51 protein-coding genes and 1 pseudogene (2 of these 52 only partly in view) are annotated in these 56,389 nt (G+C 65.6%); 17 read left to right on the plus strand and 35 right to left on the minus strand.

The features are described from left to right. On the minus strand, window positions 1-325 hold the 5' portion of the coding sequence (locus QE395_RS17380; RefSeq protein ID WP_306990053.1) for a LysR substrate-binding domain-containing protein. Its footprint begins 62 nt before the window's first position; the window shows 325 of its 387 coding nt (coding positions 1-325); its start codon is at window positions 323-325; the stop codon falls past the left edge of the window. Here QE395_RS17380 and QE395_RS17385 point away from each other — a divergent pair. From QE395_RS17385 to QE395_RS17395, 3 genes are all read left to right on the plus strand, one after another. Then, window positions 258-521 carry an SDR family oxidoreductase gene (locus QE395_RS17385; RefSeq protein ID WP_306990055.1) on the plus strand — a complete coding sequence of 88 codons (264 nt, stop codon included), beginning with the start codon at window positions 258-260 and terminating at the stop codon, window positions 519-521. The two genes, QE395_RS17380 and QE395_RS17385, sit on opposite strands and share 68 nt — an antisense overlap. A gap of 299 nt (window positions 522-820) precedes the next feature. Then, window positions 821-1,321 carry a carboxymuconolactone decarboxylase family protein gene (locus QE395_RS17390; RefSeq protein ID WP_217537712.1) on the plus strand — a complete coding sequence of 167 codons (501 nt, stop codon included), beginning with the start codon at window positions 821-823 and terminating at the stop codon, window positions 1,319-1,321. Further along, window positions 1,318-1,749 (plus strand): cupin domain-containing protein, encoded by a 432-nt coding sequence (locus QE395_RS17395; protein WP_306990057.1) that lies wholly within the window; start codon window positions 1,318-1,320, stop codon window positions 1,747-1,749. Before QE395_RS17390 ends, QE395_RS17395 begins: the two co-directional genes overlap by 4 nt. A gap of 844 nt (window positions 1,750-2,593) precedes the next feature. Here QE395_RS17395 and QE395_RS17400 read toward each other — a convergent pair. Next, the gene (locus tag QE395_RS17400; protein WP_306990059.1) at window positions 2,594-4,093 is read right to left on the minus strand and encodes a hypothetical protein; all 1,500 of its coding nucleotides are present in this window, start codon (window positions 4,091-4,093) and stop codon (window positions 2,594-2,596) included. 1,288 nt (window positions 4,094-5,381) lie between these two features. Here QE395_RS17400 and QE395_RS17405 point away from each other — a divergent pair. The 3 genes from QE395_RS17405 (at window position 5,382) to QE395_RS17415 (ending at window position 7,740) form a co-directional block, all read left to right on the plus strand. Continuing rightward, window positions 5,382-5,708: a hypothetical protein gene (locus tag QE395_RS17405; protein WP_306990061.1), complete on the plus strand. Its 327-nt coding sequence runs from the start codon at window positions 5,382-5,384 to the stop codon at window positions 5,706-5,708. A gap of 478 nt (window positions 5,709-6,186) precedes the next feature. Beyond that, window positions 6,187-6,828: a hypothetical protein gene (locus QE395_RS17410; RefSeq protein ID WP_306990064.1), complete on the plus strand. Its 642-nt coding sequence runs from the start codon at window positions 6,187-6,189 to the stop codon at window positions 6,826-6,828. A 594-nt stretch (window positions 6,829-7,422) separates the two neighbouring features. After that, window positions 7,423-7,740, plus strand: coding sequence for a SymE family type I addiction module toxin (locus QE395_RS17415; protein WP_176472569.1), 318 nt, complete (start codon window positions 7,423-7,425; stop codon window positions 7,738-7,740). A gap of 89 nt (window positions 7,741-7,829) precedes the next feature. Here the strand turns inward: QE395_RS17415 and QE395_RS17420 are convergent, their stop codons facing one another. From QE395_RS17420 to QE395_RS17445, 6 genes are all read right to left on the minus strand, one after another. Beyond that, complete coding sequence (locus tag QE395_RS17420) at window positions 7,830-8,468, minus strand: LysE family translocator (RefSeq protein WP_306990067.1); 639 nt, start codon at window positions 8,466-8,468, stop codon at window positions 7,830-7,832. A 237-nt stretch (window positions 8,469-8,705) separates the two neighbouring features. Then, window positions 8,706-9,092, minus strand: coding sequence for a VOC family protein (locus tag QE395_RS17425; protein WP_093535145.1), 387 nt, complete (start codon window positions 9,090-9,092; stop codon window positions 8,706-8,708). Window positions 9,093-9,198: 106 nt separating this feature from the next. Next, on the minus strand, window positions 9,199-10,050 hold the full coding sequence (purU, locus tag QE395_RS17430; protein WP_095362531.1) for a formyltetrahydrofolate deformylase: 852 nt from the start codon (window positions 10,048-10,050) through the stop codon (window positions 9,199-9,201). Between the two features lie 53 nt (window positions 10,051-10,103). Continuing rightward, complete coding sequence (locus QE395_RS17435) at window positions 10,104-10,967, minus strand: hypothetical protein (protein ID WP_141236176.1); 864 nt, start codon at window positions 10,965-10,967, stop codon at window positions 10,104-10,106. 22 nt (window positions 10,968-10,989) lie between these two features. After that, a complete protein-coding gene (locus tag QE395_RS17440) occupies window positions 10,990-11,481 on the minus strand; it encodes a hypothetical protein (protein WP_249833505.1) in 492 nt (163 codons plus the stop codon). Between the two features lie 134 nt (window positions 11,482-11,615). Beyond that, entirely contained in the window at window positions 11,616-11,885 is a 270-nt protein-coding gene (locus QE395_RS17445) for a DUF2798 domain-containing protein (protein ID WP_306990075.1), read from the minus strand. Window positions 11,886-12,020: 135 nt separating this feature from the next. Here QE395_RS17445 and QE395_RS17450 point away from each other — a divergent pair. Next, window positions 12,021-12,955: pseudogene (locus tag QE395_RS17450) on the plus strand (LysR substrate-binding domain-containing protein). Window positions 12,956-12,998: 43 nt separating this feature from the next. On the opposite strand, the gene QE395_RS17455 reads toward QE395_RS17450, so the two are convergent. The 7 genes from QE395_RS17455 to QE395_RS17485 form a co-directional block, all read right to left on the minus strand. Continuing rightward, on the minus strand, window positions 12,999-14,108 hold the full coding sequence (locus QE395_RS17455; RefSeq protein ID WP_184126208.1) for an NADH:flavin oxidoreductase/NADH oxidase: 1,110 nt from the start codon (window positions 14,106-14,108) through the stop codon (window positions 12,999-13,001). A 110-nt stretch (window positions 14,109-14,218) separates the two neighbouring features. Next, the gene (locus QE395_RS17460) at window positions 14,219-15,040 is read right to left on the minus strand and encodes an NAD-dependent protein deacetylase (protein WP_306990076.1); all 822 of its coding nucleotides are present in this window, start codon (window positions 15,038-15,040) and stop codon (window positions 14,219-14,221) included. 48 nt (window positions 15,041-15,088) lie between these two features. Then, window positions 15,089-15,502, minus strand: a complete 414-nt coding sequence (locus QE395_RS17465; RefSeq protein WP_068848408.1) for an acyl-CoA thioesterase — start codon at window positions 15,500-15,502, stop codon at window positions 15,089-15,091. A 104-nt stretch (window positions 15,503-15,606) separates the two neighbouring features. Continuing rightward, window positions 15,607-16,626 (minus strand): ribonucleotide-diphosphate reductase subunit beta, encoded by a 1,020-nt coding sequence (locus QE395_RS17470; RefSeq protein WP_306990079.1) that lies wholly within the window; start codon window positions 16,624-16,626, stop codon window positions 15,607-15,609. Window positions 16,627-16,819: 193 nt separating this feature from the next. Continuing rightward, window positions 16,820-19,231: a ribonucleoside-diphosphate reductase subunit alpha gene (locus QE395_RS17475; RefSeq protein ID WP_068848405.1), complete on the minus strand. Its 2,412-nt coding sequence runs from the start codon at window positions 19,229-19,231 to the stop codon at window positions 16,820-16,822. Window positions 19,232-19,712: 481 nt separating this feature from the next. Then, on the minus strand, window positions 19,713-20,813 hold the full coding sequence (gene zapE, locus QE395_RS17480) for a cell division protein ZapE (RefSeq protein WP_306990082.1): 1,101 nt from the start codon (window positions 20,811-20,813) through the stop codon (window positions 19,713-19,715). Further along, the gene (locus QE395_RS17485; protein WP_306990084.1) at window positions 20,810-21,484 is read right to left on the minus strand and encodes an alpha/beta fold hydrolase; all 675 of its coding nucleotides are present in this window, start codon (window positions 21,482-21,484) and stop codon (window positions 20,810-20,812) included. Before QE395_RS17485 ends, zapE begins: the two co-directional genes overlap by 4 nt. 55 nt (window positions 21,485-21,539) lie before the next feature. On the opposite strand from QE395_RS17485, the gene QE395_RS17490 reads away from it, so the two are divergent. Beyond that, window positions 21,540-22,397, plus strand: coding sequence for an EamA/RhaT family transporter (locus tag QE395_RS17490; RefSeq protein WP_306990085.1), 858 nt, complete (start codon window positions 21,540-21,542; stop codon window positions 22,395-22,397). 16 nt (window positions 22,398-22,413) lie between these two features. Here the strand turns inward: QE395_RS17490 and QE395_RS17495 are convergent, their stop codons facing one another. The 3 genes from QE395_RS17495 to QE395_RS17505 form a co-directional block, all read right to left on the minus strand. Continuing rightward, window positions 22,414-23,859, minus strand: coding sequence for an ExeM/NucH family extracellular endonuclease (locus QE395_RS17495; protein WP_306990087.1), 1,446 nt, complete (start codon window positions 23,857-23,859; stop codon window positions 22,414-22,416). 268 nt (window positions 23,860-24,127) lie between these two features. After that, a complete protein-coding gene (locus QE395_RS17500) occupies window positions 24,128-24,646 on the minus strand; it encodes a c-type cytochrome (protein ID WP_068848396.1) in 519 nt (172 codons plus the stop codon). 105 nt (window positions 24,647-24,751) lie between these two features. After that, window positions 24,752-25,366: a TetR/AcrR family transcriptional regulator gene (locus QE395_RS17505; protein ID WP_095362521.1), complete on the minus strand. Its 615-nt coding sequence runs from the start codon at window positions 25,364-25,366 to the stop codon at window positions 24,752-24,754. 102 nt (window positions 25,367-25,468) lie between these two features. Between QE395_RS17505 and QE395_RS17510 the strand changes: the two genes are divergently transcribed. The 3 genes from QE395_RS17510 to QE395_RS17520 are packed head-to-tail and all read left to right on the plus strand — an operon-like array spanning window position 25,469 to window position 30,268. Next, entirely contained in the window at window positions 25,469-26,632 is a 1,164-nt protein-coding gene (locus tag QE395_RS17510) for an isovaleryl-CoA dehydrogenase (protein ID WP_068848392.1), read from the plus strand. A gap of 10 nt (window positions 26,633-26,642) precedes the next feature. Further along, window positions 26,643-28,253, plus strand: a complete 1,611-nt coding sequence (locus QE395_RS17515) for a carboxyl transferase domain-containing protein (protein WP_093535161.1) — start codon at window positions 26,643-26,645, stop codon at window positions 28,251-28,253. A gap of 32 nt (window positions 28,254-28,285) precedes the next feature. Then, window positions 28,286-30,268 carry an acetyl/propionyl/methylcrotonyl-CoA carboxylase subunit alpha gene (locus QE395_RS17520; RefSeq protein WP_306990090.1) on the plus strand — a complete coding sequence of 661 codons (1,983 nt, stop codon included), beginning with the start codon at window positions 28,286-28,288 and terminating at the stop codon, window positions 30,266-30,268. An 85-nt stretch (window positions 30,269-30,353) separates the two neighbouring features. Here the strand turns inward: QE395_RS17520 and QE395_RS17525 are convergent, their stop codons facing one another. Next, window positions 30,354-32,744, minus strand: a complete 2,391-nt coding sequence (locus QE395_RS17525; protein WP_306990092.1) for a putative peptide modification system cyclase — start codon at window positions 32,742-32,744, stop codon at window positions 30,354-30,356. 164 nt (window positions 32,745-32,908) lie between these two features. Further along, a complete protein-coding gene (locus QE395_RS17530; protein WP_306990094.1) occupies window positions 32,909-34,072 on the minus strand; it encodes a putative peptide maturation dehydrogenase in 1,164 nt (387 codons plus the stop codon). A 192-nt stretch (window positions 34,073-34,264) separates the two neighbouring features. On the opposite strand from QE395_RS17530, the gene QE395_RS17535 reads away from it, so the two are divergent. Next, entirely contained in the window at window positions 34,265-34,567 is a 303-nt protein-coding gene (locus tag QE395_RS17535) for an NHLP-related RiPP peptide (protein ID WP_249833491.1), read from the plus strand. 23 nt (window positions 34,568-34,590) lie between these two features. Here QE395_RS17535 and QE395_RS17540 read toward each other — a convergent pair whose 3' ends face one another. The 4 genes from QE395_RS17540 to aceB all read right to left on the minus strand — a co-directional run bounded on the left by QE395_RS17540 (window position 34,591) and on the right by aceB (window position 41,456). Continuing rightward, window positions 34,591-37,071, minus strand: a complete 2,481-nt coding sequence (locus tag QE395_RS17540; protein WP_306990098.1) for a putative peptide modification system cyclase — start codon at window positions 37,069-37,071, stop codon at window positions 34,591-34,593. 12 nt (window positions 37,072-37,083) lie between these two features. Further along, complete coding sequence (locus tag QE395_RS17545) at window positions 37,084-38,127, minus strand: GGDEF domain-containing protein (RefSeq protein WP_093535171.1); 1,044 nt, start codon at window positions 38,125-38,127, stop codon at window positions 37,084-37,086. Between the two features lie 333 nt (window positions 38,128-38,460). Further along, window positions 38,461-39,744, minus strand: a complete 1,284-nt coding sequence (gene aceA / locus QE395_RS17550; protein ID WP_306990101.1) for an isocitrate lyase — start codon at window positions 39,742-39,744, stop codon at window positions 38,461-38,463. A gap of 62 nt (window positions 39,745-39,806) precedes the next feature. Continuing rightward, the gene (aceB, locus tag QE395_RS17555; protein ID WP_306990103.1) at window positions 39,807-41,456 is read right to left on the minus strand and encodes a malate synthase A; all 1,650 of its coding nucleotides are present in this window, start codon (window positions 41,454-41,456) and stop codon (window positions 39,807-39,809) included. A 106-nt stretch (window positions 41,457-41,562) separates the two neighbouring features. Between aceB and QE395_RS17560 the strand changes: the two genes are divergently transcribed. Beyond that, entirely contained in the window at window positions 41,563-42,531 is a 969-nt protein-coding gene (locus QE395_RS17560; protein WP_068848374.1) for a LysR substrate-binding domain-containing protein, read from the plus strand. Between the two features lie 9 nt (window positions 42,532-42,540). After that, the gene (locus QE395_RS17565) at window positions 42,541-43,446 is read left to right on the plus strand and encodes a LysR substrate-binding domain-containing protein (RefSeq protein ID WP_095362512.1); all 906 of its coding nucleotides are present in this window, start codon (window positions 42,541-42,543) and stop codon (window positions 43,444-43,446) included. Here the strand turns inward: QE395_RS17565 and QE395_RS17570 are convergent. After that, on the minus strand, window positions 43,436-44,707 hold the full coding sequence (locus QE395_RS17570) for an MFS transporter (RefSeq protein WP_306990106.1): 1,272 nt from the start codon (window positions 44,705-44,707) through the stop codon (window positions 43,436-43,438). The genes QE395_RS17565 and QE395_RS17570 overlap by 11 nt on opposite strands. Window positions 44,708-44,950: 243 nt before the next feature. Then, a complete protein-coding gene (lepB, locus tag QE395_RS17575; protein ID WP_217537689.1) occupies window positions 44,951-45,577 on the minus strand; it encodes a signal peptidase I in 627 nt (208 codons plus the stop codon). Between the two features lie 202 nt (window positions 45,578-45,779). Between lepB and QE395_RS17580 the strand changes: the two genes are divergently transcribed. Both QE395_RS17580 and QE395_RS17585 read left to right on the plus strand, forming a co-directional pair. Beyond that, a complete protein-coding gene (locus QE395_RS17580; protein ID WP_093535181.1) occupies window positions 45,780-46,184 on the plus strand; it encodes a hypothetical protein in 405 nt (134 codons plus the stop codon). A gap of 3 nt (window positions 46,185-46,187) precedes the next feature. Further along, window positions 46,188-46,631, plus strand: a complete 444-nt coding sequence (locus tag QE395_RS17585) for a 3-dehydroquinate dehydratase (protein WP_068848362.1) — start codon at window positions 46,188-46,190, stop codon at window positions 46,629-46,631. Window positions 46,632-46,822: 191 nt separating this feature from the next. Here the strand turns inward: QE395_RS17585 and dcp are convergent, their stop codons facing one another. The 3 genes from dcp to arfB all read right to left on the minus strand — a co-directional run bounded on the left by dcp (window position 46,823) and on the right by arfB (window position 50,123). Then, entirely contained in the window at window positions 46,823-48,979 is a 2,157-nt protein-coding gene (dcp, locus tag QE395_RS17590) for a peptidyl-dipeptidase Dcp (protein WP_093535183.1), read from the minus strand. A 105-nt stretch (window positions 48,980-49,084) separates the two neighbouring features. Then, window positions 49,085-49,687, minus strand: a complete 603-nt coding sequence (locus tag QE395_RS17595; protein ID WP_068848358.1) for a lysophospholipid acyltransferase family protein — start codon at window positions 49,685-49,687, stop codon at window positions 49,085-49,087. A gap of 4 nt (window positions 49,688-49,691) precedes the next feature. Further along, window positions 49,692-50,123 carry an alternative ribosome rescue aminoacyl-tRNA hydrolase ArfB gene (gene arfB, locus QE395_RS17600; RefSeq protein ID WP_093535185.1) on the minus strand — a complete coding sequence of 144 codons (432 nt, stop codon included), beginning with the start codon at window positions 50,121-50,123 and terminating at the stop codon, window positions 49,692-49,694. Window positions 50,124-50,313: 190 nt separating this feature from the next. Between arfB and QE395_RS17605 the strand changes: the two genes are divergently transcribed. Further along, complete coding sequence (locus QE395_RS17605; RefSeq protein WP_068848348.1) at window positions 50,314-50,871, plus strand: DUF2059 domain-containing protein; 558 nt, start codon at window positions 50,314-50,316, stop codon at window positions 50,869-50,871. A gap of 43 nt (window positions 50,872-50,914) precedes the next feature. Here the strand turns inward: QE395_RS17605 and QE395_RS17610 are convergent, their stop codons facing one another. The 6 genes from QE395_RS17610 to oleC all read right to left on the minus strand — a co-directional run. Beyond that, window positions 50,915-51,637, minus strand: a complete 723-nt coding sequence (locus QE395_RS17610) for a pseudouridine synthase (protein WP_184126400.1) — start codon at window positions 51,635-51,637, stop codon at window positions 50,915-50,917. A gap of 11 nt (window positions 51,638-51,648) precedes the next feature. Next, window positions 51,649-53,307 (minus strand): ubiquinone biosynthesis regulatory protein kinase UbiB, encoded by a 1,659-nt coding sequence (gene ubiB / locus QE395_RS17615; RefSeq protein ID WP_306990113.1) that lies wholly within the window; start codon window positions 53,305-53,307, stop codon window positions 51,649-51,651. Continuing rightward, window positions 53,304-53,945: an SCP2 sterol-binding domain-containing protein gene (locus QE395_RS17620; protein WP_306990116.1), complete on the minus strand. Its 642-nt coding sequence runs from the start codon at window positions 53,943-53,945 to the stop codon at window positions 53,304-53,306. The genes ubiB and QE395_RS17620 overlap by 4 nt, the downstream gene beginning before the upstream one ends. A gap of 173 nt (window positions 53,946-54,118) precedes the next feature. After that, entirely contained in the window at window positions 54,119-54,274 is a 156-nt protein-coding gene (locus QE395_RS17625) for a DUF1328 domain-containing protein (protein ID WP_068854496.1), read from the minus strand. A gap of 61 nt (window positions 54,275-54,335) precedes the next feature. After that, window positions 54,336-55,346: a 2-alkyl-3-oxoalkanoate reductase gene (gene oleD, locus QE395_RS17630; RefSeq protein ID WP_249833481.1), complete on the minus strand. Its 1,011-nt coding sequence runs from the start codon at window positions 55,344-55,346 to the stop codon at window positions 54,336-54,338. Further along, window positions 55,343-56,389 carry the 3' portion of an olefin beta-lactone synthetase gene (gene oleC, locus QE395_RS17635; protein WP_249833480.1) on the minus strand. Its footprint extends 609 nt past the window's final position, so the window shows 1,047 of its 1,656 coding nt (coding positions 610-1,656); the start codon falls outside the window, past its right edge — the gene reads right to left on this strand; its stop codon occupies window positions 55,343-55,345. The genes oleD and oleC overlap by 4 nt, the downstream gene beginning before the upstream one ends.

Below are 56,389 nucleotides of genomic sequence, written 5' to 3' on the forward strand. Positions count from 1 at the left end.
CCGGCAGCATGCGGCCGAAGGCATGGATGGACTGCAAGGGCAAGCCAGGCAGGCGCTGCGATGGCAGCACCTGCATCAGCGTGCCGCGGTCCAGGTCGTCCTGAACGGAGCAGCGGGTGAGGGGTGCCACGCCCACACCCGCCAGGGCCGATGCCCGCATAGCTGCGCCGGTATCCAGGCACACTCGACCGTTCGCCTGCACACTGGTGCGCCCTGCCTTCCTGCAGGCAATGAATGATCGGATCCCGGCAAGGCGCATGGGCGCGGCGGAAGAACGGGCCAGTGCCGCAATCTTCCTTGCCTCGAGTGAGAGCAGCTTCGTCAATGGCGCCGAACTGCGCGTCGACGGCGGCAGTACTTGTCTTGGGGCTGCCGTAGCGGAAACCTGGTCGATAGGACGCCACCTGCCTTGCCGGATGGGTGGCGATCCGCCCAGTCTTGCTGATGGAGGCTCGATAGGGGGCAATCCCTGTTCATGGCGCTCATCCCATCGGTCGGGTTGGAGGGTCCCACGTAAGTAAGTACAGGCGGATGCCGGGCGTCATCTCACTCAGGGCGTCGAGATAGGCATCCCAAGCTTCCGGCGCCACTTCGTCTGCGAGTGAATTGGCCGGGTTGCTCGCCTCCGGCGGTGGCGCGCATGCGCAGAATGGATTGTCCATGTCAGCTAGACGCCCCGGAGCACTGCCCTGTGACGCTTCCACTGTTGCGCGGAAGTAAACACTGGCGTTACCCGCAGGTGTCTACCCGGGGCGAGTGGGCGGGCATAACGTGGCACCGCGCTGCAGTCCCCCCGCGCCACTTCCCAGGACCCAAGACCATGACCCAACGTCTCGACTACCAGCAGCAGTCCCCCGAGCTGACCAAGAAGCTCATGGAACTCAGCATGGCTGAAGCAAAGAGCTCCATCGAAGCGTCCATCCGCCACCTTGTGCATATCCGCGCCTCGCAGCTCAACGGCTGCGCGTTCTGTGTGGACATGCACGTCAAGCAGGCCACCATCCACGGTGAAAGCGCACTGCGGCTTCACCACGTGGCGATCTGGCGTGAATCCAACCTGTTCACGCCGCGCGAGCGTGCGAGCCTGGCGTGGACCGAGGCGCTGACCTGCATTCCGAGTCAGGGCGTGCCGACCGAACTGTATGAGCGCGTTCGCGGTCAGCTTTCTGAGAACGAGATCTCCGATCTCACCTTCGTGATCGCTGGCATCAACGCGTGGAACCGCATCAACGTGGCCTTCCTTGCCGTTCCGGGTTCCTTCGACAAGGCATGGGGATTGGACAAGGCTGGCCTGTCCGTCGCACCGGCGGTGACGCAATGAGCGCGCGCGCGATGTGGGCGGCAATCGCTCTCTCCATGAGCCTCTGCCTGCTTTCCGGCGCCGCCATCGCGCACGGGGGCACGCATGCAACCGATGCGCCGCACGCGGTGGTCGCCGAGGTGGCATCGCAGGCGCTGCAGGACTACCCGGGCAAAGAGATCACGCTCATCACCGTGGACTACCCGCCGGGTGCGGTTGACCCCGTCCACCGCCACGATGCGCACGCCATCGTGTACGTGCTCGACGGCACCATCATCATGGGTGTGAGGGGAAAGCCTGAGCAGACCATCAAGGCAGGCGAGACGTTCTATGAAGGCCCGAACGATGTCCACACCGTGGGCCGCAATGCCAGCCAGAGCAAGCCCGCCAGGTTTGTGGTCTTTCTCCTGAAAGACAAAGAAAAGCCGCTACTTATTCCCGCGAAGTAGCTCCATGCGCTACCGCATTCGAGTTCCTTCGGTACGCTGGCCCGCGAGAGTAAAGATGCGCTGGTGCCGATTGCAGCCCTGCTAGTTGAGGTTCGCTAACACACGATGGTGATATCTCAGGATGTCACCACGCGTCTCTTGCCGGCCAGCATGCCGGCAAACTGCCGTTCGAAAGTATCCCGTTGCATGCTCAGACGCAGACACTGGCCGGATCAGTGTGTGCAGGTTAGCAGTAGCGCCGAGTTGCCCCGGGCATGGACTGGAGCGCAGCCGACGTTACCCTTCGCAAGTTTACGCGCCGCAAGTTGCACCCCAAATGCGCGTTCCAAGAGAACGATGGGCCTGACTAATGCCGCCCGGCACCGGCGCTGGCTGGCGCCTGCATGCGGGGTATCCGCGAGGTGCATGGATAGGGCTGGCGCACGATCGCTACGTGCTGTGGAGCGATCAGGACGCGATGTAGGTAGGGATCCGAGTATAGCTCCACGGGAACCTTCAGCCGATAGAACCATTGAAGGTCATGGCAGCCGGCGTCTCGTTGGCCGTACGCATAGAGTTCAACGTTCTTGTCGATAGCCGCTGAGGAAGAGCGGATGGGAGGTGAGTTGCCGAATCTCCTCGCTCAACACCAGCTGAAGCTGCTGGCTCCACCAACTCCTGAAGGTACACGCACGCATCTTCAGTACGTAGGGCACCTATGCGATAGACACCAAATCCTGGTGCGATCGAGCAGTTTGAGGTGAAAATCCCCCGATACTTCAACGCAATACACACATAGCCGAATCCTGACCTGATCGCCTGGACCGCCTTTGACTAAGGCCGTATTCGCTCATCCATGCGCAGTTTAGCTCGATGCTTGAGGTAGAAAATGCTGTTCGAATGTCTTCAAGAGTGGAAGATCGTTCAACGCCTTAACGCGAGCTCGAAGGTCGCCTGCCTCAAGAACGGACAGCTCAAATTTCTTCACATTGGCACTTCTTGTCTTCTCAACTCGACTACGCGCATCTTCTGATAGTTTGCCGCTAGTCCAGAGCTCAAACTTCGGCACGGGTCCGGACCAATCGATCTGCTCAAGATGATTGCGTACGCGCTTGATTCGGGTTGTAAGCCAGAGGCCGACCTCTTCGTCATCCACAATGGTCCCTGGCGCGATTCCTTTGCATTCAATCATTAAAGCTTCCACACCTTCGTTGACACAATAGACATCCACTTCGGCAATGCCGTCCTCGCCTTTGCATATCTTATTGAGCTTAACTTGAGCTGCAGCTGTCCTCCGGACCACTTCCGCCACTAGCAGTTCAAAGAGCGCTCCCCGCATGTTTCCCACCGCGCCTTCGAGCTTACCAAGCTTGGCAAAAAGCGCGTCAAACTTTCCTGGATCCACAACACCTTCAGCCGCCCTCTGCAACGTCTGAGTTAGTTCACGGAAGCCATCAGCAACGTCTTTTCCGAAGAGAGAAGCGGGCGTAGCGGGGATGATACCTGCACCACGCAGGGCCTTGAATGCATCAGCCTCGTAGCCATGTGCAACCAAGATATAAACAGTGCGACCAATGTTCTTTAAAGCCTCGGTTGATCGAACCTTGTGAATGAACGGTTCGACGTGAACCGCTTGAGCGCTTTCGATCAGAAGCACATCACAGACCACCCAGCCAGGCTTTACTCCCTTATCCTTCTGCATGGTGATAGTCGATGTAAGGTAGCTCGGCGCGGCCAGATCCCATGCAAAGGTTCCCACCCTTGGCATCTGTGCTCCCCTGGTCTGCACCTTGTTGTAGCTGGCGATGGCAAGTCTACGCAGCCACTCCTTGACACTCTCAAGAAGAATTCCCTCAGCCACGAGACGTGCCCTGGCCTCAACAGCTAGTTTGTCGAAGTTCCATTGCAGATTCAGTTCGTAGGTTCTCTTTGACATCACACAGATGCCCAAGCCTGGCACGTTGGCTTTTGCTAGAACGTTGGCATCAATGAGACGCTGCAACAATGTCGCAGCTGAGATTTGCTTCTTCTGAGCGAGCGGCGCTCCACACACAGCGAGGAAATGTGCCTCCGGCACGACCCTGCGCGCATGGACAGCTCCCAGTCCGCGCGCATACGGGCCGTTTGCTTCGAGAATTGCCGCGTACAGTCGTTCCCAGTAGCGCGGAGACGCGTAGTCATCCTGATGGTAGATGAAGCGCGCTTTCCTAGCGAAGGGAAGATGAGCGAGCCGCTTGATTTCAGGATGGCCTCGACTCACTCGCTGGCGGGCCGCAGCGGGCGTCATTCCCTGCTTGCTAACAAGGAACTCGGTAAGGTCGGTACTCAGGCACGGGCCTAAAGATTTTACCAGCGCGGCTAGCATTCCTAACCCCTCATGTCACAGAGCGCTATTTATAACATTCCACTACGTGGGTCGGTCTGTTTTCTTGGGGCACCAGTATTGTGCTTATACATCAAATACTTAGGCGTGCATTTTTCGACCTCAAGGGCCTCTCTGTCACAGTGCGGGTGTCACCAGACGTCGCGCGATCCTATCTAAGAGGCCGCTGGAAGTCTTCGGCTGTTAGCTGATGGCCACACGTTTCGGCTCGAACAGAGGCTCTTGCCGCATAGAAGTGGTTGCCCGGAGCTGCTACATCGCCTATCGGCGCTTGCCAGGTGTCCCACCAAGTTTGGCTCGCTCTACTTCAAGTCTGGCTGCACTGTGTAGAGAGCTACTCGTGCTTACTTGAGCGCATTTCGCATATTTATGGGTGTAGATCGGAGGGGGTAAGGATGCGCCAATCCAGGCCTCTCCACTCGGGGGCGTTGTGTCTACTCGACGGCGTACCTCACCGACTCGGCGTCGCAATCGTTTGAGCGTGGCGCCAAGTCCGTCGTCATCTGTCGGATAGGACTATCCAAACAACGGACACTGGGCCCAGAGCCCTATCTCTCTCGGGCCGGGCCGCTAGTGAAGTGTTCGCTTGACTGAAAACTGGTGTTACGGATGACCGCTGGCCCGATACGCTCGTGCGCGGATGTTCCTTGATGGGCGTCTATTGACCATTGCAATTGCCATTTCCAACGAAATAGCAGCAAGAGGCGGATGGCCGGGTTCGTCGACCGAATGCAGCCAATCCAATTGGAGGGAGCCCCCGCAGCGGGCTGATGAGCAGTGGTTAGCTCGTGATCTCACCTTGGTGGTGGAATACCCTGACGCTCAGCGAATTGCTGACCACGAGCGATGTTCCTTTGCTTTCATCTACTTGTCAGCGGGAATGAGTAGTTGCCATGGCGAGCCTACCCTTGATTAGATATTACGTTGGACTAGGCGCTCTCTTCACCAAATCGGCCAATGATTGCTGAAATGACAAAACCGACGTCGGCGACCCGAATCGCACAGGGAGCTCATCAAAAAGCGGGAGGTTTCGCCTCGCAAGCGCAATTCCTTGCAGGCTTCTGTCGCTTGGCGCAGGCCAATCAGGAACCAACCTCGCCAGGAATGCGAGCCCTGTAAGCGCAGGATTGAAACTGTACATAAGTAGCTTCACTAGGGCCTCGGCGTGACGCTCCAGTAGGCTCTTGATGCAGTGCTGGTCTCTACGGAAGTTCAGGGAGTAGCTGCACGGAGTCGCATCCAGGAAACAACTGACCGACGGAGCCGCTGGATGCGTCAGCTCACACAACTCGCCGTACAGCTCGATCGCTCCTTGTACGCCGAAGCGTTGAACTTGTCGGATGTAATCACCATTGCCTTTGGCTTCGTGGGTCGGCGGGGCGCCGGCGCCCCTCGCCTGCCTTTGGGCGAAGGCAAAGTGGATCAAGCGGTCTTCAAGGTCACCGAAGGCAAATTCTTGCTTCACGAGGGCGGGTTGGTGCAGCGCCATATAGAGGAAGTCACGGCCTTCCACCAAGGTTTGGGGAAGGTGCTGCAGCACGTCATGACTATCTGCAGCGGCCTCAAGAAATCCCCTCAGGCAGGCTGCGAATGCTAATAAATTGCTGGACTGGTAGCTACTAAGTACTCCGCTGAGCCAGCGATGATTCCTCGCGAGTGTTACAACGCAGGCAAGGTGGCTTCGTTCCAAGAGGCTGAGAGCATAGCTTGCGCGTAGTAAGGGCCAGACCAAAGGCTCAGATCGGGCAACCTCGGGGTTGGGGTCAAGAAAGATGGCGGTGTACTGCACTCCACTGGCACGATCCAACAGTGGTTCGGTGGCTGATGCATATTCGCGAGCCAAGTCAAGCGCGAGAACTGGTCCGCTGCGCATTTTACCCTCCGAGACATCTTATCTAATTGGTGGGCTCATGCCTGCCGAGATCTCCAGAGTCCGACTACACTTGCCGATCTCGTGAATGCAGGTCAACGGTCCGGTTTGTGAAACGCCTCACCTCGAAAATTTCGCCAAGCCTAGTCCCGTGGCTCGTGGCTATTATAAGTGGAAACAACCGATAACATATAGGAGAAGGCGAATGCGCACGCTGCTTCTTGTAGTTACCATCCTGGCGGCATTGGTCCCCGGCGTTTGGTGCTTCATCGAGGTTCTAGATGGAAACTCGCTTTCGTTCTCCTCGGTCACTGCCTTTTTACCAGCAGTGGTTGGTCTCCTTGCTTATCTAAATGCTGACTCCCCAGCAGCGCGGAATGAGGTAATGGTGGCTCGTTCAGATAACGCAGAGCCTGCGGTCGCAGCGCATGATCTGGTCCTTTTTGATAAGTTTCAATTGGATCTTCCATTTGACCCAACGGTCAAGCTCCTTCGCGAAGCCAACTTCGATGCTGACTACCGGTCCGAATGGCTGCAGCCTCTGAACCGATTTGTCGAAGACTGGGACAACCCAAACTATGAATTTATAGACGCTTCCTTGGAAGATTCGCGCGCCGTCTTGTACGCAGCAGCGCGCTCCTTGGCATTTGTCTTTGCCAGGGAGACTGTTCCGCACGACGGCAACGAGGGATGGCGAACCGTTTATCCATGGCGGCAGCGAGGAGGCCCACGACCCGAGCACATAATCGAAAGCGCGCGTGTCCTCAACGAGGCAGCCCGAGCGTTTGTTCCGGTCTATGAGCAGTTTGTCCGCCTTGCCCGTGAGCGCTTGAAGGTGGCTGCCTGAGAGCATGACAGCGCTGGCTGCGCTGTGGATTGCTGACATGGGGCTTGTTACCCAATGACTGCCAACCAAGAGGACCCTCCACTGAAATCTGAGTTTTTGCAATGTGCACCACATAGCCGGATCGAGTTCTGACCAGTCCAACCAACGGTATTCATACAAACGTCTCTGCTGCTTCCAAGTGGCGGTGCAAGGTTCCGCGCAACAGGGGTTGTTTGCGTCCTCTCTTCTATCGCGGTCCGGTCATTGAGTCGGTCCGTTGCGCACGATTGGATGCCCTTAGTTTCAGGAAATGCGTTTCACCGAGGCCCTGGGGACCTTAGTGCCGGCTCAATTGCGTCACACCATTGACCCAATGAATCGAACATGTCGGTATGCTGGCCAAGTATCAACTTCTCTTTGCTTGAGCAGCTGTGCATCGTCTGGATTCGGGGCTTGATATCCCCTTGTTAGACCCATGAAAGCATGAAGTTCTGCGTCGGGAGGGTGGCGAATACAACACCCCCTTGGGAAATAAGTCACGCCGATGGTCTAACGGATATCAACCTCCCGACTCCCTTGTCGCCGACAAGGGAGTACTTCCGATGGAGTAGACGCATGCGCAGTTCAAAGATGGATTCATGCAACGATCCCAGCCAGCAGGTTGGCATCGGCTGGTATCAGCCCAAGAGCCTACGCATTTCCGCCCTGCGGCACCCTGCCGGCAACATCCTGCCGCCGGACCTGTCCATTCCCTACCTGTCGCTGTGCGGAGTGTGGTTGGAGCGGTTGGGGTTCAAGACCGGTCATCGTGTGTTTGTAGAAGTGACACCCGGGCGCGTTACGTTGACGCTGGATGAGACGCCGGTGCCGTTGCCGTACCGGTATCAGAAGCACAAGCCGAAGAAGAGCCGTCCGGACGCGTTGAGCGAGTAGCTGGGGGCTCGCACGTCTGGAGTCCGGCTGTAGTTGAGGCATTGGAGACACGCCGGCGTGTCTCCGCCCTACCCTCGGCCGAGTTCGTGTTACGCCATGAACACCAGTCGCAGCGCAAACCCGATCAGCAGCACGCCCATTACTCGCTCGAACCAGTGGCTGGCGCGCATGAAGCGCTGGCGTACGGCTGCTGTGGAGAGCGCTACGCTGACCAGGACGAACCATGCCGCGTTGACCAGGCACATCCACAGGCCGTAGAGCATCTGCACGGGGAGCGGTGTCTTTGCGCTGACCAGTGTGGTGAACACAGCCAGGAAGAACAGGGTCGCCTTGGGGTTGGTGGCGTTGGTCATGAAGCCGATGACGAAGGCTTGCCTGGGGGATTGCTGCGCAGTCTCACTCGGCCCGTCGGGAGTGGCCTCGCCGCCCGTGCTGGGCTTGCTGCGGAGGAACTTGATGCCGAGGTAGAAGATGTAGGCCGCGCCGAGCCACTTGGCTGCTGTCATCAGCCAGGGGGTTGTGTGCAGGAGTGCGCCTACGCCGATGAGGGTGTAGAGGACATGGACCGAGATGCCTGCGCCTATTCCCAGCGAGGTGTAGATGCCTGCTTTTCGGCCGAAGCGGACGCTTTGGCGGACGGCTACTGCGAAGTCTGGGCCTGGGGCTATGACAGCAAGCAGGTGGACTATCGCCAGGCTTAGGAATTCTGCCCAGTAGGGTGCGAACACTTTTGACTCCGTGGTGGTGCGGTGGCGCTCCATTCTCCGTGCGGTGCCGCCTGGGGGCCGGCACTACCGCACGGTTTTCTGCCGGTATCGTGAAGGCCGGCCAACGGCCGGCGCTACCGGGTCTTTTGCGACTGTGGGGGTCGCTATCAGAAGACTGCGGCACGGTGTCCATCGAGCATGCCTGCGGACGGCGCGGCCCAGTATCTGTGACCTGTAGTCTGGCTCAGAACCGACCGGCTAGTTCGCAGGGAGGTACTCGGAGATCTCTATCAGGTTGAGTTCGGGGTCCCGGACATACACAGATCGGATCTTGCCCAATGCACCGGTGCGCTCGACGGGGCCCTGTTCGATCTTCACGGAGTTGCTGCCTAGCTTCTGGATGACCTGATCCAACGGTACTGCGGCAATGAAGCAGAGGTCCAGGGAGCCCGGCACAGGTAGGTGCGCCTTGGGTTCAACCTCATGCCCCTTTATGTGCAGATTGATCTTCTGGTTGCCAAACCGGAAGGCCTTTCTGCCCGCTCCGAACGTTTCCAGGGTCATCCCCAAGACGTTGACGTAGAAGTGGGTAGTGGCCTCTTCTGCGGATGTGGTCAGCACGAGGTGATCCAGGTGGTCGATCATGGGGGCGGTCGCAGTTGGGCGGTGGCTTTATCGTAGCCGTATGCACATTGCGCGTTGTGGCGCCTTGCAGCCGAAAGGCGCCCAGCAGGAGGAGCCGCCCCATCGGTTACCTGAATACAACGGTGCGGTGCCCGTTGAGGATGATGCGGTGCTCTACGTGCCTGCGTACGGCACGCGCCAGTACCTGCGATTCGGTGTCGCTGCCGAGGCGGACGAGATCGCGGGGCGTCATGGCGTGGTCCACCCGTGCCACGTCCTGTTCGATGATCGGGCCTTCGTCGAGATCGGAGGTGACGTAGTGGGCCGTTGCGCCGATGATCTTTACGCCGCGCGCGTGGGCCTGGTGGTACGGCTGCGCGCCCTTGAAGCTTGGCAGGAAGCTGTGGTGGATGTTGATCGCGCGGCCGGCCAGTGCCTGGCACAGGCGCGGTGAGAGGATCTGCATGTAGCGCGCCAGCACTACCAGGTCGATCTGTTCGCGTTCGACCAGATCGATGATCTGTTGTTCCTGCACTTCCCGGTTGTCTGCATTCACCGGCAGGTGGTGGAACGGAATGCCGTAGGAACCGGCCAGGGGGCCGAAGTCTTCGTGGTTGGAGGCCACTGCGGCGATGTCCACCTGCAGCTGGCGGCTGTGCGCGCGGAACAGCAGGTCGTTGAGGCAGTGCCCCTGCTTGCTCACCAGCACCAGCAGGCGCGCACGGCGGCGGGCGTCGTGCAGCTGCCAGTCCATCTTGAAGTCGGTGGCCAGCCCGGTCATACGGGTCTGGATGGTGTCGATGGGCTGGCGCGGGTCGCGGTCGAAATGCACGCGCAGGAAGAACCGGCCGCTTTCGTCATCGCCGAACTGCTGCGCATCCAAAATGTTGCAGCCCTGCTCGAACAGCAGGCCGGAAACGCGGTAAACGATGCCGGTACGGTCCGGGCATGAGAGGGTGAGGATGGAATCAGGGCGCATGGATGAAGTCTATGCCAGCGGCTTCCGAGGCGAAATGGTGTTATCAGATGTAACTATGGAGATCGTCGTCGCTCCATCGGCTCTTCAACCACTCGGCTCCGCCAAGCCTCCAGGACTTCACCATCCTCCGGCATTCCGCGAAGGGTATCAATGACCCGGCCATTCTGTAGTAGATGAAACACCGGCGTCTCGTTGGTTGCCACACCCTTCGGCGTACGTCCAGGCACCTCTGCTGCCATCGGGTGGGTTGGGTAGTGCGCGTTCCATTTGCGCATCTCGCCCTCCTCCCATGCAGAGCCTGCGGGGACCAGCAATGTCAGCATGGGTAGCATCCACGACCACGTGCTGCCGTCCATCACTTTCGACATCGCCCGCTGGGAAGGCGCGCAGTGCGGATGTACTACCGCCACGATCTGCCACCCTTCCTGGTTGGGCCAAGGTACGTCCGTGACGCCATCTTCGCTGAGAAGCAGGCGGCGCGGTCCGGTACCACCTGCCAGCTCCAGGGCTGGAAGCTCGGAAACCGAGATACCAAATTTGCTGCGGAGCTGATTGGCCGCGCTGAAACGCCTGGACGCCACCAACACCCCATGCACCCTGTGGTGATGGTATGGACGCGCGTTGTTCGTCGCCACGATTGCGTCATGGAGGCAGATGAGGCGATCGACAAGTAAAGCATCCGGCCTGTGGACTACGACCAGATGCGTCGCAAGGAACAGATCCTCCCGCCTATCGATGGGTATGGAGTCGCATTCCAAGCTTCTCAGTGCGGGAGGTATGCCTTCGTCATAGGCATGACGCATGATCCGTAGGCGGTCATCATCTGTTTCCGGCCTACTCTCGATGTCCCGCACCGTATCGTAAAGCGTAGAAGTGCTGCTATCGGACTTTGGCAAGGCCGACAACAGCACTGTCATCAGCAGAAGAGCCTGCACGCGGTCAGCACTTTGGGGTGCAGATGGAACTGGCCGACGTTTTGCAGGTGCCAGTACCTACGCACTGATAGCTGTAATGATGGTCCTCACAGCGAGGACTCAGCATCTTCATGATTTCCGAGTCCCGCTCTCCCTGAATCGGGATAGGGAGGCGGCGGGCTGAGCGTTGCGCGCCCAGCAGGGATAGCACGTCGTAGGCTTGGCCCAACGTCAGTTCGCGCTCCATTTCGATGGTTGAGAAGCTGGTCAGGCCCTTCTCGTTGAATCGGAGAGATGCGACGAAGCTTGCCATCGCATCATCACTGAACGCCCGGAGGGGGGAGTTCTGCGGCATGGCGTTGAGGTAGTCCAGTAGACCGGCCTCGCTTTGGATGGGAGCCGCTGACTCTTCCGCAAGGCTCAGCTGCCTGTCTATCGGGGACGTACCCGGGCAGTCTGCGTATGCGTTTGCACTAAAGAGAGTAAGACACAGGAAGGCTACGTTCTTGTAGTTCATATCAACATCCCTCAGGTCTGCGGCGTTGTTGCCGCAGACCGAATGTGCGGCCAACGCAAACGCAAATCTGTGTTGGGCGTACTGGTGTGTGAAGAATCAATCGAAACCTGGATTTCGAATGTTTTCATCAACCGTCAGCGCGCCGGATGCACGGTCAGCGCCACCAGCCGCATCACCACCGGCCGCACCAGCAGCACGCAGCAGAACGCGGTGGGCATGGCGAGCTGGTAGGCGCCGAGTACGCGCATGGGGAAGTCGGCGTTGATGCCGGCGTTGGCGGCGGTGATCACCAGGCACATCAGCATGGCCATGATGGAGGCCATGAAGAAGGCAAAGACGTACGGGGTGGCGCGGGCGCCGAGCTTCCAGCGGGCGGTGGCCAGGGTTTGAACTTGTTGCGACATCAGGGGTCCAGTGGGCGGCAACCAGCGGTTGCGGGACCGGCACGATAGTCAGCGGGGCCAGGTGCGGGTAGACCGCCGGGCGTTGGCTCTTTATAAAGTAATTCTTTGCAATGACCGGCCAGAATTGGCGCCAGCATGAACATTCTGCAGTCAATCCGCAGTTTCATCCGCACCGCCGATGCCGGCAGCCTGGCAGCCTGGCAGCGGCGGCGCGCACGCTGGGGATCAGCCCGGCGGCGGTGGGCCAGAACATCGCGCGGCTGGAGACGCATCTGGGCGTGCGCCTGTTCAACCGCACCACGCGCACGTTGGCGCTGACCGAGCGCGGCGCGCTGTACCTGGCCGAGGTGCGGCATATCGAGCGCGACCTGCAACGGGCTCAGGCGGCGGTGACCGATCCCGAAGCCACACCGCATGGTCGCCTGCGCATTGCCAGCACTTCCGCGTTTGGTCGGCATGTGCTGGCGCCGATGCTGCCGGCGTTGCAGGCGCGCTATCCGCGGTTGTCGATCGAGCTGCTGCTGGCCGACCGCAGCGTGGACCACGCGCATGAAGATGTGGATGTGAGTTTCCGGATCGAGCCGCAGCTGGTGGAAGGCCTGGTGGCGCGGGCGATTGCGCAGGTGCCGTTCCAGGTGTGTGCGGCGCCTTCTTACTTGGCGCAGGCGGGGGTGCCGGCGACACCGGAGGAGCTGCGCGAGTACCGTTGCCTGGTGTTCCGCTATCCGGTGGATGGGCGGTTGTTGCCGTGGGGATTCGTGCGCGATGGGATCCGCTTCGAGGCGGAGATGCGGCCGGCGCTGGTGTCGGATGACATTGATGCGTTGGCGGCGATGGCGGCCGCTGGCGGTGGCATTGCGCGGCTGGCAGCGTTCGTGGCGGCGCCTTGGTTGGCGCGCGGGGAGTTGCAGGTGTTATTTGCGTCGGGCGATGGGGCGCGGACGTCGCCGGAGCCGATGCGGTTGTTTTTGTGTGTGAGTGATCGAAGGGATTTGACGCCCAAGGTGCGGGCGTTGATGCAGCACGTGGTGGAGGGGTTGCCGGCCGCGTGGCGGGTGGATGTTGCGTGAGATCAGGCGGCGCACGACCAACGGTCGTGCGCTACCGATTCAATCAAGCAGACGGGGCGGTGAATACGCCGCGGGCTTCGCGCGGTTCGCAGCGCAGGTACTGCGGGGCGGGGGTGATGGAGTCGCCGAGGGCGGCGGCGGCGTGCCACGGCCAGCGCGGTTCGTAGAGGATGCCGCGGGCCAGTGCGACGGCGTCGGCGTGGTTGTGGCGCAGGATCGATTCGGCCTGGGCCGGATCGGTGATCAGGCCAACGGCGATGACCGGCATGCGCACCTTGGCTGCCTTGATCGCGGCGGCGAACGGTACCTGGTAGCCGGGCTCGAGGGCGATCTTCTGGCGTGCGTCGAGACCGCCGCTGGAGACGTGCAGGAACTGGCAGCCGCACAGATCGAGGATCTGCGCGAGGGTGGTGCTCTGTTCGATGTCCCAGCCGCCGTCGACCCAGTCGCTGGCGGAAATGCGCACGCCTACGCTGATGCGGTCGGAGACCGCCGCGCGCACGGCGTCGAACACGCGGATCAGCAGGCGCATGCGGTTTTCCAGCGAGCCGCCGTACTCGTCCTGGCGCTTGTTGCTGAGCGGGGAGAGGAACTGGTGCAGCAGGTAGCCGTGCGCGGCGTGCAGTTCGATCAGGTCCAGGCCGGCGCGCTCGGCGCGCTTGGCGGCCACGGCGAAGGCCTCCACCACGGCGTCGATGCCGGCTTCATCCAGCGCTTCGGGCGTGGGACCGTTGGCGGTGAACGGCAGCGCCGAGGGGGCTTTCACGGTCCAGCCGTTCGGGTCGGTCGGCGGCAGCGGGCCACCGCCATCCCACGGGCGTGCGGAGGAGGCCTTGCGACCAGCATGCGCGAGCTGCACGCCCACCGGCATCGGCGACCAGCGCTTCACCGAGGCGATCACGTCGGTGAGGGCGGCTTCGGTGGCGTCGTCCCACAGGCCCAGGTCGGCGTAGCTGATGCGCCCTTCCGGCAGCACGGCGGTGGCTTCGAGGATGAGCAGGCCGGCGCCGGATTGGGCCAGCATGCCCAGGTGCTGGCGGTGCCAGTCGTTGGCCAGGCCGTCGGTGGAGGAGTACTGGCACATCGGGGCGATGACGATGCGGTTGGACAGCGTCAGCGGTCCGAAGGTTACGGGGGAGAAAAGCTGGCTCACGGGCGGGCGACTCGGGGGGATGTTGAAACCGGGGGGTTATTGCACCCGGAAGCGGGGGTGCAGGCAACCGTTTGTTTGGAACGGTGTGGCCAGACACGCATGGCGTGTCTCTACGCGGGGGTGGTCGTGGGGAGCAGGAAGGACAGGGCTTCTGCGCAGGACTGCTCTACCTTGAGGGTGAGGAGATCGTCTGCTCGGGTGCGGCCGATGTTCAGGGCGGCTACGGGTAGGCCGGCCTTGGCGGCGGCCTGGACGAAGCGGTAGCCGGAATAGACCATCAGGGAGGAGCCGACCACGAGGACGGCGTCTGCCTGTTGCAGGTGGGCGTGTACGGCATCGACGCGGGCGCGCGGTACGTTTTCGCCGAAGAACACCACGTCCGGCTTGAGGATGCCGCCGCAGGTGGGGCACGCGGGCACGTTGAAGGTGCTGAAATCCACGCCTTCAAGGTCGGCATCGCCATCCGGGGCCTGGGCGGCGTCGAGGCGGTCCCAGCCAGGGTTGGCGGCGAGCAGCGCCTGCTGGAAAGCTTCGCGGCCGCTGCGGGTTTCGCAGCCCATGCAGCGCACCTGGTCGAGGCGGCCGTGCAGGTCGATCACCGCGGCGCTGCCGGCGCGCTGGTGCAGGCAGTCCACGTTCTGGGTGAGCAGCACTTCAACCTTTCCACGCGCTTCCAGCGCGGCCAGTGCGGCGTGGGTGGCGTTGGGTTGGGCTTGGCCGAAGCGCGGCCAGCCGAGCAGGCTGCGCGCCCAGTAGCGCTGGCGGGTGGCCGCTTCGCCCATGAAATCCTGGTAGTTCACCGGTGGGGTGCGCTTCCACTGGCCGTCGGCATCGCGGTAATCGGGAATGCCCGAGTCGGTGCTGCAGCCGGCGCCGGTGAGGACGAACAGGCGGCGGGCGCGGTCGATGAAGTCAGCCAGTGGGGTAGACATGCCAGCTAGATGGGGGCGATTGGAGGGTTCGCAATCGCCCCTGCCCGTTCAGGGTCCGGCGATATCGGCCGGCAGCGCAGGCACGGCGGTGGGCTTGTGGTTCTCGTCCAGGGCGATCATGACGAAGTGGCCGCGGGTGCACAGCTTGCGTTCGCCGGTGTGCAGGTCTTCGGCGATGAGCTCCACCTCCACCTTCATCGAGCTGCGGCCCACTTCGACGATGCGGCCCACGGTTTCCACCATCTGGCCGATGCTGATCGGCAGCTTGAAGTCCACCTGGTCGGAGCGGGCGGTGACCACGGTGCGGCGCGAGTAGCGCGCGGCGGCCAGGAACGCGGCCTTGTCCATCCACGCCAATGCCTGGCCACCGAACAGGGTGCCCATGTGGTTGGTGTGGTTGGGGAAGACGATTTCGGCCATGCGCACTTCAGTGGGCGGGACGACGTCAGGGGTGGCGGTCATGGCGGTGGGCCGTGCGATGGGGTCGACGAGGATGATACGGCAGCGCCCGCAAACAAAAAGCCCCGGCAGTGCCGGGGCTTTCTGGTACGCATGGTGCGCTTGGATCAGAACGACATGTCGAAGGACACTTCGCCCTGCACGCCCACCTGGTAGGCCGAGGGGCGGCGTTCGAAGAAGTTGGTCAGCTCCTGCACGTCCTGCAGTTCCATGAACGGCAGCGGGTTGCGCACGTTGTACTTCTTTTCCATGCCGAGGCGGTGGAAGTGGTTGTCGGCGCAGTGCTGCAGGTACTGGCGCATGTCGCGGGTGGAAATGCCGGCTACGCCGCCGGACAGCACGTCTTCGGCGAACTGCACTTCGCTTTCGATGGCTTCGGCCAGCATGTCGTAGACCTGCCGCTTCATTTCATCGTCGAACAGGTCCGGTTCTTCCTCGCGGATGACGTCCACGCATTCGAAGGCGAAGTCCATGTGTGCGCTTTCGTCGCGGAACACCCAGTTGGTGCCCGAGGCCAGGCCGTTGAGCAGGCCACGCGAACGGAAGTAGTACACGTAGGCGAACGCGGCGAAGAAGAACAGGCCTTCGATGCAGGCGGCGAAGCAGATCTGGTTGAGCAGGAACTGGCGACGCTGGTCGCGGGTTTCGATGCGGGTGAGGCCCTGGATGGAGTCGATCCACTTGAAGCAGAAGTCGGCCTTCTTCTTGATGGAGTCGATGTTCTCCACTGCCGAGAACGCCTTCGAGCGTTCTTCCGGGTCCGGCAGGTAGTTGTCCAGCAGGGTCAGGTAGAACTGCACGTGCAGCGCTTCTTCGTACAGCTGGCGCGACAGGTACATGCGTGCTTCGGGCGCGTTCAAGTGCTGGTACAGGTTCAGCACCAGGTTGTTGGACACGATCGAGTCGCCGGTGGCGAAGAAGGCAACCAGGCGGTGGATCAGGTGGCGCTCGCCCGGCGACATCTTGGTGTGCAGGTCGCTGATGTCGATCTGGAAGTTGATTTCTTCCACGGTCCAGGTGTTCTTGATCGCGTTGCGATACATGTCATAGAACTGCGGGTAGCGCATCGGGCGCAGGGTCAGTTCAAAACCGGGATCGAGCAGCATCTGCTTGCGGGTGTCGGCCATGGTGGGTCTTTCCTTCTGAGGTGTACCGACCAACGGTCGGTACCTACCGGGTGTGTGTGCCGACCAACGGTCGGCACCTGCCGGGTGTTTGTTCCGGCGGTTGGGCCGGTGGAGCGGCCGGGCAGAGCCCGGCGCTGCGGTTGGTCGAGGCCGGCCAACGGCCGGCGCTACCGGGGCGGTGGGCGCCCGCGGATTACTGGCAGGCTTCGCAGGCTTCCGGGTTTTCCAGCGAGCAGGCGATGGCTTCTTCCGGGCTGAACACCTTTTCCGGGGCAGCCGCTGCGGTGTGGCTGATGGTGGTCTTGGCGATCTTGGTGGCCGGACGCGAACGCAGGTAGTAGGTGGTCTTGATGCCCTGCTTCCAGGCGTACATGTACATGGAGGACATCGCGCCGATGTTCGGGCTTTCCATGAACAGGTTGAGCGAGGCGGACTGGTCGATGAACGCGCCACGGTCGGCGGCCATGTCGATCAGCGAACGCATCGGCAGTTCCCACGCAGTGCGGTAGATCTGGCGCAGGCTTTCCGGGATCTGGGCGATACCCTGGATGGAGCCTTCGGCCATCTTGATGGTGTCGCGCATTTCCGGGGTCCAGTGGCCGAGCTTCTTCAGCTCGTTCACCAGGTAGCGGTTCACCTGCAGGAAGTCGCCCGACAGCGTTTCGCGCTTGAACAGGTTGGACACCTGCGGCTCGACGCACTCGTAGCAGCCGGCGATGGAGGCGATGGTCGCGGTCGGGGCAATGGCGATGATCAGCGAGTTGCGCAGGCCGTGTTCCTTGATGCGGGCACGCAGGGCGTCCCAGCGCGCGCCGTCTTCCGGCACCACGTTCCAGGCGTCGAACTGCAGTTCGCCGCTGGCCGCACGGGTGTCGTTGAACGACGGGTGCTTGCCACGTTCCTGGGCCAGTTCGACCGAGGTTTCCAGGGCGTGGAAGTAGATGGTCTCGGCAATCTTCTTCGACAGCGCGCGGGCTTCGGCGCTGTCGAACGGCAGGCGCTTGCGGAAGAACACGTCCTGCAGGCCCATGCAGCCCAGGCCGACCGGGCGCCAGCGCATGTTGGCGCGGCGGGCGGTTTCGATCGGGTAGAAGTTCAGGTCGATCACGCGGTCGAGCTGGCGCACGGCCAGGCGCACGGTTTCGGCCAGCTTTTCGTAGTTGAACTCGTTGTGCTCGTCGAAGTGGTTGCCCAGGTTGATCGAACCCAGGTTGCACACGGCGGTTTCATCGTTGGAGGTGACCTCCAGGATTTCGGTGCACAGGTTGGACAGGTGGATCACGTTGCCCGGACGCAGGGTCTGGTTGCTGGCGCGGTTGCACTTGTCCTTGAAGGTCATCCAGCCGTTGCCGGTTTCGGCCAGGGTACGCATCATGCGCGAGTACAGCTTGCGCGCGGAAATGGTGCGGTTGGCCTTGCCCTGTGCTTCGGCCTGCAGGTAGGCGGCCTCGAAGGCTTCACCGAACAGGTCGGTGAACTCGGGCACCACGCGCGGATCGAACAGCGACCATTCCTGGTCGGCTTCGACGCGCTTCATGAACAGGTCCGGCACCCAGTTGGCCAGGTTGAGGTTGTGCGCACGGCGCGATTCGTCGCCGGTGTTGTCACGCAGTTCGAGGAAGTCTTCGATGTCGGCGTGCCAGGTTTCCAGGTACACGCAGGCCGCGCCCTTGCGCTTGCCGCCCTGGTTCACCGCGGCCACGGACGAGTCCATGGTCTTCAGCCACGGCACGATGCCGTTGGAATGGCCGTTGGTGGACTTGATCAGCGAGCCGCGCGAACGCACGCGGGTGTAGCTGACGCCGATGCCGCCGCTGAACTTGGAGAGCTGGGCGATGTCGCCGTACTTGGAGTAGATCGATTCCAGCGAATCCTGCGGCGAATCAAGCAGGAAGCACGAGGACAGCTGCTCGTGGGTGGTGCCGGAATTGAACAGGGTCGGGCTGGACGGCAGGTAGTCCAGGTTGCCCATGCGCTTGTACAGGGCCAGGGTTTCCGGCACGTCTTCGCTCAGCGCGCTGGCGATGCGCAGGAAGAACTGCTGCGGGGTCTCGATCACCTTGCGGGTGTGCGGATGGCGCAGCAGGTAGCGGTCGTACAGGGTACGCAGGCCGAAGTAGTCGAAGTTCAGGTCGAGGCTGAGGTCGATGGCATCGTTGAGCTTGCGCGCGTTGGTCTGCACGAAGTTCAGCAGGCGGTCGTTGATCAGGCCCACTTCGTGGCCACGGCCGACCGACTGCGAGAAGGCGTGGATTTCCTGGCCCGACACTTCCTTGGCGATGTAGTTGGCCAGCAGGCGCGCGGCCAGGCGGCCGTACTCGGGCTCTTCACCGATCAGCAGGGCGGCGGTGCGGATGGACAGTTCGTCCAGTTCCTGGGTAGTGGCGCCGTTGTACAGGCCGGAAATGGTGCGGGTGGCCACGCGCATCGGGTCGACCGAATGCAGGCCTTCAGCCGAACGCTGCACCGCGCGCACGATCTTGTTCAGATCCACCAGTTCGGTCGTGCCGTTGCGCTTGGTCACGCTCATGGCGGTCGCGGTCGGCGGCGAAGTCAACAGGAATTCGCTTTCCTGGTCGGTGGCTGCGCTGGTTTCGGTGCTCACGGCGTTTTCCTCTTGGCGTGATTTGGGGTGGTGCAGGGTCGCCTGCGGGGCAGGCGTGGGGCCGATGCGCTCAGCGCTCAGGGTGGACTATCGGTGTCGCATGGGACGCGACCGGCGCACTGGCGCTGCGGACGATTCCCCTTGCGTCACCGGTCATCTCCCCCCGGAGACTGGTGCTACCAGCACCGCACCCTGTACGGCATGCGGTTGTCGGTGGGCGTTGGGCCCGTTGGACCCTTCGACTTGTGGTCGAAGAGACCGACGGCCACAAGATAGTGGGGGTGTAGGGGGCCGTCAACGCCAAATGTAGGGAATCAGGCCAATCCCTTGCGGCGCAAGGATCCGGTGTTGCAGGCGTCCGACGAACGGTCGCGACCCGTCGAAAGCGAGTGCGCAGTCAAGGGTTGGGGGCGACTTTTCGTGCGATTCAAGCGTTCGAAAAACGGAACGATGGGCGTCACGTGGGCGTAACAAACGTGGATCACGCCCTGTGGGGCGTGCCCAGGTATTCGGCGCTCTGCATTTCTATCAGGCGCGAGGCGGTGCGCTCGAAGGCGCCCTGCAGGCGGGTGCCGGTGTAGAGGGCTACCGGAGCGTCGGTGGCGGTGCAGACCAGGTTGACGTGGCGGTCGTACAGCTCGTCGATCAGGTTCACGAAGCGGCGCGCGGCATCTTCATTCATGCGGTCGAAATGCGGGATGTCGCCCAGCAGCACGGTGTTGAACTCGCGGGCGATCTCGATGTAGTCCGAGGGGCCGCGCGGGCCTTCGCAGAGGGCCTTGAAGTCGAACCAGACGATGCTCTTGCCGCGGGCGCGCACCGGGATCTTGCGTGCTTCGATCTCGATGTTGCCCGGCTTGGGCGGCTGTCCGCCGCTCAGCGCGGCCCAGCGGCTGGCCAGCCAGGCATCGCTGTGCTCGTCGCGCGGGGCCTGGTAGACCGGCGAATGGGTCAGCGCCCGCATCCGGTAGTCTTCGGTGCCCTCGGCGTACAGCTCCACGCAGTAGGTCTTCAGCAGGCCGATGGCAGGCAGGAAGCTGTCGCGCTGCAGGCCATTCAGGTACAGGTTCTCCACCGCCGTGTTGGAGGTGGTGACCAGGGTGACCCCTTCGGCGAACAGGCGTTCGAGCAGGCGCGCCAGCAGCATGGCATCGCCGATGTCGGTGACGAAGAACTCGTCCAGCACCAGTACGCGCAGCTTGGCGCGCCATTCCTGGGCGATCCGGGCCAGCGGGTCGCTCTGCCCCTGGTGTTCGCGCAGGCGCTCGTGGATGCCGCGCATGAAGCGGTGGAAGTGGGTGCGGTACTTCTGTTCGATCGGCAGCCCGTCGTAGAACAGGTCCACCAGGAAGGTCTTGCCGCGCCCTACCCCGCCCCAGAAATACAGGCCCTTGACCGGCTCGGGCTTCTTCCAGAAGGCGGACAGGCGATCCAGCCAGCCGTCCTGGGCGCTGTCGACCAGGGCCAGGTGGATGCGGTCCAGCTCGGCCAGTGCGGCGTGCTGGGCCGGGTCGTTCTGCCATTCGCCCCGGGCCACGCCTTCGGCGTAGCGCTGCGACGGGGTCAGTGCGGTATCGCTCATGCGGTGGCGCTTTCCGGGTTCGGCAGCCAGCCCTTGACGCCGTGGAGCACCGCGCCGCGCAGGTCGATCAGCTTGCGGTGGAAGAAGTGGCTGGTTTCGGGCATGCGCACCAGCTCGTGCGGGGCGCCCAGCTCGTCCAGCCAGTCATAGACCGCCTGCGGGTCGACGATTTCGTCGGCCTCGCCCTGGATGACCAGCCAGTTGGCCGGCGGCTGCACGCCGTCGAAGTCCCAGCGCCCGGCGGGCGGGGCGATCGAGATCAGCACCTGGGGCTGCAGCTCGGCGGCCGCGCGCAGGGAGACGAAGGCGCCGAAGCTGAAGCCGGCCAGCCACAGGGTGGCGTCGGGGCGCTGCTGGCGCACCCAGGCCACCACGGCCTTGAGGTCGTCCTGCTCGCCCACGCCATGGTCGAATTCGCCGGCCGAGGTGCCGACGCTGCGGAAGTTGAAGCGCACGGTGGCAATGCCCAGCTCGCGCAGGGTGGTGCCGACCATGGTCACCACCTTGTTGTGCATGCTGCCGCCTTCGGTGGACAGCGGGTGGCAGATGACCGCCACCACCGGCTGCGCGGGCACGTCGGCCTTGGGCGGGTCGACCATCACGTCCAGCGCGCCAACCGGCCCGGCCAGCTGCAGGGTGGTGCTTTCATTGGGGAAAGGGGGATTGTGCATGGCGTCATAATACCGCTCCCCCGCGGGCTGCACTGCCGCGCCTGCCTGGAACCCCATGTTCTATCTGCTTTTCAGCGTGGTCTGCAGCGTGTTGGTGTCGGTGCTGCTGAAGCTGGCCGCACGCCGCCATCTGGATGTCGCCCAGATGGTGACCTGGAACTACCTGGTGGCCGCCGGGCTTACGGCAGGGGTGCTGCGGCCGCCGCTGGAGGCGCTGCAATCAAGCCATGCGCCGTGGCCGGCCCTGCTGGTGCTGGCGGTGGTGCTGCCTTCGCTGTTCCTGGTGCTGGGCCGCACGGTGGCGGTGGCCGGGATCGTTCGCACGGACGTGGCGCAGCGGCTGTCGCTGTTGCTGTCGTTGTTGGCTGCGTTTGTGTTCTTCGGGCAGACGGCGACCCCGCTCAAGCTGCTTGGACTGGGGCTGGGGCTGGTGGCGATGCTGGGCATCAGCCTGCGCCCGCGTGGGCCGGCGGCGGCCGGCGAGGCGGGCAGCTGGCGCTGGCTGCTGGCGGTGTGGGTGGGCTTTGCGCTGGTGGATGTGCTGCTGAAGCAGGTGGCGCTGTCGGGGACGCCGTCGATGGCCGCGCTGCTGGCGTGTTTCAGCATTGCGTTTGTGTTGATGCTGGGGCTTCAGCTGTGGCGGCACTTCAGTGGGCGCAGCCGGTTGCGCGCGCGCAACGTGGGTGCGGGGGCCCTGTTGGGGCTGCTCAATGGCGGCAACATCCTGTTTTACGTGCACGCCCACCAGGCGATGCCGGACAGCCCTGCCACGGTGTTCGCCGGGATGAATATCGGCGTGGTGGTGCTGGGAGCGCTGGTGGGGGTGTTGGCGTTCGGCGAGCCGACCACGCGGTGGAACCGCGCGGGGTTGGTGTTGGCGGTGGTGGCGATTGGGTTTATCGCGTGGGGGTGATGCGCGCGCAGCCTGGTTAGCGGTCGAAACCCAGGATCAACGGGTCGTGGTCGGAACTGCGCCACGGGCCGGCTTCGTTGCGGTCGCGGTAGCCGATGTCGTCGGCTTCGTCGGCATTGATGTGCCATTCGGCCGCGCCGCGCAGGCGCTTGGCCATGCCCGGGCTGAGCAGGGCGTGGTCGAGGCGGCCGGTCATGCCGTTGTAGACGTAGCTGTAGGGGCGCTCGACCTTGGCCACGGCGAAGGCGTCGCGCCAGCCGGCATCGTGCAGGGTGCGGATCGGGGCTTCCATCGCGTAGGCGTTGAAGTCGCCCAGCAGGATCGCGTCGGTGGTGCCGGCGCCGGTCGGGTCGGTGCCCAGCCACTGGTTGAGCAGGCGCGCCGATTCCACGCGGGTGGCGTTCCAGCATGCCTGGCCGTCGTTCTGGTCGGCGTCGGCGCCGGCCGCTTCCGAGCAGCCCTTGGACTTGAAGTGGTTGGCCACCACCACGAACGGCGCGCCCTTGCCGGCGCGGAACGCCTGGGCCAGCGGTACGCGGCTGTGCGGGCCGAACGGCGCGGTGTCCAGCACGGCGGGGGCGCCCACGGGGGTCACCCGCGAGCTGCGGTAGATGATGCCGACCCGGATCGGGTTCTCGCCCGGGCCCTTGCCGGCGTCGATGAAACGCCAGTCGCCCTGCCCGCCCGACGCGGCATTGAGCGCGCGGACGAATTCGGCGATGGCCGACTGCGGGCCGTAGCCGTCGTTTTCCAGTTCCATCAACGCGGCGACATCAGCGCCAAGCGCGCTGACGGTGGCCACCAGCTTGGCGGTCTGGGCCTGGTGTTCGGCCAGGGTGCGGGCGCCGCGCAGGGTCGGGTAACCGCCGCCCTGGCCGTCGCCGTTGAAGAAGTTTTCCAGGTTGAAGGCGGCCACCTTGAGCGCGCCGGGCACCACGGGGGCGGCCGGGCGGTTGAGCGCCGGCAGCGTCAGCGGGGTGGTGACCTGCAGGCGCGGGGTGCCCTTGGCGTCCACGTGGACGATGCCTTCGACGTTGCGCAGCACGGTGCCGGTGCGCAGGGTGGCAGCGGCGGGCAGGTAGGCCACCGGACCCGGGTCGCGCGCGGTGCTGCCGTCATCGAGCAGCAGGCGGCGGCGCTGGTTGTCGGCGATCACCTTGGCGTGGGCGTCGGTGCCGGGGGCGGCCACTTCGCTGGGCTGCCAGAGGCGGCCGTCGAAGGCAACGGTGAGTTCGCCGAAACGGGCCAGGCCGTCGGTGCCTGCCAGGGTCAGCGGGGCGGCGATGCGCACGTGCTGGCCGTCGAGGGTGCGCCAGTCGGCGGGCGCGGCGGTGAGGGTGATGGTGACGGGGGCGGAGGTCGCCGGGGTCGATGCGGTCGGGCGTGGCTGCGGCTGGGCCTGGGCGAACGCGGTGGCGGGCAGCAGCAGCGACAGGGCAAGAGCGAGGGTGCGACGGCGCATCGACGGCGATTCCGGGAACGGGTGCACAGGGTAACCGTGAAACATGAAAGTCGGCTTTGCCGGAGAGGCTGGATGCGCGGACCGGGCGGGACGGTTGGACCCGGCCGGTAGAGCCGACTGTTAGTCGGCTTGGCGCCGGAGCACGGGAGGTTGCAGGGTCCGCGCGAACGGCAGCCGACTGACAGTCGGCTCTACCTGCAGCCGACTAACAGTCGGCTCTACCCGCAGCCGACTAACAGTCGGCTCTGCCGTTCGTGATGTGCGCCGGTTATTTCAGGTTTGCGAGCATCCAATCGACGGTGGCGTGGATCTGCTCTTCGCTCAGGCCGGGGTTGCCGCCCTTGGGCGGCATGATCCCGCCATCGGGGCCGGTGTAGCCCTCGATGGCGTGCTTGTAGAGGGTGTCCTTGCCCTGGGCAAGGCGCGCATCCCAATGGGCGTGGTCCAGGGTCGGTGCCTGGCCGACGCCGGTGGTGTGGCAGGCGGTGCACAGGTTGTCGAAGATCACCTTGCCGTCGGTGGTGCCGCCGTAAGCCACCTGCGAGGCGGCCTTGGCCATCGCCGCCGCCTTGGCTGCGGCCTGGTCGGCAGCACCGGTGGCGCCGGCATAGACCGCACCGGCCGGGGCAATGCGCAGTTCGGTGCGCTTGGCGGCCTGGGGCGAGACTTCAGGGGGAATGCGGGTGTGCAGGTACGCGGCGAACAGGATCAATCCGAGCGTGATGGCCATCAATAAGGCAATGACCATGGAAAAGCGTTTCAGGAACTCGAGGTCGTAATTCCGCACTCTCTGTTACCCCTGGCTGGTAGTCGTTGGACCACGGCTTGTCGGCCGAGTATGACCAGCGTCGGCGGCGCTCTGCAAGCCGCCTTCCACTACCGCAATGCAGCATCACACCTGGGGAGCGCCTGCAGCACGCAGGCAGAAAACGCAGATGGATTCGACCAGCGCGGTCTGGTCGCCGTGCGCATCGCGGCTGGGCGCGGTGGGGCCGACCAGCGCTTCGGTGAACGCACCGACGATGCAGGCGGCCGCCACGTCGGTGTCCTGCGCAGGGAAACTGCCGGCTTCAACGCCATCGGCCACGATGCGGCGGAACACGTCACCGAACAGGCGGCGGCAGCGGATGCGCTCGGCTTCCACTTCCGGATCAACCGGTTCGGCGATGAAGGCGTAGGCCAGCCCGGGGCCGGCCAGGGCGCGGCGCACGAAGGCGGTGATCGCCCGGCGCAGGCGCTCGGGCGCGGGCAGCGGTTCGGCGGCGATGGCTTCGAAGATGCGCAGTTCATGCTCGACCGCGTCGGTCAGCACCTCCACGAACAGCTCGGCCTTGGACGGGAAGTGCCGGTAGATCAGCCCGGTGGACACCCCCGCTTCGGCCGCCACGGCGGTGACCGGGGCATTCCGGTAGCCGCCGGCCGCCACCAGGCGCCGAGTGGCCAGCAGGATCCGCTCGCGGGCCCCGGCCAGGCGTTCTTCCATCAAAGCTGAGCGTTTATAGGCCATTTGCTGATTCTATGTTCAATTTTTGAATTTGTGTTCACTTTTACCCCCGGGAGGACTAGGCTGGGAGCATTCGACCCCTTCCAGCCGTTGCGGAGCCGCCTCATGCACGTCCCCACCATGAACTTCGACCTCGGCGAAGAGATCGACATGCTCCGCCAGAGCGTGGCCCATTTTGCCTCGGCCGAGATCGCGCCGCTGGCGGCCAAGGCCGATGAGGAAAACCTGTTCCCGCACCCGCTGTGGCGCAAGCTCGGCGAGCAGGGCCTGCTCGGCCTGACCGTGGAAGAAGAATACGGCGGCAGCGGCATGGGCTACCTGGCCCATGTGGTGGCGATGGAAGAAATTTCGCGCGCCTCCGGCGGCATCGGCCTGTCCTACGGCGCGCATTCGAACCTGTGCGTGAACCAGCTGCGCAAGAACGGCACCGAAGAGCAGAAGCAGCGCTTCCTGCCCGGCCTGTGCAGCGGTGAAAAGGTCGGCGCGCTGGCCATGAGCGAACCGGGCGCCGGTTCGGACGTGGTGTCGATGAAGCTGCGCGCGGACAAGCGCGGCGACCACTACGTGCTCAACGGCAACAAGATGTGGATCACCAACGGCCCGGATGCCGACGTGCTGGTGGTGTACGCCAAGACCGACGTGGAAGCCGGCGCCAAGGGCATCACCGCCTTCCTGGTCGAAAAGGGCATGAAGGGCTTCTCCACCGCGCAGAAGCTGGACAAGCTGGGCATGCGCGGCTCCAACACCTGCGAGCTGGTGTTCGAGGATTGCGAAGTGCCCGAAGCGAACGTGCTGGGCGCGGTCGGTGGCGGCGTGAACGTGCTGATGTCCGGGCTGGATTTTGAGCGCGTGGTGCTGTCCGGCGGCCCGCTGGGCCTGATGTCGGCCGCGATGGACGTGGTGATGCCGTACGTGCATGAGCGCAAGCAGTTCGGTCAGGCGATCGGCACGTTCCAGCTGATGCAGGCCAAGCTGGCCGACATGTACGTGGGCCTCAACGCCTGCCGCGCCTATGTGTATGCGGTGGCGCGCGCCTGCGACCTGGGCCGCACCACCCGTCAGGATGCGGCCGGTGCCATTCTGTATTCGGCCGAGAAGGCCACTTGGCTGACCGGCCAGGCGATCCAGATCCTGGGCGGCAACGGCTACATCAACGAATACCCCACCGGGCGCTTGTGGCGCGATGCCAAGCTGTATGAGATCGGCGCCGGCACCTCGGAAATCCGCCGCATGCTGATCGGCCGCGAACTGTTCCAGCGCACCAAGTAAGGACGATGCCATGACGGTACTGAGCACCCAGCTGCAACCGGGCAGCGAGAGCTTCGAGGCCAACCGCACTGCGCTGCAGGCGGTGGTCGACGACCTGCGCGCCACCCTGGCGCAGACCGCGCTGGGCGGCACGGAAGCGGCGCGGCAGAAACACACCGCGCGCGGCAAGCTGCTGGTGCGCGACCGCATCGATGCCCTGCTCGACCCGGGCAGCGCGTTCCTGGAAATCGCGCCGCTGGCCGCGCACGGCATGTATGGCGACAGCATCGCCAGCGCAGGCGTGGTGGCCGGCATTGGTCGTGTGTCCGGGGTGGAATGCGTGATCGTGGCCAACGATGCCACGGTCAAGGGCGGCACCTATTACCCGATGACGGTGAAGAAGCACCTGCGCGCGCAGGAGGTGGCCGAACAGAACCGGCTGCCGTGCATCTACCTGGTGGACTCCGGTGGCGCGTTCCTGCCGCTGCAGGACGAGGTGTTCCCGGACCGCGACCATTTCGGCCGGATCTTCTACAACCAGGCCAACCTGTCGGCGCAGGGCATTCCGCAGATCGCCTGCGTGATGGGCTCGTGCACCGCCGGCGGCGCCTACGTGCCGGCGATGAGCGATGAAACGGTGATCGTGCGCGAGCAGGGCACCATCTTCCTGGGCGGCCCGCCGCTGGTGAAGGCCGCCACCGGTGAAGTGGTCACCGCCGAGGAACTGGGCGGTGCCGATGTGCACACGCGCATTTCCGGGGTGGCCGACCACATGGCCGACAACGACCTGCAGGCGCTGGCCCGGGTGCGCGCGATCATCGCCCAGCTCAACTGGCGCAAGCCCGAACCGGCACTGGCGGTGCAGGCCCCGGTGGAACCGCGCTACCCGGCGCAGGAACTGTACGGGGTGATCCCGGCCGACACGCGCAAGCCCTACGACGTGCGCGAGGTGATCATGCGCCTGGTGGACGATTCGCGCTTCGACGAATTCAAGCCGCGCTACGGCAACACGCTGGTGACCGGCTTTGCACACCTGCACGGTTACCCGGTGGGGATCATCGCCAACAACGGCATCCTGTTCTCCGAATCGGCACTCAAGGGCGCGCACTTCATCGAACTGTGCACCCAGCGCGGCATTCCGCTGGTGTTCCTGCAGAACATCACCGGCTTCATGGTGGGCCGCAAGTACGAACACGGCGGCATCGCCAAGGACGGTGCCAAGCTGGTGATGGCGGTGGCCTGCGCCAAGGTGCCCAAGTTCACGGTGGTGATCGGCGGTTCGTTCGGCGCCGGCAACTACGGCATGTGCGGCCGCGCCTACTCGCCCAACTTCCTGTGGATGTGGCCGAACGCGCGCATCGGCGTAATGGGCGGCGAGCAGGCGGCCAGCGTACTGGCCACGGTGAAGCGTGATGGCATTGAAGCCAAGGGCGGGCAGTGGTCGGCGCAGGACGAAGACACCTTCAAGAGCCCGATCCGCGACCAGTTCGAGCAGCAGGGCCATCCCTACTACGCAAGCGCGCGGTTGTGGGATGACGGCGTGATCGACCCGGCCGACACTCGCCGCGTGCTGGGCCTGGCCTTGTCGGCCAGCCTCAACGCCCCGGCCCGCAAGACCGATTTCGGCGTGTTCCGGATGTGATCCGGCCCCCTGGCATGCGCAACGAGACTTCCATGTTCACCAAGATCCTGATCGCCAACCGTGGCGAAATCGCCTGCCGCGTCATCGCTACCTGCCAGCGCCTGGGCATTGCCACGGTGGCGGTGTACTCCGACGCAGACCGCGACGCACGCCATGTGCGCCTGGCCGACGAGGCCGTGGGCATCGGCCCGGCACCCGCGCGCGAAAGCTACCTGCGCGCCGACGCCATCCTGGACGCGGCGCGCCGCACCGGCGCGCAGGCGATCCACCCCGGTTACGGCTTCCTGTCGGAAAACGCGGACTTCGCGCAGGCCTGCGCCGAGGCGGGCATCGTGTTCATCGGCCCGTCTGCGGCGGCGATCCGTGCGATGGGCGACAAGAGCGCGGCCAAGGCGCTGATGGCGCAGGCCGGCGTGCCGCTGACCCCGGGCTACCACGGCGACGCGCAGGAACCGGCGTTCCTGCGCGAACAGGCCGACGGCATCGGCTACCCGGTGCTGATCAAGGCCAGCGCCGGCGGCGGCGGCAAGGGCATGCGCAAGGTGGACGACAGCGCGGCCTTTACCGAGGCGCTGGCCAGCTGCCAGCGCGAGGCGCAGTCCGCGTTCGGCAACGCGCACGTGCTGGTGGAAAAGTACGTGGAGCGCCCGCGCCATATCGAGATCCAGGTGTTTGGCGACAGCCACGGCAACGTGGTGTACCTGTTCGAGCGCGACTGCTCGGTGCAGCGCCGCCACCAGAAGGTGCTGGAAGAAGCACCTGCGCCGGGCATGACGCCCGAGCGCCGCGCCGCCATGGGCAAGGCCGCGGTGGATGCCGCGCGCGCAGTGAATTACGTGGGCGCCGGCACGGTGGAATTCATCGCCGGGCCCGACGGCGATTTCTATTTCATGGAAATGAACACCCGGCTGCAGGTGGAACACCCGGTGACCGAGTGCATCACCGGTACCGACCTGGTGGAGTGGCAGCTGCGCGTGGCCAGCGGCGCCCCGCTGCCGCTGCAGCAGGAACAACTGCAGATCAACGGCCATGCGCTGGAAGCGCGGCTGTATGCCGAAGATGCCGACAAGGGCTTTCTGCCTTCCACCGGCACCCTGCGCCACCTGCGCCTGCCGTCCGGCAGCGCGCACGTGCGCGTGGATGCGGGTGTGGAACAGGGCGATGCGATCACCCCGTTCTACGACCCGATGATCGCCAAGCTGATCGTGTGGGATGTGGACCGCGATGCCGCGCTGCGCCGCATGCAGCAGGCGCTGGCCGAGTGCGAAGTGGTGGGCGTGACCACCAACGCCGCGTTCCTGCGCCGGCTGGTGATGACCGATTCATTCGCCAACGCGAAGCTGGATACCGCGTTGATCGAACGCGAGCAGGCCGCGCTGGCACCGCATCAGGGCGATACCGACCCTGCCCTGTGGGCGCTGGCGGCCGTAGCTGCGATGGCGACGGACGCAGCGGCCCCGATGGATGCGCGCGACCCGCACTCGCCGTGGCAGGCGCGCGATGGCTGGCGGTTGGGACAGCGTGCGGCGCGGCGGCTGACGCTGGAGCATCGTGGCAGCCAGCAGGTGGTGGCCGTTGAAGGCCATGGCGAGGCGTGGTCCATCGAGGTGGGCGGCACCACGGTATCGGCGCAGGGCCGGATGGTGGGCGAGCGGCTGGCGTTGCAGGTGGGAGAGCGCCTGCACCGCGCCCGCGTGGTGCGCGATGGCAGCGAGCTGTACCTGTTCGGCAACGACGGCGTGCAGCGCTTCACCCTGCATGATCCGGTGAGCGAAGCGGACCACGCTGTAGCGGACGCCGGCAGCCTGGTCGCACCGATGCCGGGCCGCATCGTGGCCACGCTGCTGGCAGCGGGCACGCAGGTGGTGCGCGGTACACCGTTGTTGGTGCTGGAAGCGATGAAGATGGAGCACACCCTGCAGGCCCCGGCCGATGGCACGGTGCAGGGGTATCGGGTCAAGGCGGGTGACCAGGTGGCCGATGGCGCGGTGCTGGTGGATTTCGAAGCCACGTAACCGCGTTGCCGGAACGAAGAGCGGATACGCATCGACGTAGTGACACCCCATGGGTGTCATCGCGGTGCCCGACAACGACGCACATTCACCGCCGCAACGTAGCGTCCGACACCGTGTCATGCACGTTCAATGCCTGCATCAACTGGGTGTTGGCAACCTCCGCGATCGCCCTTCCCCGGTTCTCGAACAGCCATTCGTTCTGCTTCTGGAACTGCTCACCATCGCCCAGCAGGCGGTACGCCTCGCGCAGCGCCACATGCGCCTGCACCGGTTCACTGCCATCCATCATCGGCTGCAGCAGCGCCACGGCCTGCTGGGGTGCACCCCGGCCGATTTCCTGCATGGCAAGCACCATGGTGCGCCACTTTCCGATCACCGGGTTCTTCTGCTGCACCACCTGCGCGTCGTACTCGGCCAGCAGCCGGTTGGCCAGTGCGTGCTCGCCCTGGCGCTGGGCCAGATAGGTCAGCGACAGCAGGCGCAGGATGCGGTCGGGCATGCTCGGATCGGTGGTCGCGGCCAGCAGCGGGCGCAGCTCGGTGGCGATATCGGCCAGCGCCTTGGCTTCGCCCTGTTCGCACGCGGTATCCACCACGGCCCGCATGAGCGCGGCATGCACGTGGAAATCGGCCGACTCCGGTGCCGCTTCCGATGACAGCGCCGTGCGCATGCCCGTGCAGTCATCCTGGTCAGCCGCCAGCAGCAGCCGCACCCGCACGTTCATCAGCGCCTGCAGTTCGTCGCGCGGCTTGCCCAGCTGGGTCAGCAGCGCCTGTGCGTCCCTGTACCGGCGCATGGCAATCAGCACGTCGGCGCGTGGATCGCTGGCCGCCCGCCCGGTCAACGTTTCGGATAGTTTGAAACTACGCAGCGCGTCGTCATACCGGTTGGTGCCCAGTTGGATCCAGCCCAGGTGCGCGATCGGGTAGGCGCGCATCGGGTTCTGCGGCAACGCAGCGGCAATCGCATAGCGCTCGGCATCCTCGTAGCGGTTGTCGGTCAGCAGGTACCAGGAGGTGTTGGACAGGCCGGCAAAGGAGTCGGGATAGATGTCGGCCAGCGCGCGCCAGTCGTCCAACGGCCACGAGTCAGCACTCAGCTCGTTGCTCCAGGCCTTGAGGTAGAGCCGCTCGCGGTGCGGCAAGCGCTGGCTCACGGCCAGCGCGCGCGCGAGGTGCGGCTGCGCTTGGGCGCGTTGCTCCAGGCGTACAAGCAGCTTGGCCAGTCCGATGTGGGCCATGGCGAAATCCGGGTCGGCATCGATCGCCGCCTCATACAGCTTGGCCGATTCGGAGAAGCGCCGACGGCCCAAGGCGCTCTCTGCCAGCGCGAAGGATTTCAGCGCCTGCAGGTTGGCAGTAGAGGCCTGCGGCAGCGGTACCGACTGCTGCACTGACGCCACCGATTCACCGAGCCCTGCACGCAGCTGGCCCACCACGTCGTCCACCGCCGCCATCACCTCCGTTGAGGTACCGGCCTTCGCACGGTAACTGCGCACCACGGCGCGACTGGTGGGATCCAGCAGGTCAACGCTGACCAGGTAGTGTCCACTGGACTGGCGGATGGCGGGCGCCACCACCATGCGAGCGCCTTCGCGCGCGGCCACGTCACTGGCCAGTTCACGATCCAGCCCTTGCCCGGACGGTACCCGCAGCAGGTCGCGCGATTCGGTCACCTTGCTGGTGGACAGGACATTGACATAACGCGACTGCTCCAGGCTCACCAATACCGCGCGCTGCAGCGAATGATCGAACAGCGCCTCGCCGCTGGCGTTCTCCACGTCGGCCAGCACCACCCAGTCGCGTTCTGCAAAGGCGATGGCGGGTACAGGACGTAGCAGCAGCCACGCCCCCACGCCCACCGTCGCCAACACGACCAATTGAGCAGCAATGGCTGCAGGGCGACGCCACAGCGGCAGCACACGGCGCGAGTTGACGTTGCCACGCGGCATGCGCAGCGGGGTGACCCCGACTTCGCCTACCTCAAAGATGTCCTGGGCGCCTGGCACTGCCTTGAACCGCCAGCGTCCGTGTGATTTCCACAGCAGCCGCAGGCCACGATCGCCCAGCGCGGCGCTGGCGCGGCGGGTCAGCGATTCGGCCACAGACGACAGCAGGATCTGGCCTGGCCAAGCGAGCATCATCAGGCGGGCAGCCATGGGCATGGCCAGGCCTTCGACCGCGACCGGCTTGGCCCCGGCCCGGATCGCCTCCGCGCTGTTATCCCAGGTCAGCACCTCCCCGACGTGCAGACCTGCACGCGCGCTCAGTTCGATTCCGCGCTGCTTGCCGATTACCAGCAGCTCCCGCTGGTAGTCCAAGGCGAAACCGAGCGCGTCGATCGGCCGTTCGAACAGCAGGAACACCCCATCGGAGCGATCAACCTGCTGACCATGCCAGTTCCGCTGCAATGCCAACACCAGCCTGTCGTGCTGCTGGAACAGCTCGGCGGCCATGCTGTCGCCCAACTGTGCCACCAGCCCGAGGGAATCGCACAGGTCAATGAACAGCAGTGCTTTGAGCAGCGGTGGCGGGGGGGGAGTGGGCAGTGTCGCCGTTCATGCGCGGATTCCAGCCAAGCCCGGCGGTCGCGTCGTGCGACCCATGCGGCCGGTGGCAGGGGCGAGCGTATCACCATCCCCTACCCGAGCGTCCACACCACATGGTTGGGATCGAACTCGGCCGTTTCCAGCGCGGGGCCGCGCCAACCGACGCCGACGATGGCAACCGGACTCTGGGTCACCCCGTCCAGGGCGAAGGCATCTTCGGTATCCACCTCATTGATGGCAGCGGTCACGAAGGCACCCATGCCGCGCTCGGTAGCGGCCATGTACAGTGCCTGCGAGATGTGACCCACATCCAGGAGCAGCGCGCGGTACGCCTTCGCGTGATTGCGGTACTTCCAGTAGGTCCGCGCAAAGCGCGGCACGAGGACGATGTGCGCGGCCGCGTCGGCAAACCAGTCCTGGCCGGAAAGCATGGCGCGAGCTACCTCCTGCAGCGGTCGCCCGCACCGGCGTGGCAGGCCGATCAGCGCATGCTGGACTGGGTGGTAGTGGTAAAGCCCCGGCTCCATGCCGTCCACCCGTTGCACCAGCAGGTAGGTTTCGGTGGCATGCAGCCCCCCACCGGAGGGCACGTTCTTCTTCAGGAATTCGGTGTCCGCCTCTACCTGGACCACGGCCTGGGCCTTTACCGTACGCTGCAGCAACTGCGCCAGCAGCTCGCGACTGATGCTGCGCCCGGCGTCGAAATTCCGGCATGTGGTGCGCCTTTCCAGCAGCTGGTCGTAGTCACCCCTGATGGCCGGCGGCAGCGGTTCGTACTGCCCGGGGTATTCGTGGACCGCCGGCGGCGGCGCGCCCAACTGGCGACGCAGGCCCTTGGCGGTGACCAGATCGTTGGCACGCATGTCTGCCGCACTATCCACGCCCTGCCAGCGGGCGTGGCGGTGGGCCAGCGCAGACAGCGGCCACCAATGCATGTCGCGCAGCGCCTCGTCGCACGCGCGTGGGCCAGCGTGGGCCTCGTCATCCGCGATCAGCAGCCCGGCGTCCAGCAGCGGCTGCCAGACTGTACCATCGGCTGGAAGCTCGCCCGCTGCCACCCAGTGCCGGGGGCTGAGCGTGCCAATCAGTTCGCGCTGCGCCGCGCTGATCTCCACAGGTTGGCTCAGGTGCCCGGCCAGCGCGAACCAGGTGGTGTTCGTGGCGAGCTCGGTTCGGCCCTGCAGGATCGCTTGAAGGTCGAACTGGACCTGTTCACGGGGTTCGAGCATCACGACGGTGCAGCGGCGCAGTTTCATGGAGAGGTCCGGGGGCGGTGTCCCGACATTCTAGGACGAGCGCTGGCATTCGCTACAGGTTGTCCTGTTGCCCTCAGGATTTGCGTTCTGCTGCTCGCATGCGGCCGCGCGCGCGGCGCTTCATTCCGGGTCATGCCGGCCGATAACCGTTGCTCAACCTCAACCGTTTTACCCACCCTTGGAAGGTCCGCAATGAACGACGTAACTTCCGCAAAAAGCAAGATTGCTCCCGAAGCTGCTGCACGTCTGGTCGGCCGGCTGATCGACGACCCCGCTTTCCGTGAGCTTTTCCAGAACGATACCCGCAAGGCGCTTGCTGAGATCGGCTACGACACCGACGCCCAGCCTGACTGCTGCGACGTCAAGCAGCTGGCGAGCGTGGAAGAGCTTCGCGCAGTGCAGGCTCAGCTGGAGAAGCACCTGAGCACGTCCTACGGTGCGATGACGGTCATCTTCTGTTTCGAAGCCGGCAAGGTCACCGACGCCATCAAGTAACCGAGGCAATTCCTGCGCCCGCGCTACTGCGGGCGCAGGGTGGCGTCAGCCAGGCTGTCGTGTACATTCAGCGGCTGCAACAGTTGGATGATCGATGTCTCGGCGAACGCACGACCACGATGGTCGAACAGCCACTTGTTCTGCTCCTGGAATTCCTGGGCATTGCCCAGCTGGCGCTGCACGTCGCGGAACACCACCCGGGCCTGTACCGGTTCGGTGCCATCCAGCAACGGGCGAAGCAGTGCCTCGGCCTTCGCCGGTTGGTTCCGGCCAAGCTGCTGCATGGCGAGCACTATCGTTCGCCACTTGGTGACGATCGGTACCGACTGTGCGGCCAGCAGCGCGTTGTTTTCGCTCAGCAGGCGATCTGCCAGTGCATGATCACCCTGCCGCTGAGCAAGATATACCAAGCTCAGCAAGCGCATGACACGGTCGCGGATGTTTACGTCATTGCTGCCGGTGAGCAAGGGCGTCAGCTGGGCCGCGATGTCGTTCAGCGAGCGGCTGTCGCGCCGATCACATGCCGTTTCCACGGTGGCCCGCATCAACAAGGCCTGCGTACGAAAGTCGATGGATTCGGTGGGGGCGTCTTCGCTCGAGAGCGCCGCATTCATTCCCGTGCAATCATCCTGATCGGCAGCCAGAAGTACTCTTGCTCGCACGTTCATGAGGTTCTGTAATTCGTCGCGACCTTTCGGCAGCTCGGCCATCAACGCCTGCGCGTCCTTGTAACGGCGCAACGCGATCAGCACGTCCACCCGGCCATCGCTGACCTTGCGGCCGGTCAACTGTTCAGCTGTCTGGAAACTGCGGATGGCCTCGTCGAAACGGTTTGTACCCAGCTGGATCAGTCCCAGGTGCGCAAGTGGATAGGCTCGCATTACGTCCTGCGGGACGGAAGCAGCGCGCGCATAGCGCTCGGCCTCGTCAAAGCGATTGTCCATCAGCAGATACCACGAGGCATTGGACAGCCCGGCAAATGAGTCGGGATAGATGTCGGCCAGCACCCGCCAGTCATCCAACGGCCACCCGCCCGGACTGAGCTCTGTCGACCATGCCTTCAGGTAGAGGCGTTCGCGGTGAGGCAGGCGATCGTTGAGGGCCAGCGCGCGCTGCAGATGCACCCGCGCTTCGGCACGCCGCTCCAGCCGATCCTGCAGCTTGGCTAGTCCCATGTGCGCCATGGCGAAGTCCGGGTCGGCATCCAACGCAGCCTCATACAGTTTGGCCGCTTCGGAGAACCGACGGCGCCCCATGGCGCTTTCAGCAAGGGCGAACGATTTGAGCGCCTGCAGGTCGCTTGTTGATGCCTGCGGCAAGGGGACGGACTGTTGCACCGACGCAACCGTTTCGCCCAGACCAGCGCGCAACCTCCCCACGACATCGTCGACTGCGTCAACGACACCGCTCGGGTCCTTTGCGTCTGCCCGGTAGGTCCGCACTACCGCCCGACTGGTCGGATCCAGCAGGTCGACAGCCACTACATACCGTCCATTCAAGCGTCCGATGCTGGGCGCCAGCACCATGCGCGCACCTTCACGCAGAGCAACGTCACCAGCCAGATTCCGGTCCAGGCCCCGCTCGGTCGGCACCTGCTGCAGGTTGCGTGACTCCTGCACTTTGCCTTCAGACAGCACATTGACGTATCTGGATTGCTCAAGGCTGATCAGCAATGCGCGTTGCAGGCTGTTGTCGAACAGCGGCTCGCCGCTGCGATTGTCTACATCGGCCAGTACGACCCAATCCCGCTCTGCAAAGGCGATCGCTGGCTCTGGTCGCAGCAGTGCCCATCCTCCTACGGCCAGCAATGCCAGTGCCGCTACTTCGGCTGCCAGTGCCGCGGGACGGCGCCATAAGGGCAGGTCACGACGCGCCTTGGCAGTGCCGCGCGGCATGCGCAGTGGAGCGAAGCCCATTTCCCCTGCTTCGAACACTTCCTGCGTAGTCGGGATACCTTTAAAGAGCCAGCGCCCGTGCGATTTCCAGTGCAGGCGTCCGCCGCGCTCGCCAAGTTCGGCGGTGGTGCGGCGGGTCAACGACTCGGCCACAGCCGACATAAGAATCTGCCCGGGGCGGGCCAAGGTCATCAGACGCGCGGCCATCGGCTTTGCCAGGCCCTCTACTTCCAACGACTTGGCCCCTACCTTGATCGCCTCTGCGCTGTTTTCCCATGTCAGCACTTCGCCCACATGCAGGCCAGCGCGGGCGCGCAATTCAATTCCACGCTCCTTGCCAATATCCTGCAGGCCACGCTGGTAGTCGAGGGCAAAACCCAGCCCATCGATTGCGCGCTCAAAGAGTAGGAAGAGCCCGTCAGAGCGGTCGATCTGCTGCCCGCGCCACTGTTGCTGCAGGCCAAGCACGAGACGGTCGTGTTGCTGGAACAGTTCTGCAGCGGCGCTGTCGCCCATCTTCTCGACCAGCGACACCGAATCGCACAGATCGGTAAACAGCAGCGCGCGCAGCTGTGGGGACTGGGTCGACGTTCCGTTGTCGCCGTTCATTCGAATACCCCGTCAGGGCGTGGCGGTCGCGGCACGCGACCAGTGCAACCGGTTGCCGCCCAGGCGCTTGGCCTGGTACAGCGCATTGTCGGCGCGGGCGTACCAATCGCTCCAGTCGCTGTCCGGTTCCAGCAGGCTCACGCCGATGCTGACCGGGCAGACATGCGGCTGGCCGCCCGGCCGGCCCATCAGGCCGTGCACGGCACTGAGGATGAACTGGGCCGCGTGCTGGAGGGTATCGGGATCCGCTTGGCGCAACAGCAGGCAGAACTCATCCCCGCCCAACCGGCAGGCACGATCCTGTTCGGTGGCTACCGAGCGAAGGATGTTGGCCACGCTCTGCAGCACGCGGTCGCCGGCCTGGTGGCCGTACTCATCGTTGACCTGCTTGAAGTGGTCGCAATCGATCAGCAGCAGGCCCTGCGGCGCGCCGTTGTCGTGGTTGCGGCATTCCTGCAGGTACAGCGCCAGGCCGCGGCGGTTGTGCAGGCCGGTCAACTCGTCGGTACGCACCAGTTCGCGGGTGTGGGTGAGCTGGTGGGTGGTGACGTACAGGTTGTCCAGCGCGGTTTCGAGGTCGTGGTTGCGCCGGCGCAGCTGGCGGATCAGCACCTGTTCGTTGCTCACCACGCGCATGATCGTGCGGCGCAGGAAGTAGGCAACCAAGCCCGGGTCGCGGTCGACCAGGCGCTGGAAATCGGTGTGGTCCAGTTCCAGCACCAGCGAATCGGTGGTGGCGCGCGCGTCGGCGCTGCGCGGGTGGTCGCCGATCAGCAGGCCCAGTTCTCCGAAGAACTCATGCTGGCCCAGCGTCTTGACCACCAGGTCTTCGCCGAAATCCAGCTCGATGGCACCGGTAACGATGACATACATGGTGCTGCCGGCCTGGTTGCGCAGGAACAGGTGCTCTCCGGCGCGCAGCGCGCGGTGCTGGCCGAATTCGGCAAACAGGGCGAATTCGCCGGCGCTCAGGACAGCGTGCACGATCTCAGCCATCGCGGTCTGCGCGATGTCTGACGCTCGTTCGCACACATTCGTCGCAAGCTTGCCGGTCATTCCCGTACACCCGCTTCCCAGCGTTCCCCGGTGAGCGAATGAGGATAGCACCCCTTAAAAGTGTGCGCCTCATCCCATTTCCATGCCCCGGCGCCCGGATTTCTCCGGCGCTCCGGCCCAGTCTTCCCCAACGCAGCGACCGGTTTGAACCGGCCATCCCCTACCGCATGGAGCCTTTTGCGGACCGTAGCATCTGGCGGGGGCATATAAAAGAAGGGCCACCCCTACAGGGGCGGCCTTCTTCGGGGTGGGTTCCCGGGGATCCGGCCAACGGCCGGGGTTACCCGGGTGGCGCGGCCACCCGGCGGCGGCCGCAGCCGCCGATTCCGGGCGTCACGCCGCCCGGAATTGTTCCTCTTCGGTGGAGCCGGCCAGGGCGGTGGTGGAGGACTGGCCCTGCTGGATGGCCTGGGTCACGGCGTCGAAGTAGCCGGTGCCAACCTCGCGCTGGTGCTTGACCGCGGTGAAGCCCCGGTCGGCGGCGGCGAATTCGGCTTCCTGCAGTTCCACGAAGGCGCTCATCTGGCGGCGGGCGTAGCCGTGGGCCAGGTTGAACATGGAGTAGTTCAGGGCGTGGAAGCCGGCCAGGGTGATGAACTGGAACTTGTACCCGTAGCGGGCGATTTCCTTCTGGAACGTCGCAATGGTGGCGTCGTCCAGGTTCTTCTTCCAGTTGAAGCTGGGCGAGCAGTTGTAGGCCAGCAGCTTGCCCGGGTACTTCGCGTGGATGGCTTCGGCGAACTTACGCGCGAACTCCAGGTCCGGCTTGCCGGTCTCGCACCAGATCAGGTCGGCGTAGGGAGCGTAGGCCAGGCCGCGGCTGATGGCCTGGTCCAGGCCGTTGCGGGTCTTGTAGAAGCCTTCCACGGTGCGCTCGCCGGTGGCGAAGGGCTGGTCGTTGGCGTCGATGTCGCTGGTCAGCAGGTCGGCGGCTTCGGCGTCGGTGCGGGCCACCAGCAGGGTGGGCACGCCCAGGACGTCGGCGGCCAGGCGCGCGGCGTTCAACTTCTCGATGGCCTCGCGGGTGGGCACCAGCACCTTGCCGCCCATGTGCCCGCACTTCTTCACCGAGGCCAGCTGGTCTTCGAAGTGCACGCCGGCCGCGCCGGCTTCGATCATCGCCTTCATCAGCTCGAAGGCGTTGAGCACGCCGCCGAAGCCGGCTTCGGCATCGGCCACGATGGGCTGCAGGAAGTCGATGTCGTCCTTGCCTTCGGCGTGGTGCAGCTGGTCGGCGCGCAGCAGGGTGTTGTTGATGCGCTTGACCACGGCCGGCACCGAATCGGCCGGGTACAGCGACTGGTCGGGGTACATCTGGCCGGCCAGGTTGGCGTCAGCGGCGACCTGCCAGCCGGACAGGTAGATGGCGTTGAGGCCGGCCTTGACCTGCTGCATGGCCTGGTTGCCGGTCAGCGCGCCGAGCGCGTTGACGAAGTCCTTTTCATGCAGGTACTTCCACAACTTCTCCGCGCCCAGCCGGGCCAGCGAATGCTCCACGTGCACGGTGCCGCGCAGGCGCACCACGTCGGCGGCGCTGTAGTTGCGCTGGATGCCGGCCCAGCGCGGGTCGGTGTTCCATTCGTGCTGGATCTGTTCGGCGCTCGGCAGCTTGGTCATGGCAATTCTCCAGGGGATGAACATCGAAAGCGGTAGCGCCGGGCCCTGCCCGGCTGGGCGGGTCAATCGATCCGGTCGTAGGCCGGCAAGGTCAGGAAATCGGTCAGTTCATTGCGGCGGCTCAGCTCACCGAGCAGGGCGATGGCCTCGTCGATCCGCGCCCCGCCCGGCAGCGCGCTGCGCTCGCCCAACCGCGCCGGCAGTGCGGCCAGGGTGGCGTCGAGCAGGGCCAGGTCGATGGCGGTGCCGTCGTCCAGGTGCTGGCCGGGCACGTGCAGCCACTGCCACAGCTGGCTGCGGCTGATCTCGGCGGTGGCCGCGTCTTCCATCAGGTGGTGGATGGGCACGCAGCCGTTGCCGTCCAGCCAGGCGGCCAGGTAGCGCACGCACACTTCCACGTTGCCCTCGAACCCGGTGCGGGTGATGGTGCCGGTGGGCGCGGCGATCAGCTCGTCACGGCCCACCCGCACATCGCGGCGCAGCACCGCGTGCTGGTTGGGGCCGGGCATGTGCGCGTCGAAGATGGCCTGCGCCACCGGAATCAGCGCCGGGTGCGCCACCCAGGTGCCGTCGTGGCCGGCGGTGACTTCGCGCAGCTTGTCGGCACGCACCCGCGCCATGGCCTGTTCGTTGGCGGCGGCATCATGGTTGATCGGGATCTGCGCGGCCATGCCGCCCATCGCGTGGGCGCCACGGCGGTGGCAGGTCTGGATCAGCAGTTCCGAATAGGCCTTCAGGAACGGCTGGGTCATGGTCACCTGGCCGCGTTCGGGCAGCACCTTGTCGGCGTGCTTACGGAAGGTCTTGATGTAGGAAAAGATGTAATCCCAGCGGCCGCAGTTCAGGCCAACGATGCGGTCGCGCAGCGCGTGCAGGATCTCGTCCATTTCGAACACCGCGGGCAGCGTTTCGATCAGCACGGTGACCTTGATCTGGCCATGCGGCAGGCCGAGCATGCCTTCGATGTGCGACAGCGCGGTTTCCCACAGCGCGGCCTCTTCCATCGACTGCAGCTTGGGCAGGTAGAAGTACGGGCCGCGCTGGCGGCACATCAGGGTGCGGGCGTTGTGGAAGGCGAACACCGCCGCGTCGAACAGGCCGCCGGCCAGCGGCTGGCCATCGATGCGCACGTGCTTTTCATCCAGGTGCCAGCCGCGCGGGCGCACGATCAGCACGGCCTGTTCGTCGAGCGGGCGCAGCGCGTAGTGCTTGCCCGGCTTGCCGTCCGCGCCGGGCGCGGTGTGGGTGAGGTCGCCGCGCACTGCGCCGATCAGCGCCTGCTGGCCGGCCAGCAGGTTGCGCCAGGCCGGGGCGGTGGAATCCTCGAAATCGGCCATGAACACCTTGGCGCCGGAGTTCAGCGCGTTGATGACCATCTTCGGGTCGGTCGGGCCGGTGATCTCGACGCGGCGGTCCTGCAGGGCGTCGGGGATGGGCGCCACGCGCCAGTCCTCGCTGCGGATGGCGGCGGTGTCGGTGCGGAAATCCGGCAGGCCGCCGCCGTCGAAGAAGGCCTGGCGCTCACGGCGGGCCTGCAGGCGGCGCTGACGTTCGGGCTCCACCGCGCGGTGCAGCGACACCAGCAGCGCCAGTACCCCCGCCGGCAGCAGGGCCGACTGGCCGGCAAGCTGGGTGGTCAGGGCGATGCCCGGGGTGGCCGGGGCATCGGCCGGGGTGGGCTGGGCGGTGGCGAAGGCGGCGACAGCGGACATGTCCAACTCCTGCGTTGCGGGTGATGCCACCGTGCGCCGGAGTGTGGTATTTGACAAAACAGTTATCGCAATGCTTTACATAAGCTGCGCTTATATTCGTTACGCCATGCCCACACCCAAGCCGCCAAGTCCCCGTTTTTCCTACAAGTCTGACCGGCTCAAGCCGCTGCGGGCGTTCTGCCAGACGGTACGATTGGGCTCAGTCTCACGTGCGGCTGAGGCGCTGTTCGTCAGCCAGCCGGCGATCAGCCAGCAGTTGCAGGCGCTGGAACGCGAGTTGGGGGTGGGCCTGTTCGAGCGCAGCGGGAGGCGCCTGGTGCCCAGCCGCGAGGGCCAGCTGCTGTTTGAAATGGCCCAGCCGCTGGTGGAAAGCCTGGACGGGCTGGAGGCCAGCTTCCGCGACAAGGTCAAAGGGCTGGATGCGGGCGAGCTCAACATTGCCGCCAACAGCTCTACCATCCTGTACCTGCTGCCGCGCATCGTGGAGCGCTTCCGCCAGCGGCACCCGGACGTGCGCCTGACCCTGCACAACGCGATCAGCGCCGATGGCACCGACCTGCTGCGCAGCGATGCGGCCGACCTGGCGGTAGGCTCGATGACCGATGTGCCGGCCGACCTGAGCTATGCGCCGGCCTACCGCTTCGAGCAGGTGCTGATCGCCCCGCCCGACCACCCGCTGGCCACCGCGCCGGAGCTGACCCTGCAGGCGATTTCGGCCTACCCGCTGGTGCTGCCACCCAAGCGGCAGATCACCTACCGGCTGGTGGACCAGGTGTTCCAGCGCCAGCGCGTGCCCTACACGGTGGCGCTGGAGGTGGGCGGCTGGGAGGTGATCAAGCAATACGTGGCGATGGGCATGGGCATTTCCATCGTGCCGGCGCTGTGCCTCAACGATGCCGACCGCGGCCGGCTGGTGACGCGCTCGATGAGCGCGTGGTTCCCCGAGCGCAGCTATGGGGTGATCGTGCGTCGGGGCCGCTTCCTGTCGCCGCAGGCACGCGCCTTCATCGAGCTGATCCAGCCGGACCTGTTCAGTCCGCGCAGCTATGATGAAAGCGGTCATTCCGAACGCTGATGCGCTGCCATGTCGATTGAACTGCGCCACCTGCGCTACTTCCTGGCGGTGGCCGATACCCTGCACTTCGGGCGTGCCGCCGAGCGGCTCGGCATGTCGCAGCCGCCGCTCAGCCAGCAGATCCGGCAGCTGGAAACGCTGCTGGGCGCGCGCCTGTTCCTGCGCAGCAACCGCCGGGTGGAACTGACCGAGGCCGGGCGCGTGCTGCAGGCGCAGGCCACCGACGCATTGGCACGGGTGGACCAGGCCATCGAACTCACCCAGCGCGCGCAGCGCGGTGAAACCGGCGAGCTGCGCATCGGGCTGACCCGCGCCACGCCGTTGTCCACGCAGATTCCCCGGGCGATCTTCGCCTACCGCCAGCAGTTCCCGCAGGTGCAGTTGAAGCTGCGCGAAATGAACACGTTGCAGCAGATCGATGCGCTGGTAGCCAATGAGCTGGATGTGGGGTTGATCCGCAAGCGCGCGTTGCCCACGCCGCTGATGTCACGCAAGTTGTTCAGCGATCCGCTGGCGCTGGTGGTGCATGACCAGCATCCACTGATCCGCGACCTGCCAGCCGGTTCGCCGGTGGCGCTGCGCCAGTTCGCGCATGAGCCGTTCGTGGGCTTCCTGCGCGAAGTGGGCGCCGGCATCCATGATCACTTCATTGCGCTGTGCCGCAGTGCCGGCTTCACGCCGCGCATCATCCAGGAAGCTGGCGAGGCGTCCACGCTGATCAGTCTGGCCGCGTCCGGGTTGGGGGTGACGGTGCTGCCCGCCTCGTGCAGCCACATCCATGTGGAGGGCGCGCGCTTCGTGCCGCTGAGTGATCGCGCGGCGAGTTCGGAAGTGCATGTGGCCTACCGGCGCGGTAGTCCGTCGCCATTGATCACCCACTTCACCCGGCTGCTGCAGGGCGGCTTCAGCGGCTGAGTGCGAGCGCGGCCGGCAGCGGCTGTGCGCGGCGGCCCAGCCGCCAGGCGATGGTGGCGCCGATCGCGGTGAGCACGGCGGTGAAGGCGCACACGCCCCACCAGTCCCAGCGGGTGTAGAACACGCCGCCGGCGGCACCGGCCAGGCTGGAACCGAGGTAATAGGCGAACAGGTACAGCGCCGAGGCTTCGGCGCGCATCACGCCCGCGCGGCTGCCGACCCAGCTGCTGGCCACCGAATGGCCGCCGAAGAAGCCGAACGTGACCAGCGCGATGCCCAGCGCCATGCAGCCCAGCCACGGCAGGGACAGCAGCACGATGCCGAGTGCGATCAGGCCGTAGCAGATGCCGAGCACGCGGCCCCGGCCATGCCGGTTGGCCTGCTGGCCCATCCACGCCGAACTGAAGGTGCCGACCAGGTACACGCTGAAGATCAGGCCAACCACGGTCTGGCTGAGCCGGTACGGCGGCGCCAGCAGGTGGTAGCCGAGGTAGTTGTAGAGGGTGACGAACACGCCCATCAGCACGAACGCGGTGGCGAACAGAGAAGGCAGGCCGGGATCGGCGAACAGCTGGCGCCAGCGCGCGGGCAGTTCGCGCAGGCCGCCGCGACGGCTCTGGAAGTGGCGCGACGGCGGCAGCTGCACCCACAGCAGCACGGTGCTGAGCACGGCGATCAGCGAGACCACGCCGATGCCCCAGCGCCAGCCCCAGTGGTCGGCCACGATGCCGGCGATCAGGCGCCCGCTCATGCCGCCCACTGCGTTGCCGCCGATGTACAGGCCCATGGCCAGGCCGAGCGCGCGGCTGTCCATTTCTTCGACCAGGTAAGTCATCGCCACCGCCGGCACGCCGCTGAGTGCGATGCCGAGCAGGGTGCGCAGGATCAGCAGCGTGGTCCAGTCGTCGACCATGGCGCTGGCCGCCGAGAGCACGGTGGAGGCCAGCAGCGCGGTGATCATCACGCCACGGCGGCCGACCCGGTCGGAGATCAACCCGGCCACCAGCATCGAAACGGCCAGCAGGCCGGTGCTGAGCGACAGGGCCAGGGCGCTGTTGGCGGCGGAGACGCCGAAGTGGCGGCTGAACTCCGGCAGCAGCGGCTGCACGGTGTAGAGCAGGCCGAAGGTGGAGAAGCCGGCCAGGAACAGCGCCGCCGCCGTGCGCCGGAACGCGGGGGTGCCCTGCTCGATGTGCTCCGAGGGCGCCGGCGGATGGGGGGTGGAACTGCGCTCGGGCAGTGCTGCGGTGTCGCCGTTCATTGCGTCTGGGCCCGTGGGGGCGGGCCTGTGCATAAGGATCAGCGCTCAGGATAGGCAGCGGGTACAGGTCGATCCATAACCTGACGGGTCTGGATTGAGACGTTGTACGTATCGATCAAGGTTTTGCGAGGGCCGGCCAACGGCCGGCGCTACCCGTGGATCACGGTTTTGGGCACCCAACCCCGATCGCGGTTTTGGGCGCCCGACCCCGGTAGCGCCGGCCGTTGGCCGGCCCCCGTGATCTCACAGCGCCTGCCAGGTAAAACCCTCTCCGCGGCGGTAGTACACGCGCGCGGCCTTGCCATACAGGGCCTTGGCGTCGACCAGGCCGAAGTAGCGGCCATCGGCGCTGTTGCCACGGTGGTCGCCCAGCATCAGCACCTTGCCGGCGGGTACGGCCAGCCCGGTGATGTCCGGGCCGCCGCCCTGGCCCAGGTCGAGCTGGGCCAGGGTGCGGCCGAAGTCTTCCACGTCATCTGTTCCCACCTGGCCGAGCGGGTGGCCGTTGATGCTGAGGTGGCCGTCATGCAGGTCCACGCGGTCGCCGCCCACGGCGGCGATGCGCTTGATCAGGCGGGTGCCGTCCTGCGGGGAATCGAACACCGCCACCTCGCCGCGCTGTGGCACGCCGGTGTGCAGCAGTTCCACCGAGGTGAACGGCAGGCGCAGGCCGTAGGCGCGCATGTCCACCACCACCCGGTCGCCGGGCATCAGGGTGTGCTGCATGGAGCCGCTGGGCACCTGGTAGTGGTTGGCCAGGCTGTCGCGCGCGGCGGCGAGCAGGCCGAGCATGACCAGCAGCGGCAGGGCTTCCTTCTTCAGCCAGTGGAGCAGGCCGTTGGAGCGGGGTTCGGCGGCGGCAGCGGTCATGGTGGCGATCCTTGCGGGCGTTGGTTGGGGTCTGACCATCAGGACGTTCCGGAGTTCCCGCCGTGACGACCAACGGTCGTGCCCCGATACAGAAAAACTACGCGTTGTTTACGCGCCCCGGGCGCCCGGGTCATCGCCCCTTTATGGCCCGCGCGCGCATCGTGTCGACACCGCGCCTCCGGGCGCTTTGTCGAGGTGTTCCATGACCATCCTGTTGCTCCGGCAGCCGTCGCCGGACCCGCTGCCGGTGCCGGCCCAGCTGGCCGGCCACGCCGTGCACTGCCAGGACTGCGCCACGCTGCCGGCGCTGCTGCAGTGCCTGCGCCAGGCCCGGGAAAGCCAGCCGGCGTGGGTGCTGATCGAGACCGGCGCCGCCGAGCCGGCGCAATGGGCCGCGCATGGCCGCGAGCTGTGCGCAGCGCTGGAGGCGTTGCCGGCGCCGTATATCGAGATGGCGGCCAACGATGACGATGGGTTGGATGCGCACCTGCACCCGCTGCATGCGCCGGTGGCGCGGGTGGTGTGCAGCAGTGGCCGCGAGGATGCATGCCGGTTGTCGCTGGCGATTGCCGCGCGCCGGTTGCAGACCGTTGCCGGGAGTGCCTGAGCCATGTCGATCTTCATCATTCGTGGCCCGGAAGCGAGCGGGCAATTGATCCGCACCGCGCAGCCGTTGCCGGCGCCGGTGCTCAAGGCCCTGGTGCACCGGGCGATCGATGCGGGCACCACGGTGGCGATCCGTGCGTGTGGGTCGGAGCAGGAACTGCTGGATGCGTTGCGCGTGGCCGATCACAGCCGCGGCGAGGTGACGTTGCTGGACCCGGGGGCGTGCGTGGGGAGTACGCGCTTGCAGCGGTTGTTGCCGCATCTGCACAACGTGTACGTGGAAGTGCATGACGATGATGCGGGCGCGCCGGAGGATTGCCTGCCGGCGGACGTGGGCCAGCGCATCGGCGTGGCGCACGGGTATTGCGCGCAGAGTTACATGCATGCGTTGGAGATCGCACTCGATCACCTGGGATGCAGCGAGGTCGGTTGTCGCGTGGGAACGTAGGCGGTAGAGCCGACTGTTAGTCGGCTGCCGTTCGCGCGGCGATCGAATGTCCGTGGACCGCGCTTTGCCGACTAACAGTCGGCACTACCGGTTGGGCGACCGGCACCGGCAGGCCCCGGCACCGGCCGGCCCCGGCACCGGATATGCGAACGGCGGGGTTTCCCCCGCCGTTCGTTGTTACATCGGCCGCATTATTTCAGGCCGCGGTTGACCAGCAGCGGTTCGACCGACGGGTCCTTGCCGCGGAATTCGCGGTACAGGTCCGCCAGTTCCACGCTGTTGCCGCGCGAGAGGATCTTGTCGCGGAACACCTGGCCGTTTTCAGCGGTCAGGCCACCGTGTTCCTTGAACCACTCGAACGAGTCGTGGTCCAGCACTTCAGCCCAGAAGTAGGCGTAGTAACCGGCCGAGTAGCCGCCGCCCCAGATGTGGTCGAAGTAGGTGGTGCGGTAACGCGGCGGCACCTGGGCCAGGTCGACCTTGTACTTCTTCAGCGCGGCCGCTTCAAACGGCGCGACGTCCTGCAGCTTGGCGTCAGCCGGCTGGGTGTGCCAGGCCAGGTCGAGCAGTGCGGCCGACAGGTACTCGGTAGTGGCGTAGCCCTGGTTGAAGGTACGCGCCTTGAGGATCTTGTCGACCAGCGCCTGCGGCATCGGCTCGCCGGTCTTGTAGTTCTTGGCGTAGTTGGCGAACACCTTCGGGTCCAGCGCCCAGTGCTCGTTGAACTGCGACGGGAACTCGACGAAATCGCGCGAGGTGCTGGTGCCGGCGATGGACGGGTACTTCACGTTCGAGAACATGCCGTGCAGCGCATGGCCGAACTCATGGAACATGGTGGTGACGTCGTCGAAGCTCAGCAGGGCCGGCTGGCCGGCAGCGGGCTTGGTGAAGTTGCAGACGTTGTAGACCACCGGCTTGGCGCCGGTCAGGCCGTTCTGCTCGACGAACACGTCCATCCAGGCACCACCGGACTTGCTGTCGCGCTTGAAGTAGTCGGTGTAGAACAGCGCCAGCGAGGTGCCGTCCTTGTCGAACACTTCATACACCTTCATGTCCGGGTGGTAGGTCGGAATGTCGGTACGCGGCTTGAAGGTGATGCCGTACAGCTGGGTGGCGGCGTAGAAGACGCCGTTCTGCAGCACGTTGTCCAGTTCGAAGTACGGCTTGATCTGCGATTCGTCCAGGTCGTACTGCGCCTTGCGCACCTGTTCGGCGTAGAAGTCCCAGTCCGATGCGGCCAGCTGGAAGCCTCCCTTCTGCGCGTCGATCACCTTCTGCATCTCGGTGATTTCACCGCGTGCCTTGTTGGTAGCGGCCGGCACGGTGTCGGTGAGCAGCTTGAGCGCGGCGGCCGGGGTCTTGGCCATCTGGTCGGCCAGGCTGTAGGCGGCGTAGTTCTCGAAGCCGAGCAGCTTGGCCTTCTGCGCACGCAGCTGGGCCAGGCGCTGCACCGTTTCGCGGGTGTCGTTGCCATCGCCGCGCTCGGCGCGGGTTTCCGAGGCCTTGAGCACCGCGGCGCGCTGCTCGCGGTTGCTCAGCGAGGCCAGCACCGGCTGCTGGGTGGTGTTCTGCAGCGGCAGCAGGAACTTGCCTTCCAGGTTGCGGGCCTTGGCGTCGGCAGCGGCGGTGTTGATCTCATCCTCGCCCAGGCCGGCCAGGTTGGCCTTGTCGTCCACCACCACGGCAGCGGCGGCGGTCGCGGCGACCAGACGGGTATGGAACTGGGTGGCCAGCGTGGTTTCTTCCACGTTGAGCTTGCGCAGGGCGGCCTTGTCGGCGTCGTTCAGCTGCGCACCGGCGCGGACGAACTCCTGGTAATCGCGTTCGACCAGGCGGGTCTGCACCGGGTCCAGGCCCAGCGAGGCGCGCTGGTCGTAGATGGTCTTGATGCGCGCGAACAGCTTCGGGTCCAGGCTGATTTCATCCTGGTGTTCGGCCAGCTTCGGGGCGACTTCTTCCTGGATCTTCTGGCGCGCTTCGTTGGTATCGGCCTGGACCAGGCCAAAGAACACGCGCGACACGCGGTCCAGCGTTTCGCCGCTGCGCTCAAGCGCTTCGATGGTGTTGTCGAAGGTGGCCGGTTCGGCGTTGTCGGCGATCTTGCGCACTTCGGCCAGGTGCTGCTTCATGCCTTCGTTGAAGGCCGGCAGGTAGTCACTGTCCTTGATGCGGTCGAACGGCGGGGCCTGGAACGGCAGCGTGCTGGCGCTCAACAGGGGGTTGGTGGAGGCGTCGGCCGGCTGCTGCGCGGCGGGGGTCTGGGCGTCGGACACGGGGGTGGACTCCTTGCCGGAACAGGCCGCCAGCGCCAGGCTGATGGCGGCGGCCAAGATAACGGTACGCGACATGAAACGGGCTCCTGGAATGAGGTGAAGCGGCACACAACCGCAGCCGGTCACCCTACTCCCATTGCCCGCGCCCGGCATGTGCCGGACGTGGCGCCTGGGCTTGCTTCAAACGGTGCCGCGGTTCTTGCCCTGCCAGGGGCGGTAATACTCACGGATGGCGGCCATGTCGGCCACGTCGTCGCCGGTGGAGTAGAACAGCGGGCCAATGCCGATGGTCTTTTCCGGGTAGTGGAAGTAGCAGGCCAGCACCGGCACGTCGGCCATGCGGGCGATCTTCAGGAACCCGGCCTTCCAGTGGGTCACCGCTTTGCGGGTGCCCTCGGGGGTGATGGCGTACCAGAGGCGGTCGGACTTGCGCAGCAGGCTCACCGCCTGTTCCACGGTGCCCTGCGGCGAGCTGCGGTCCAGCGGGATCACCCCCAGGGTGCGCAGCAGCGGCGACAGCGGCCACCAGAACAGCGAGGCCTTGCCCAGCACCTTGACCTGCATGCCCAGCGCGATCTTGGCCGCCATGCCCCAGAAGCCGTCCCAGTTGGAGGAGTGCGGGGCGACGATGAAGACCAGCTTGGGCACGTCCGGGAAGGTGCCGGTGACTTTCCAGCCGCCCAGGCGCAGGGTGCAGCGTGCCAGCCAGCGCAGGAAACGGTTCGGTTTGACCTGCGGCATGTTGGGCGGCACGGCCGGCAGCAGCGGACTTCGGTTGTTCAAGCAATCACTCCCAATTGCGTGTGGTGCGGCCGCGCTTGATCTGCGCGCGGCCCTTCTTTTCATCCAGCCGGCGCAGCTTGGAGCCATGCGAGGGCTTGGTGGCCACGCGCGGCTTGGGCACGCTGAGGCTGGCCTGGATGAAGGCGGCCAGGCGCTCGCGTGCATCGTCGCGGTTGCGGTCCTGGGTGCGGAAACGTTGGGCATCGATGACCAGCACGCCCTCGCCGGTCATGCGCCGGTCGCGCCGGGCCAGCAGGCGGGTGCGCAGCGGCTCGGGCAGCGAGGGCGAACCGGCCACGTCGAACCGCAGTTCAACGGCGCTGGAAACCTTGTTCACGTTCTGCCCGCCGGCCCCGCTGGCGCGCACGAAACGTTCGACGATCTCCGTGTCCGGAATCGCCAGGTGCGCGTTGATGGTGACAGGCCCGTTTCCCATGGGCGGCATTGTAAAGGCAGGATCGCCGCCTGAGGTGACCGTAATGTTCACCAATACCGCCGATAAGGGGCATAAAAACCGGGTACGGGCCGGAACCGTCGGCACCGGACGCGGCAATGCGACGCGCGCACGGCTGCTTGACCGGATCGCAGGTATGCTCGGGCTTCCACGCAACGCAGGATGCACTTACATGATGTCGACCCGTTCGCCGGCCCGCCGTGGCCTGACCCGCCTGGCCCTGACCCTCGCGCTGGGCCTGGCCGCCATTGCCCCGGCGCTGGCCGCGCCGCCGTCGGATGCGGACATCAACCGCCTGCTGGCGGCGTCGCGCGCGCAGAGCATGCTGGACACCATGCTGCCGCAGATCGAGGCGATGCAGCGCCAGCAGTTCCAGCAGGTGGCCGAACAGCGCCAGCTGGATGAGGCCAAGAAGGCGCAGCTGCAGCGCATCGAACAGCGCACCAACCAGACCATCCGCCAAGCGCTGTCGTGGCAGCAGCTGCGGCCGATGTACGTGGACCTGTACAAGAAGACCTTCAGCAAGGAAGACGTGCTGGCCATGGCCGAGTTCTACGAGAGCTCGGCCGGGCAGAGCCTGCTGGACAAGACCCCGGCGCTGATGCAGAACGTGATGGTGGCCATCCAGGACAAGATGCAGCCGCTGTTCGTGGACCTGCAGAAGGACCTGGAGGCGATCGTGAACGAAGGAAATGCACCGGCGGCAGCCCCGGCTCCAGCCAAGAAATAAAGCCCCTTCGGTAGCGCACGACCGTTGGTCGTGCGCCTCACCGCTACCACCCAAACAGATCCATTGCCTTGCGGAACTCGCCATCCACCGGCGCGCTGACATCCATCAGCGTGCCGTCCGGATGCGGGAAACGCAGGCGTTCGGCGTGCAGCAGCATGCGGTGGATGCCCTGCATGCGGAAGCTGCGGTTGTGGCGGCCATCGCCGTGGCTGGTGTCGCCGATCAGGTGATGTGAGAGGTGCTTGAGGTGCCGGCGGATCTGGCGGAAGCGCCCGGTCTGCGGCTGGCAGCGCAGCAGCGCGTAGCGCGAGGTGGCGAACTCGCCCACCGGCACGCTGATCTCGCCCACAGCCACGCGCTGGAAATGGGTGATGGCGGGCTTCTTCACCGGCTTGCCGGGGCCGCCATCCAGGTCGTGGTCGACCGTGAACGCTTCTTCGGCCGGCCAGCCACGGCAGATGGCCAGGTAATCCTTGGTGACATCGCCGCCCATCAGCGATTTGCCCAGCACGCTGGCGCTTTCGCGGTCGAAGGCCAGCAGCAGGCAGCCGCTGGTGGCGCGGTCGAGGCGGTGGACCAGGAAGATCGGCTTGCCCAGCTGCTCGCGCAGGCGGTCGGCGAGGAAATCATCTTCGCCCCGGGCCAGCTTGCTGTCATGGACCATCAGCCCGGCCGGCTTGTTGACCACGGCCAGGCGCTCGTCCACGTGCAGCAGCTGCAGCGGCGGCAACGCCACCGGCGCCTCGACCGTGGCGTCGGCGGACATCTCGATAGCGGTCACCGGCGCCACCAGGCGCTGGCCAGCGAGAACAGCCCCGCGGCCCCGCTCACCCAGCTCCACACCGGCGCATCGCCGAAGTACCAGCCGCCCGGCTGCATGCCGTACAGCACCGCCGCCACGATCAGCAGGCCGACGCCGGCAATGGCGGCCACGGCGCGCTTCTGCAGCTTCTGCAGGTTGCTGTTGAGTGCCACCAGGTCCTGCGAGCGCATGGACAGCTCATGCCCACCTTCCACCTGCTGGCGCAGCCAGGCGTGCACCAGGCGCGGCATGTCGGGGGTGTGGGTCATGATTTCCGGCAGGCGCTTGCGCAGTTCCCTGAACACGCGGCGCGGGCTGTAGCGTTCGCGCAGGATGCGTTCCAGCACCGGCCGTGCCACCGCCCAGATATCCAGCTCCGGATCCAGCTGGCGGCCCACGCCTTCGATGTTGAGCAGCGTCTTCTGCAGCAGGATCAGCTGCGGCTGCAGGGTAAGTTCGTAACGCTGGGCCACGCGGAACAGCTTGATCAGCACTTCGGCCAGCGAGATCTGCGACAGCGGGCGGGTGAAATACGGTTCGCATACCGAACGCGCGGCGGCTTCGAGTTCATCGATGCGCACGTTGTTGGGCATCCAGCCGGCTTCGACATGGAGCTCGGCCATGCGCCGGTAGTCCTTGTTGAAGATGGCCATGAAGTTTTCGGCCAGGTAGTACTGATCTTCTTCGGACAGCTGGCCCATGATGCCGAAATCCAGCGCGATGAAGCGCGGGTTGTCGCGGCGCGCCGGATCGACATCGACCCAGATGTTGCCGGCGTGCGCGTCGGCGTGGAAGAAGTTGTCGCGGAACACCTGCGTGTAGAACACGCGCACGCCCTTGGCCGCGAGCGCCTTGCGGTCGATCCCGGCCTTGTCCAGCGCGGCGATGTCATCCGACGGGATGCCCCATACCCGTTCCAGGGTGAGCGCGCGTTCGGCGGTGTGGCTCCAGACCACCTCGGGCACGTACAGGTCGTCCGAGTCCACCCAGTTGCGGCGCAGGACGCTGGCATTGGCGCCTTCGCGCTGCAGGTCCAGCTCGGCGGCAAGGGTGTTTTCGACTTCGGCCACCACTTCGCGCGGGCGGATCTTGTCAGCGCGCGGGTGGGTGCGTTCGACCAGCGCGGCGGCCGATTTGAGCAGCGCAATGTCGGCGTCGATCTGCTTTTCGATATCCGGGCGCAGCACCTTGACCACCACCTGGCGGCCATCGGCCAGCGTGGCGGCGTGCACCTGGGCGATCGAGGCCGAGGCCAGCGGTTCCAGCTCGAAACTGGCGAACGCCTCACTGACCGGGCGGCCAAGCGCGGCTTCCACGATGCGCTGCGCGGTGGCGCCATCGAACGGTTTGACCCGGTCCTGCAGCAGGGTAAGTTCGTTGGCGATGTCGGCCGGGATCAGGTCGCGGCGGGTGGACAGGATCTGCCCGAACTTGACGAAGATCGGGCCCAGGTCCTGCAGCGCCAGGCGCAGGCGCGCGCCCCGCGACTGAACGGCGATGTCGGCCGAGGCGCGCGGCACGAACGGCTTGGCCAGGCGCAGCCAGCCTTCCAGCGGGGTGCCTTCGAGCAGGTCGTCGAGGCGGTAGCGCAGGATCACCCGACCAATGCGGCTTGCCCGGAACACCGCCTTCATGCGCGCACCTGGGCAAGGCGCTGCACGCGGGCGGCGATGCGTTCGACGTCGTCGCGCATCACATCCACATCGTCATGGAAGGCATCCAGTTCGGCTCGGGCTACCACGTCGCGCGACTCCTCGGTGACAAAATCGGCGGCGCTGTGCGCCAGGTCGGACGCGCCACGGCGCGCATGCTGCAGGGCCGAACGCAGGGCATTGGCGATATGCACGCCCAGTACTTCACCGAACACCCGCACGAACGGCTGCTGCCAGTCCGGATCGAAGCGACTGGCCAGCTGCTGCAGGCGGCGCGCCAGTTCGGCATCGCCAGACACTTTGACCCGCCCGGCCGGGGCGTCGCCACCACGCCGTGCGTTGGCCAGGAACGGCAGCTGTGCCAGCACTCCGCCCAACGTGCTGCGCACGGCCAGGTCCGGTTCCTGCTGCGGGTCCACCGGGCCCACCGTGAGGCGCTCGCCCTCGACACCGATCCGCATCGCCAGCGCGGGCGATTCCAGGGTCAGGGCGATGTGGCGGCCATCCAGCGCGACCAGCGCGCGGCGGGTATCGGGGTCCAGCGCCAGGGTGCGGTTGAGCGCGAGCTGCAGCGCATTGCCGGCCAGGGGCTTGAGGGAGGAGAGCAGGGAGCGGGGCATCGATGCATTCTACCCCGGCACGGTTGCGGGCCGGTCACGGTTCAGCCACGCAGGGCGTGGCTCTACCGGCCCCTATGCAACGACGGCCCGGCGCTCTTGCGAGCGCCAGGCCGTCGGAGACTGCGCTGGATCCTGGTTGCCCGGAGAGAGGGGGCGCGCAGGACCCTGCGCTACTACCCTCGCTTACGGAACATCGAAATGATGGCCAGGATCAGGAACACCACAAACAGGATCCAGGCAATGTTGCTGGCAGCGCCGGCGATGCCGGAGAAGCCGAGCACCGCCGCAATGATGGCGATGACAAAAAAGATTACGGCGTAGTGCAGCATGTCGATCCTCGCGTCGTGCGTGCCGGATTGGCGTGCTGCCATCTTCACCAACCCCCGGTGTTCAGGAAGTGATGGATTCCTCGCCGCGCGATGAAGCCTTCAGCCTCGTGAGCCCTTCGTCAATGCTGACCTGCGGCACGTAGCCGAAGTCGTGCCGTGCCGGTTCCATGCTGTACCAGTGGGGCGTGCACAGCTGCTCGGCGAGGAAGCGGGTCATCGGCGGTTCGCCGCGCAGGCGCAGCAGCGGCCACAGCCGTTCGGCCACCGCGCCGATGCGGTAAGCGGTCTTGAAGCTGATCGATTTCTCCACCGGCGGCGCGCCCACGGCGGCCATCAACTTGTTGAGCAGCTCGCGCATCGGCAGCGGTTCGCCGTTGGAGATGAAGTACGCCTTGCCGGCGCACGCCGCGCCCGGGGCCAGGTGTTCGAAGGCCAGGAAGTGGGCCAGCGCGGCATTGTCGATGTAGGTGGTGTCGACCAGATTGTTGCCATCGCCAACGAAGCGCAGGCGGCCAGCGCGCGCGCGTTCGGCCAGGCGCGGCACCAGCTGCTGGTCGCCCGGGCCCCAGATCAGGCGCGGGCGCAGTGCGACGGTGGCCAGGGTGGCGTCGTTGGCGGCCAGCACGTGCTGCTCGGCGATGGTCTTGGTGGCCGCGTACGGGGCCTGGAAGTTCTCGCCGTAGGGCACTTCATCGGCGCCCAGGCCTTCCACCGGGTGGGTGGCGCGGTGGGTGACGCTGGGCGTGGAGGTGTACACCAGCGTGCGCACGCCGTGGCTGCGGCAGGCGGCGATGACGTTGTCGGTGCCGACCACGTTGGCCAAGTGGTAGCTCTCATAGCTGCCCCATGCGCCGGCCTTGGCGCCGTTGTGGAACACCGCATCCACCCCGGCCACCGCGTGGCGCACGGCGTCGGCGTCGGCCAGGTCGCCGCGGATCTGGCCCACGCCCATCGCGGCCAGCGGCGGGTAATCGCCGCGGTTGAAACTGAGGACCTCGTGGCCGCGCGCGACCAGGCCACGGCACAGCGCCTGGCCGAGGAAACCACCACCACCGGTGACAAGGATCTTCATGCGGGTTGTTCCATTCGGGTTGCCGCCCAGACCGCGAGCTTCTCGCGGCCGATCTTGGCGTTGTGGCGGATATCGACCGGGAAGCCGGGGTGCAGCAGGAAGCGTTCGATGCGCAGCGTGCCGGCATGCGCGGACGCTTCATCGCGCAACCGCTGCTGCAGGGCCGGCGAATCGGCGCTGCCCGGCTGCAGTTCATAGCAGAGCACCGGCAGCTGCCGGCCAGCAGGGCCCACGCCGACCAGCGCGGTGCGCGCGATGCCGTCGAGTGCGTTGAACACCGGCTCCACCTGTTCGGTGTACAGCGGGCCGTGCGCGGTTTCCAGGCGCTGGGTCTTGCGCCCGCAGAACCACAAGCGGCCGTCGGCATCGAAGTAGCCGACATCGCCCATGCGGTGCACCACGCGGGTGCTGCCGTCGGCGCGCGTTTCGGTGATCTTGGCCGCGGCGGTGGCCTGCGGGCGGTTGAAGTAGCTGTCGGTGGCGGTCGGGCCGGCCACGGTGATTTCACCGACCACGCCCTGGGCCACTTCGCGCGCCTGCGACCAGTGCGGCAGCGGGGCGTCGTCGATGGCGATGATGCGCACCTCGTTGGGCGCCACCACGCGGCCCACGCAGGTGCCGGCGCCGGCTTCGGTGGCCTGGCGGGTGCTTTCCAGCTCGCGGCCTTCGATCACCGCCACCGGCAGGCACTCGGTGGCGCCATATGGGGTCCAGAACTGGGCGTCGTCGGGCAGCAGGCGGCGGATGCGGGCCACCACGTCCGGCGGCACCGGCGCGCCGGCCGAGGTCACCCGGCGCACGCCGGGCAGCGGCTGGCCGTGGTCGGCCAGCACCCGGATCAGTGCGGGCGAGCCGAACAGCTGGGTCACGCCGAAACGGGCGATGGCGTCGTGCAGCCTGCGCGGGTCGGCCTTGGCCGGGCGGGTCGGGTCCATGTCCGGAATGACCGAGGTCAGCCCCAGCGCCGGGTCAAACAGCGCAAATGGCGGGAAGGTGGGCAGGTCGACCCCGCCGGCCTCCATGCCGAATGCCGAGCGCAGCAG

It is taken from the genome of Stenotrophomonas sp. SORGH_AS_0282 (assembly GCF_030818125.1).
Taxonomy (GTDB): Bacteria; Pseudomonadota; Gammaproteobacteria; order Xanthomonadales; family Xanthomonadaceae; genus Stenotrophomonas; species Stenotrophomonas rhizophila_A.

Coding starts and splice junctions, on each gene's coding strand:
- QE395_RS17385 (WP_306990055.1), top strand. CDS start 258: ATGGGCGCGGCGGAAGAACGGGCCAGTGCCGCAATCTTCCTTGCCTCG.
- QE395_RS17390 (WP_217537712.1), top strand. CDS start 821: ATGACCCAACGTCTCGACTACCAGCAGCAGTCCCCCGAGCTGACCAAG.
- QE395_RS17395 (WP_306990057.1), top strand. CDS start 1,318: ATGAGCGCGCGCGCGATGTGGGCGGCAATCGCTCTCTCCATGAGCCTC.
- QE395_RS17400 (WP_306990059.1), bottom strand. CDS start 4,093: ATGCTAGCCGCGCTGGTAAAATCTTTAGGCCCGTGCCTGAGTACCGAC.
- QE395_RS17405 (WP_306990061.1), top strand. CDS start 5,382: ATGCGTCAGCTCACACAACTCGCCGTACAGCTCGATCGCTCCTTGTAC.
- QE395_RS17410 (WP_306990064.1), top strand. CDS start 6,187: ATGCGCACGCTGCTTCTTGTAGTTACCATCCTGGCGGCATTGGTCCCC.
- QE395_RS17415 (WP_176472569.1), top strand. CDS start 7,423: ATGCGCAGTTCAAAGATGGATTCATGCAACGATCCCAGCCAGCAGGTT.
- QE395_RS17425 (WP_093535145.1), bottom strand. CDS start 9,092: ATGATCGACCACCTGGATCACCTCGTGCTGACCACATCCGCAGAAGAG.
- purU (WP_095362531.1), bottom strand. CDS start 10,050: ATGCGCCCTGATTCCATCCTCACCCTCTCATGCCCGGACCGTACCGGC.
- QE395_RS17435 (WP_141236176.1), bottom strand. CDS start 10,967: ATGACAGTGCTGTTGTCGGCCTTGCCAAAGTCCGATAGCAGCACTTCT.
- QE395_RS17440 (WP_249833505.1), bottom strand. CDS start 11,481: ATGAACTACAAGAACGTAGCCTTCCTGTGTCTTACTCTCTTTAGTGCA.
- QE395_RS17445 (WP_306990075.1), bottom strand. CDS start 11,885: ATGTCGCAACAAGTTCAAACCCTGGCCACCGCCCGCTGGAAGCTCGGC.
- QE395_RS17460 (WP_306990076.1), bottom strand. CDS start 15,040: ATGTCTACCCCACTGGCTGACTTCATCGACCGCGCCCGCCGCCTGTTC.
- QE395_RS17465 (WP_068848408.1), bottom strand. CDS start 15,502: ATGACCGCCACCCCTGACGTCGTCCCGCCCACTGAAGTGCGCATGGCC.
- QE395_RS17470 (WP_306990079.1), bottom strand. CDS start 16,626: ATGGCCGACACCCGCAAGCAGATGCTGCTCGATCCCGGTTTTGAACTG.
- zapE (WP_306990082.1), bottom strand. CDS start 20,813: ATGAGCGATACCGCACTGACCCCGTCGCAGCGCTACGCCGAAGGCGTG.
- QE395_RS17485 (WP_306990084.1), bottom strand. CDS start 21,484: ATGCACAATCCCCCTTTCCCCAATGAAAGCACCACCCTGCAGCTGGCC.
- QE395_RS17490 (WP_306990085.1), top strand. CDS start 21,540: ATGTTCTATCTGCTTTTCAGCGTGGTCTGCAGCGTGTTGGTGTCGGTG.
- QE395_RS17495 (WP_306990087.1), bottom strand. CDS start 23,859: ATGCGCCGTCGCACCCTCGCTCTTGCCCTGTCGCTGCTGCTGCCCGCC.
- QE395_RS17505 (WP_095362521.1), bottom strand. CDS start 25,366: ATGGCCTATAAACGCTCAGCTTTGATGGAAGAACGCCTGGCCGGGGCC.
- QE395_RS17510 (WP_068848392.1), top strand. CDS start 25,469: ATGCACGTCCCCACCATGAACTTCGACCTCGGCGAAGAGATCGACATG.
- QE395_RS17515 (WP_093535161.1), top strand. CDS start 26,643: ATGACGGTACTGAGCACCCAGCTGCAACCGGGCAGCGAGAGCTTCGAG.
- QE395_RS17520 (WP_306990090.1), top strand. CDS start 28,286: ATGTTCACCAAGATCCTGATCGCCAACCGTGGCGAAATCGCCTGCCGC.
- QE395_RS17530 (WP_306990094.1), bottom strand. CDS start 34,072: ATGAAACTGCGCCGCTGCACCGTCGTGATGCTCGAACCCCGTGAACAG.
- QE395_RS17535 (WP_249833491.1), top strand. CDS start 34,265: ATGAACGACGTAACTTCCGCAAAAAGCAAGATTGCTCCCGAAGCTGCT.
- QE395_RS17540 (WP_306990098.1), bottom strand. CDS start 37,071: ATGAACGGCGACAACGGAACGTCGACCCAGTCCCCACAGCTGCGCGCG.
- QE395_RS17545 (WP_093535171.1), bottom strand. CDS start 38,127: ATGACCGGCAAGCTTGCGACGAATGTGTGCGAACGAGCGTCAGACATC.
- aceA (WP_306990101.1), bottom strand. CDS start 39,744: ATGACCAAGCTGCCGAGCGCCGAACAGATCCAGCACGAATGGAACACC.
- aceB (WP_306990103.1), bottom strand. CDS start 41,456: ATGTCCGCTGTCGCCGCCTTCGCCACCGCCCAGCCCACCCCGGCCGAT.
- QE395_RS17560 (WP_068848374.1), top strand. CDS start 41,563: ATGCCCACACCCAAGCCGCCAAGTCCCCGTTTTTCCTACAAGTCTGAC.
- QE395_RS17565 (WP_095362512.1), top strand. CDS start 42,541: ATGTCGATTGAACTGCGCCACCTGCGCTACTTCCTGGCGGTGGCCGAT.
- QE395_RS17570 (WP_306990106.1), bottom strand. CDS start 44,707: ATGAACGGCGACACCGCAGCACTGCCCGAGCGCAGTTCCACCCCCCAT.
- lepB (WP_217537689.1), bottom strand. CDS start 45,577: ATGACCGCTGCCGCCGCCGAACCCCGCTCCAACGGCCTGCTCCACTGG.
- QE395_RS17580 (WP_093535181.1), top strand. CDS start 45,780: ATGACCATCCTGTTGCTCCGGCAGCCGTCGCCGGACCCGCTGCCGGTG.
- QE395_RS17585 (WP_068848362.1), top strand. CDS start 46,188: ATGTCGATCTTCATCATTCGTGGCCCGGAAGCGAGCGGGCAATTGATC.
- dcp (WP_093535183.1), bottom strand. CDS start 48,979: ATGTCGCGTACCGTTATCTTGGCCGCCGCCATCAGCCTGGCGCTGGCG.
- arfB (WP_093535185.1), bottom strand. CDS start 50,123: ATGGGAAACGGGCCTGTCACCATCAACGCGCACCTGGCGATTCCGGAC.
- QE395_RS17605 (WP_068848348.1), top strand. CDS start 50,314: ATGATGTCGACCCGTTCGCCGGCCCGCCGTGGCCTGACCCGCCTGGCC.
- QE395_RS17610 (WP_184126400.1), bottom strand. CDS start 51,637: ATGTCCGCCGACGCCACGGTCGAGGCGCCGGTGGCGTTGCCGCCGCTG.
- ubiB (WP_306990113.1), bottom strand. CDS start 53,307: ATGAAGGCGGTGTTCCGGGCAAGCCGCATTGGTCGGGTGATCCTGCGC.
- QE395_RS17620 (WP_306990116.1), bottom strand. CDS start 53,945: ATGCCCCGCTCCCTGCTCTCCTCCCTCAAGCCCCTGGCCGGCAATGCG.
- QE395_RS17625 (WP_068854496.1), bottom strand. CDS start 54,274: ATGCTGCACTACGCCGTAATCTTTTTTGTCATCGCCATCATTGCGGCG.
- oleD (WP_249833481.1), bottom strand. CDS start 55,346: ATGAAGATCCTTGTCACCGGTGGTGGTGGTTTCCTCGGCCAGGCGCTG.